This is a genomic window from Paractinoplanes toevensis (assembly GCF_018332695.1).
GTDB classification, from domain to species: Bacteria; Actinomycetota; Actinomycetes; order Mycobacteriales; family Micromonosporaceae; genus Actinoplanes; species Actinoplanes toevensis.
The window spans coordinates 1-53889 of record NZ_BOQN01000157.1 but is presented as its reverse complement, the minus strand read 5'-3'; the positions used below and the strand labels follow the sequence as shown (position 1 = coordinate 53889).

At 69.8% G+C, this 53889-nt stretch carries 51 protein-coding genes, 1 pseudogene and 2 riboswitches; of the genes and pseudogenes, 30 read left to right on the top strand and 22 right to left on the bottom strand.

Annotated features, from left to right (window positions below):
* Positions 1–1426 (bottom strand): MFS transporter (locus Ato02nite_RS47835; RefSeq protein WP_246608191.1); only part of this gene is annotated, 1426 nt, incomplete at its 3' end.
* Positions 1427–1479: 53 nt separating this feature from the next.
* On the opposite strand from Ato02nite_RS47835, the gene Ato02nite_RS47830 reads away from it, so the two are divergent.
* Positions 1480–2352 carry a DUF3027 domain-containing protein gene (locus Ato02nite_RS47830; RefSeq protein WP_307854312.1) on the top strand — a complete coding sequence of 291 codons (873 nt, stop codon included), beginning with the start codon at positions 1480–1482 and terminating at the stop codon, positions 2350–2352.
* 1 nt (position 2353) lies between these two features.
* Here Ato02nite_RS47830 and Ato02nite_RS47825 read toward each other — a convergent pair whose 3' ends face one another.
* Positions 2354–2557, bottom strand: coding sequence for a DUF2530 domain-containing protein (locus tag Ato02nite_RS47825; protein WP_213013400.1), 204 nt, complete (start codon positions 2555–2557; stop codon positions 2354–2356).
* 158 nt (positions 2558–2715) lie between these two features.
* Here Ato02nite_RS47825 and Ato02nite_RS47820 point away from each other — a divergent pair, with 158 nt between their 5' ends.
* The 3 genes from Ato02nite_RS47820 (at position 2716) to Ato02nite_RS47810 (ending at position 6163) form a co-directional block, all read left to right on the top strand.
* Entirely contained in the window at positions 2716–4140 is a 1425-nt protein-coding gene (locus tag Ato02nite_RS47820; RefSeq protein ID WP_213013392.1) for an NCS2 family permease, read from the top strand.
* Between the two features lie 84 nt (positions 4141–4224).
* Positions 4225–4671 carry a MarR family winged helix-turn-helix transcriptional regulator gene (locus tag Ato02nite_RS47815; RefSeq protein WP_213013399.1) on the top strand — a complete coding sequence of 149 codons (447 nt, stop codon included), beginning with the start codon at positions 4225–4227 and terminating at the stop codon, positions 4669–4671.
* A gap of 133 nt (positions 4672–4804) precedes the next feature.
* Positions 4805–6163 carry an MFS transporter gene (locus Ato02nite_RS47810; RefSeq protein WP_246608190.1) on the top strand — a complete coding sequence of 453 codons (1359 nt, stop codon included), beginning with the start codon at positions 4805–4807 and terminating at the stop codon, positions 6161–6163.
* Between the two features lie 181 nt (positions 6164–6344).
* Here the strand turns inward: Ato02nite_RS47810 and Ato02nite_RS47805 are convergent, their stop codons facing one another.
* A complete protein-coding gene (locus Ato02nite_RS47805) occupies positions 6345–8984 on the bottom strand; it encodes a DEAD/DEAH box helicase (protein WP_213013390.1) in 2640 nt (879 codons plus the stop codon).
* Positions 8985–9217: 233 nt separating this feature from the next.
* On the opposite strand from Ato02nite_RS47805, the gene Ato02nite_RS47800 reads away from it, so the two are divergent.
* Positions 9218–9535: a hypothetical protein gene (locus Ato02nite_RS47800; protein ID WP_246608189.1), complete on the top strand. Its 318-nt coding sequence runs from the start codon at positions 9218–9220 to the stop codon at positions 9533–9535.
* A 254-nt stretch (positions 9536–9789) separates the two neighbouring features.
* On the opposite strand, the gene thpR is transcribed toward Ato02nite_RS47800, so the two are convergent.
* The 5 genes from thpR to Ato02nite_RS47775 all read right to left on the bottom strand — a co-directional run bounded on the left by thpR (position 9790) and on the right by Ato02nite_RS47775 (position 14861).
* Positions 9790–10278 (bottom strand): RNA 2',3'-cyclic phosphodiesterase, encoded by a 489-nt coding sequence (gene thpR / locus Ato02nite_RS47795; protein WP_281419906.1) that lies wholly within the window; start codon positions 10276–10278, stop codon positions 9790–9792.
* A 5-nt stretch (positions 10279–10283) separates the two neighbouring features.
* The gene (gene sepH / locus Ato02nite_RS47790; protein WP_213013388.1) at positions 10284–11375 is read right to left on the bottom strand and encodes a septation protein SepH; all 1092 of its coding nucleotides are present in this window, start codon (positions 11373–11375) and stop codon (positions 10284–10286) included.
* Positions 11376–11667: 292 nt separating this feature from the next.
* Positions 11668–12600 carry a dioxygenase family protein gene (locus tag Ato02nite_RS47785; RefSeq protein WP_213013387.1) on the bottom strand — a complete coding sequence of 311 codons (933 nt, stop codon included), beginning with the start codon at positions 12598–12600 and terminating at the stop codon, positions 11668–11670.
* 33 nt (positions 12601–12633) lie between these two features.
* Positions 12634–13758 carry a phosphoserine transaminase gene (gene serC, locus Ato02nite_RS47780; protein ID WP_213013386.1) on the bottom strand — a complete coding sequence of 375 codons (1125 nt, stop codon included), beginning with the start codon at positions 13756–13758 and terminating at the stop codon, positions 12634–12636.
* Positions 13755–14861: a citrate synthase 2 gene (locus tag Ato02nite_RS47775; RefSeq protein ID WP_213013385.1), complete on the bottom strand. Its 1107-nt coding sequence runs from the start codon at positions 14859–14861 to the stop codon at positions 13755–13757. The genes serC and Ato02nite_RS47775 overlap by 4 nt, the downstream gene beginning before the upstream one ends.
* Positions 14862–15060: 199 nt before the next feature.
* Between Ato02nite_RS47775 and pdxH the strand changes: the two genes are divergently transcribed.
* From pdxH to Ato02nite_RS47740, 7 genes are all read left to right on the top strand, one after another.
* The gene (gene pdxH / locus Ato02nite_RS47770; protein WP_213013397.1) at positions 15061–15687 is read left to right on the top strand and encodes a pyridoxamine 5'-phosphate oxidase; all 627 of its coding nucleotides are present in this window, start codon (positions 15061–15063) and stop codon (positions 15685–15687) included.
* Positions 15684–16994 (top strand): MFS transporter, encoded by a 1311-nt coding sequence (locus tag Ato02nite_RS47765; protein WP_213013384.1) that lies wholly within the window; start codon positions 15684–15686, stop codon positions 16992–16994. Before pdxH ends, Ato02nite_RS47765 begins: the two co-directional genes overlap by 4 nt.
* Entirely contained in the window at positions 16987–17907 is a 921-nt protein-coding gene (locus tag Ato02nite_RS47760) for an aldose 1-epimerase family protein (RefSeq protein WP_213013383.1), read from the top strand. Before Ato02nite_RS47765 ends, Ato02nite_RS47760 begins: the two co-directional genes overlap by 8 nt.
* Positions 17907–18527 (top strand): nitroreductase family protein, encoded by a 621-nt coding sequence (locus tag Ato02nite_RS47755; RefSeq protein WP_213013382.1) that lies wholly within the window; start codon positions 17907–17909, stop codon positions 18525–18527. The genes Ato02nite_RS47760 and Ato02nite_RS47755 overlap by 1 nt, the downstream gene beginning before the upstream one ends.
* 61 nt (positions 18528–18588) lie before the next feature.
* Complete coding sequence (locus Ato02nite_RS47750; RefSeq protein WP_213013381.1) at positions 18589–18885, top strand: type II toxin-antitoxin system VapB family antitoxin; 297 nt, start codon at positions 18589–18591, stop codon at positions 18883–18885.
* An 18-nt stretch (positions 18886–18903) separates the two neighbouring features.
* Positions 18904–20079 (top strand): acyl-CoA dehydrogenase family protein, encoded by a 1176-nt coding sequence (locus Ato02nite_RS47745; RefSeq protein ID WP_213013380.1) that lies wholly within the window; start codon positions 18904–18906, stop codon positions 20077–20079.
* 39 nt (positions 20080–20118) lie between these two features.
* Positions 20119–20853 carry a DUF4230 domain-containing protein gene (locus Ato02nite_RS47740; protein WP_213013379.1) on the top strand — a complete coding sequence of 245 codons (735 nt, stop codon included), beginning with the start codon at positions 20119–20121 and terminating at the stop codon, positions 20851–20853.
* A 48-nt stretch (positions 20854–20901) separates the two neighbouring features.
* Here Ato02nite_RS47740 and Ato02nite_RS47735 read toward each other — a convergent pair whose 3' ends face one another.
* Entirely contained in the window at positions 20902–21084 is a 183-nt protein-coding gene (locus tag Ato02nite_RS47735; protein WP_307854310.1) for a PspC domain-containing protein, read from the bottom strand.
* Positions 21085–21287: 203 nt separating this feature from the next.
* Here Ato02nite_RS47735 and Ato02nite_RS47730 point away from each other — a divergent pair, with 203 nt between their 5' ends.
* The 7 genes and pseudogenes from Ato02nite_RS47730 to Ato02nite_RS47700 all read left to right on the top strand — a co-directional run bounded on the left by Ato02nite_RS47730 (position 21288) and on the right by Ato02nite_RS47700 (position 29233).
* Complete coding sequence (locus tag Ato02nite_RS47730; protein WP_213013377.1) at positions 21288–23147, top strand: DUF5941 domain-containing protein; 1860 nt, start codon at positions 21288–21290, stop codon at positions 23145–23147.
* Between the two features lie 99 nt (positions 23148–23246).
* Positions 23247–23426: a hypothetical protein gene (locus Ato02nite_RS47725; protein WP_213013376.1), complete on the top strand. Its 180-nt coding sequence runs from the start codon at positions 23247–23249 to the stop codon at positions 23424–23426.
* Between the two features lie 162 nt (positions 23427–23588).
* Positions 23589–23966 (top strand): annotated as a pseudogene (locus Ato02nite_RS47720) (CDP-glycerol glycerophosphotransferase family protein); the annotation flags it as partial.
* Between the two features lie 148 nt (positions 23967–24114).
* Positions 24115–25410 (top strand): ABC transporter ATP-binding protein, encoded by a 1296-nt coding sequence (locus Ato02nite_RS47715; protein WP_213013375.1) that lies wholly within the window; start codon positions 24115–24117, stop codon positions 25408–25410.
* Positions 25411–25506: 96 nt separating this feature from the next.
* Positions 25507–25971 carry an ATP-binding protein gene (locus tag Ato02nite_RS47710; protein ID WP_246608188.1) on the top strand — a complete coding sequence of 155 codons (465 nt, stop codon included), beginning with the start codon at positions 25507–25509 and terminating at the stop codon, positions 25969–25971.
* Between the two features lie 91 nt (positions 25972–26062).
* Positions 26063–26803 carry an HAD family hydrolase gene (locus tag Ato02nite_RS47705; protein WP_213013373.1) on the top strand — a complete coding sequence of 247 codons (741 nt, stop codon included), beginning with the start codon at positions 26063–26065 and terminating at the stop codon, positions 26801–26803.
* Between the two features lie 63 nt (positions 26804–26866).
* A complete protein-coding gene (locus tag Ato02nite_RS47700; RefSeq protein ID WP_213013372.1) occupies positions 26867–29233 on the top strand; it encodes a glycoside hydrolase family 65 protein in 2367 nt (788 codons plus the stop codon).
* Between the two features lie 43 nt (positions 29234–29276).
* On the opposite strand, the gene Ato02nite_RS47695 is transcribed toward Ato02nite_RS47700, so the two are convergent.
* Complete coding sequence (locus Ato02nite_RS47695) at positions 29277–30311, bottom strand: coiled-coil domain-containing protein (protein ID WP_213013371.1); 1035 nt, start codon at positions 30309–30311, stop codon at positions 29277–29279.
* Between the two features lie 5 nt (positions 30312–30316).
* A riboswitch (cyclic di-AMP (ydaO/yuaA leader) is annotated at positions 30317–30449 on the bottom strand.
* 207 nt (positions 30450–30656) lie between these two features.
* Positions 30657–30790: riboswitch (cyclic di-AMP (ydaO/yuaA leader) on the top strand.
* Positions 30791–30824: 34 nt separating this feature from the next.
* On the opposite strand from Ato02nite_RS47695, the gene Ato02nite_RS47690 reads away from it, so the two are divergent.
* A complete protein-coding gene (locus Ato02nite_RS47690) occupies positions 30825–31796 on the top strand; it encodes a coiled-coil domain-containing protein (protein ID WP_246608187.1) in 972 nt (323 codons plus the stop codon).
* A gap of 24 nt (positions 31797–31820) precedes the next feature.
* On the opposite strand, the gene Ato02nite_RS47685 is transcribed toward Ato02nite_RS47690, so the two are convergent.
* Together Ato02nite_RS47685 and Ato02nite_RS47680 are read right to left on the bottom strand one after the other, a co-directional pair.
* The gene (locus tag Ato02nite_RS47685; RefSeq protein WP_438873127.1) at positions 31821–32597 is read right to left on the bottom strand and encodes an ABC transporter ATP-binding protein; all 777 of its coding nucleotides are present in this window, start codon (positions 32595–32597) and stop codon (positions 31821–31823) included.
* Positions 32590–33486 (bottom strand): ABC transporter permease, encoded by an 897-nt coding sequence (locus tag Ato02nite_RS47680; protein WP_213013368.1) that lies wholly within the window; start codon positions 33484–33486, stop codon positions 32590–32592. Before Ato02nite_RS47680 ends, Ato02nite_RS47685 begins: the two co-directional genes overlap by 8 nt.
* A 181-nt stretch (positions 33487–33667) precedes the next feature.
* Between Ato02nite_RS47680 and Ato02nite_RS47675 the strand changes: the two genes are divergently transcribed.
* Together Ato02nite_RS47675 and Ato02nite_RS47670 are read left to right on the top strand one after the other, a co-directional pair.
* Positions 33668–34267 carry a TetR/AcrR family transcriptional regulator gene (locus tag Ato02nite_RS47675; protein WP_246608186.1) on the top strand — a complete coding sequence of 200 codons (600 nt, stop codon included), beginning with the start codon at positions 33668–33670 and terminating at the stop codon, positions 34265–34267.
* A gap of 83 nt (positions 34268–34350) precedes the next feature.
* Positions 34351–34680: an Atu4866 domain-containing protein gene (locus tag Ato02nite_RS47670; protein WP_213013367.1), complete on the top strand. Its 330-nt coding sequence runs from the start codon at positions 34351–34353 to the stop codon at positions 34678–34680.
* Here the strand turns inward: Ato02nite_RS47670 and Ato02nite_RS47665 are convergent.
* Positions 34677–35900 (bottom strand): MFS transporter, encoded by a 1224-nt coding sequence (locus tag Ato02nite_RS47665; protein WP_213013366.1) that lies wholly within the window; start codon positions 35898–35900, stop codon positions 34677–34679. The two genes, Ato02nite_RS47670 and Ato02nite_RS47665, sit on opposite strands and share 4 nt — an antisense overlap.
* A 73-nt stretch (positions 35901–35973) precedes the next feature.
* Between Ato02nite_RS47665 and Ato02nite_RS47660 the strand changes: the two genes are divergently transcribed.
* The 4 genes from Ato02nite_RS47660 to Ato02nite_RS47645 are packed head-to-tail and all read left to right on the top strand — an operon-like array spanning position 35974 to position 39272.
* Entirely contained in the window at positions 35974–36972 is a 999-nt protein-coding gene (locus Ato02nite_RS47660) for a LacI family DNA-binding transcriptional regulator (RefSeq protein WP_213013365.1), read from the top strand.
* A 19-nt stretch (positions 36973–36991) separates the two neighbouring features.
* Positions 36992–37609, top strand: a complete 618-nt coding sequence (pnuC, locus tag Ato02nite_RS47655) for a nicotinamide riboside transporter PnuC (protein ID WP_213013364.1) — start codon at positions 36992–36994, stop codon at positions 37607–37609.
* Positions 37606–38700 (top strand): AAA family ATPase, encoded by a 1095-nt coding sequence (locus Ato02nite_RS47650; RefSeq protein ID WP_213013363.1) that lies wholly within the window; start codon positions 37606–37608, stop codon positions 38698–38700. The genes pnuC and Ato02nite_RS47650 overlap by 4 nt, the downstream gene beginning before the upstream one ends.
* Positions 38701–38723: 23 nt before the next feature.
* On the top strand, positions 38724–39272 hold the full coding sequence (locus Ato02nite_RS47645) for a hypothetical protein (RefSeq protein ID WP_213013362.1): 549 nt from the start codon (positions 38724–38726) through the stop codon (positions 39270–39272).
* On the opposite strand, the gene Ato02nite_RS47640 is transcribed toward Ato02nite_RS47645, so the two are convergent.
* Positions 39269–40813 carry a GGDEF domain-containing protein gene (locus Ato02nite_RS47640; protein ID WP_213013361.1) on the bottom strand — a complete coding sequence of 515 codons (1545 nt, stop codon included), beginning with the start codon at positions 40811–40813 and terminating at the stop codon, positions 39269–39271. The genes Ato02nite_RS47645 and Ato02nite_RS47640 overlap by 4 nt on opposite strands.
* Positions 40814–40884: 71 nt before the next feature.
* On the bottom strand, positions 40885–41580 hold the full coding sequence (locus Ato02nite_RS47635) for a TetR/AcrR family transcriptional regulator (protein ID WP_213013360.1): 696 nt from the start codon (positions 41578–41580) through the stop codon (positions 40885–40887).
* 126 nt (positions 41581–41706) lie between these two features.
* Here Ato02nite_RS47635 and Ato02nite_RS47630 point away from each other — a divergent pair, with 126 nt between their 5' ends.
* Positions 41707–43299: an MFS transporter gene (locus Ato02nite_RS47630; RefSeq protein ID WP_246608185.1), complete on the top strand. Its 1593-nt coding sequence runs from the start codon at positions 41707–41709 to the stop codon at positions 43297–43299.
* Here the strand turns inward: Ato02nite_RS47630 and Ato02nite_RS47625 are convergent.
* The 3 genes from Ato02nite_RS47625 to Ato02nite_RS47615 form a co-directional block, all read right to left on the bottom strand.
* Entirely contained in the window at positions 43296–43667 is a 372-nt protein-coding gene (locus Ato02nite_RS47625) for a rhodanese-like domain-containing protein (protein WP_213013359.1), read from the bottom strand. The genes Ato02nite_RS47630 and Ato02nite_RS47625 overlap by 4 nt on opposite strands.
* A gap of 11 nt (positions 43668–43678) precedes the next feature.
* The gene (locus Ato02nite_RS47620) at positions 43679–44155 is read right to left on the bottom strand and encodes a cysteine dioxygenase (RefSeq protein WP_246608184.1); all 477 of its coding nucleotides are present in this window, start codon (positions 44153–44155) and stop codon (positions 43679–43681) included.
* Between the two features lie 242 nt (positions 44156–44397).
* A complete protein-coding gene (locus Ato02nite_RS47615; RefSeq protein ID WP_246608183.1) occupies positions 44398–45024 on the bottom strand; it encodes a CorA family divalent cation transporter in 627 nt (208 codons plus the stop codon).
* Positions 45025–45302: 278 nt separating this feature from the next.
* Here Ato02nite_RS47615 and Ato02nite_RS47610 point away from each other — a divergent pair, with 278 nt between their 5' ends.
* From Ato02nite_RS47610 to Ato02nite_RS47600, 3 genes are all read left to right on the top strand, one after another.
* On the top strand, positions 45303–46433 hold the full coding sequence (locus Ato02nite_RS47610; protein WP_246608182.1) for a neprosin family prolyl endopeptidase: 1131 nt from the start codon (positions 45303–45305) through the stop codon (positions 46431–46433).
* A 155-nt stretch (positions 46434–46588) separates the two neighbouring features.
* Positions 46589–47098, top strand: coding sequence for a sigma-70 family RNA polymerase sigma factor (locus tag Ato02nite_RS47605; protein WP_246608181.1), 510 nt, complete (start codon positions 46589–46591; stop codon positions 47096–47098).
* Positions 47095–47808 (top strand): zf-HC2 domain-containing protein, encoded by a 714-nt coding sequence (locus Ato02nite_RS47600; RefSeq protein WP_213013356.1) that lies wholly within the window; start codon positions 47095–47097, stop codon positions 47806–47808. Before Ato02nite_RS47605 ends, Ato02nite_RS47600 begins: the two co-directional genes overlap by 4 nt.
* Here the strand turns inward: Ato02nite_RS47600 and Ato02nite_RS47595 are convergent.
* The 4 genes from Ato02nite_RS47595 to Ato02nite_RS47580 form a co-directional block, all read right to left on the bottom strand.
* Positions 47805–48809, bottom strand: a complete 1005-nt coding sequence (locus Ato02nite_RS47595; RefSeq protein ID WP_213013394.1) for an ABC transporter permease — start codon at positions 48807–48809, stop codon at positions 47805–47807. The genes Ato02nite_RS47600 and Ato02nite_RS47595 overlap by 4 nt on opposite strands.
* A gap of 37 nt (positions 48810–48846) precedes the next feature.
* Positions 48847–49800 carry an ABC transporter permease gene (locus Ato02nite_RS47590; RefSeq protein WP_213013355.1) on the bottom strand — a complete coding sequence of 318 codons (954 nt, stop codon included), beginning with the start codon at positions 49798–49800 and terminating at the stop codon, positions 48847–48849.
* Complete coding sequence (locus Ato02nite_RS47585; protein ID WP_213013354.1) at positions 49797–51308, bottom strand: sugar ABC transporter ATP-binding protein; 1512 nt, start codon at positions 51306–51308, stop codon at positions 49797–49799. The genes Ato02nite_RS47590 and Ato02nite_RS47585 overlap by 4 nt, the downstream gene beginning before the upstream one ends.
* A gap of 2 nt (positions 51309–51310) precedes the next feature.
* Positions 51311–53889, bottom strand: a 2579-nt coding sequence (locus tag Ato02nite_RS47580; protein ID WP_213013353.1) for an AbfB domain-containing protein, incomplete at its 5' end; no start/stop codon positions are given.

The following is a 53889-nucleotide window of genomic DNA, read 5'->3' as shown; positions in this document are numbered from 1 at the left end:
CGCTGCCGCTGCCGCTGCTGCCAGCCACTCCATCGGCTCCGGGCTGGTTGACGAGGGTTTCGCCGTCGGCTCGGCCGCTCAGACGTTCGTTGTGCAGGCGGGTCGCGGCCCAGCCGGCGCGGACCGCCATTGCCACCGCCAGCAGGGCGGCCAGGGCGATGCCGAGGCGGCCGGAGAGCGGGATGATGCCGATCGCGCCGCCGGCCACCCAGGCGACCATCAGGACCGTCTCGGAGTGGGCGAACGCGCTGGCGCGCAGGCGCTCGGGGATCCGCTCCTGGATGCTGGCGTCGATGGACAGCTTCGAGATGCCGCTGAAGATGGCGGTGATCAGGGCCAGCAACGCGAGCATCGGCAGGCTGTAGAAGATCGCCGACAGCACGGCCACGCCCGCGGTGATGGTGAGGCCGGCCGACTGGAGGGCGAGCGGGCGGCGGATGCGCAGCCGGGTGCCGGCCGCGGTGGACAGGAACGTGCCGACGGCCAGGGCGCCACCGATCAGGCCGACCGCGCCCTGGCGGCCGATGTCCCGGCCCAGCACCTCGGTGTCCAGCTGGTTGGCCATGATGACGAAGGCCAGGAAGAGCAGCATGAAGCCGTAGAGCAGGCGCAGGCTCGCGCTGCCGAGCAGGGCGGCGACCACCAGCTTGCCGGAGAGCGGCCGGTCGCCGCCGCGGCTCAGGCCGAGCGCGGCCCGCCACGGGCGCGGGACCTCTTCCGGGGGGTCGGAGTCGGCCCGTGGCGGCAGGCGCAGCGAGATCACCATGCCGACCACGAAGATGATGGTGGCGACCCGCAGCGGCCACTGCGGTCCGAACTTGAAGGCGAGCAGGCCGACCGGGGCGACGACCGCGCCGGCGAACGTGCCGTAGACGCTGGCCCGCGCGCCCACCTGGGACAACCCGACACCCTCGGGCAAGAGGCGGGGGACGGCGGCGGAGCGGGCCACGCCGTACGCCCGGGAAAGGGCGAGCACCCCGAAAGCCGCCGGATAGAGGCCCCAGCCGAAAAGGTGATCGGAGATCACATAGGCCAGGAAGGCCCGGCCCAGCATGGTGACCGCGAGCGCATAGCGCCGGCCGTGCCGGAAATGATCGAGCAGCGGGCCGACCACCGGCGCCAGCAGTGCGAACGGCACCATCGTGATGAGCAGGTAGAGGGCGACCTTGCTGCGCGCCTCGCCCAGCGGCACGTTAAAGAAGATCGTGCCGGCCAGCCCGATCGCGATGAGCGTGTCACCGGCGCAGGAGATCGCGTGCAGGTCGAAAAGTCGGATCATGCCGATCTCGTTGGCGGCGCCCCTGGCTCGCGCCGAGCCGACCCGCCGGGTCGCCCAGGCTCCGCCGCGCACGGAACCGCGCGCCAGCATGCGGGCGGCCCTGATCCCGCCGCCGACGGTGCGTCCGAGTGTGGGAAGCAGCGGCATGGAAACCATCCTGACCCATCCGAGCCAGCCGCGTCGCCTCCCGTGCCCGCCGAATTCGGGGGAGTGGGTGCGGCACATCAGTCTCGGTAGGGGACAATGGATACGTGACGACCAGGACCGCCGCCCGCGCCGCCCGCCTCGACCAGGTTTGTGCCGATGCCGTCGGGGTCGCTCGTGGTGCGATCACCGAGGTCGATCCGGCCGACATCGGTGATCACCTCGAGGCGATCGCCGAGGGCGACCGGGTCGTGACCCATCTCTTCGAGAGCCACCTCGCCGGTTACCGCGGCTGGCGGTGGGCCGTCACGGTGACCCGGGTGCCGCGCAGCCGGCACGTCACGGTCTGCGAGACGGTGCTGCTCCCCGGCCCCGACGCTCTGCTCGCCCCGGGCTGGGTGCCGTGGAACGAACGGCTTCAGCCGGGCGACCTCGGTGTGGGCGATCTCATGTCGACCGCGCCCGACGACGACCGCCTCGCCCAGGGTTATGTGCTGAGCGACGACGCCGCGGTCGAGGAGGTCAGCTGGGAGCTGGGCCTCGGCCGGTCCCGGGTGATGTCCCGCGAGGGTCGCATCGAGACCGCCCAGCGGTGGTATGACGGCGACGCCGGCCCCGAGGCGCCGATCTCGACCGCCGCGCCGCGCAACGCGCGCTGCGGCACCTGCGGGTTCTATCTGCCGCTGGCCGGTTCGCTGCGCACCATGTTCGGTGTTTGCGGCAACCTCTACGCGCCTGACGACGCTCGCGCGGTGAGCGCCGATCACGGCTGCGGGGCACATTCCGAGGCGCTGATGGGCACGGCCGAGCCGCCCGTCGAAGAGCTGCCGACGGTCTACGACGACAGCGAGGTCGAGGCGGTGGCGGTCAGCCGCGGCCACGGTTCGGTGGAGAACGAGGAGCCGGCCGAGGACTACGGCCACAGCTAGGTCAGTTCTCGCGGAACTCCGCGTGGGTGATCGACCGGCGGCGCTTCCGGTTGCGGTCGTGGATGAGCATCGTGATCAGGCCGGGGATGCCGACCAGGAAACCGGCGACGCACGTCTGGAGCCAGGTGTCCGGGCCGTCGGCCAGCCAGACGATCGCGGCCGCGATCGCGAAGGCGGCGAGGCCGGCCACCGCGAACGGAACCATCGGCGGATCCAGCGGTTCGACCCTCGGCTTCGGCTGAGTCACACCGACAGGGTACGTGCGGAACGATCTTTCGTGGGTATGCGGTGGCTAACAGGGCTTTGCGCAGGTCACTGTCGCTTGAAAGCATGCGCGGGTCACTGCTCTTAGGAGGGGCCTGCATGTCCACCGCTACCACCGAAGCGGGCGCACGTAACGCTTTCGACCGATATTTCCAGATAACTGAGCGCGGATCGTCCCTGGGTCAGGAGATCCGAGGTGGATTCGCCACCTTCTTCACGATGGCCTACATCGTCGTTCTCAACCCGCTGATCCTCGGCGCCGGCGTCGACTCCGACGGCGGCAAACTCCCGATCGCCGCCCTCGCCGCCGGCACCGCGCTGGTCGCCGGGGTGATGACCATCCTGATGGGGGTGGTCGCCCGCTTCCCGCTCGCGCTGGCCGCCGGCCTCGGCGTGAACGCCCTGGTGGCGTACGAGATCGCGCCCGAGATGACCTGGGCCGATGCGATGGGCCTGGTCGTCATCGAGGGCGTGCTGATCGCGATCCTGGTGCTCACCGGGTTGCGTACGCTCGTCTTCAAGGCCGTTCCCACCCAGCTGAAGACCGCCATCGGCGTCGGTATCGGCCTGTTCTTGATGATCATCGGCCTGGTCGACGCGGGCTTCGTGCACCGGGTGCCGGACGCCGCGAACACCACCGTGCCGGTCGAGCTGGGCCTCGGCGGCAAGCTGTCGACCTGGCCGGCGCTGGTGTTCGTGATCGGCCTGCTGTTCACCCTGGTGCTGTTCGCGCGCCGGGTGAAGGGCGCCATCCTGATCGGCATCCTGGGCAGCACGCTGCTGGCGATCATCGTGGAGGCGATCGCGCACCCGGACGGCTGGTCGCTCAACGTCCCGACCTGGCCGGACAGCGTGGTCAGCAACCCGGATCTCTCGCTGATCGGCCACTTCAACGTGCTCGACTCGTGGTCGAAGGCCGGCTGGCTGGTCTGCGTGATGTTCGTCTTCACGCTGCTGATCACCGACTTCTTCGACACCATGGGCACGATGGTGGCGGTCGGGCAGGAGGGCGATCTGCTCGACGAGACCGGGATGCCGCCGCGCACCCGGGAGATCCTGCTGGTCGACTCGGTTGCCGCGGCAGCCGGTGGGGCGGCCAGCGTGTCCAGCAACACGTCGTACATCGAGAGTGCGGCCGGTGTCGGCGAGGGTGCCCGGACCGGCGTCGCGAACCTGGTCACCGGCGTCCTGTTCCTGCTGGCCATGTTCCTGTCGCCGCTGGTGCAGGTGGTGCCGTTCGAGGCGGCGTCGACCGCGCTGGTCGTGGTCGGCTTCCTGATGATGACCGCGGTGAAGCAGATCGACTGGACCGACTACACCATCGCGGTGCCGGCGTTCCTGGCGATCACGCTGATGCCGTTCACGTACTCGATCTCCAACGGCATCGGTGCGGGGATCATCTCGTACGTCGTGCTCAAGGCCGCGACCGGCAAAGCGCGAGAAATCCACCCGATCCTGTACGGCGTGGCCGTGCTCTTCGTCCTGTACTTCGTGCGCGGTCCCCTGGAGTCCTGGCTCCTCTGACCTGCTATCTAGACTGCCGTCACCATCTTGGTGACGGCAGTCATAGGTCGTTAGCCAAGCTTATTAGCTAAGCTAAGAATCGTGATGGAGTGGCCGGTGGCTACGGAGCAGGGGACAGCGGACGAGCTGGCCAGAACGCTGCGTGACGCCATCCTGCGGCTCAACCGCCGGGTCCGGCAGACCCGCGCGGTCGGTGAACTCACGTTCAGCCAGCTCTCCGCCCTCACCAGCCTTCAGCTGGCCGGCGCGCTGACCCCGCGCGAGCTCGCCGACGTCGAACGGGTCCAGCCACCGACGATGACCAAGATCGTCGGAAAGCTGGAGGAGCGCGGGCTCGTGGTCCGCACCCCGCACCCGACCGACGGGCGGCAGGTGATCCTGGCACCCACCGAGCAGGGGCGCGAGATGTACGCCCAGTTCGAGAAGGTGCGCAACGAGTGGCTGGCCGAACAGCTGGCCGGTCTCAGCGATTCCGAACGCGACGTGCTCCTCCGGGCTGCGCAGATCATGCAGCAGGTCGCCCGAGCCTGACCGACTTCTGGGTCGCCGTGCTTCATCACGTGACGGATGACGCGTACGGCCGAGAAGGAGGCGCAGCCTCGTGCAGGCAGTGTTCCGGTCCCTGGGAGTTCGTAACTACCGAATTTTCGCCATCGGTCAGTTGGTGAAGCTCATCGGTGTGTGGATGATGTTCACCGCCCAGGACTGGTTGGTGCTCGATCTCTCCGGCAACTCGCCGGGAGCGCTCGGCACGGTAGCCGCGCTGCAGTTCCTGCCGGTGCTGTTGCTCACCCTCTACAGCGGCCGGCTCGCCGACCGTTACGACAAGCGGAAGCTGCTGGTCGCCGCGAACGCCGTGTTCGCCGTCACCGCGATCGTCTTCGCCCTTCTGGTCGCCTCCGGTTCGGTGGTCCTCTGGCACGTCTACCTCTTCGCCGGGCTGCTCGGCATCGCCAACGCCGTGGAGACCCCGGTCCGCCAGGCGTTCGTCTCCGAGCTGGTCGAGCTGCCGCTGCTGCCGAACGCGCTCGCGCTCTCGGCCGCGACCTTCAACTGCGCCCGGATCAGCGGTCCGGCCCTGGCCGGGGTCGCGCTCGCGGTGTTCGACACCGGGCCGGTCTTCCTGATCGCCACCGTGCTGGCCATCGCGCCGGTCTTCAGCTATCTGCGGATGCGGCCGGCCGAGCTGTACCGCAACGCACCGGCGGCCAAGAAGGGCGCCCGGGTGCTGGACGGCCTGACCTACGTCCGGAAGCGTCCCGACCTGATGCTCCCGATCGCCCTGATGGCCGTGGTCGGCATGATCGGCTTCAACTTCCCGGTCACCCTGGCCGCCCTCGCGAAGATCAATTTCCACGCCGGGCCATCGTCGTTCGGCCTGCTCACCACCACGCTCGCGGTCGGTGCCCTCGGTGGTGCCCTGGCCGGCAGCGCCCGCCGGGCCCGTCCCGGCGTCTACCTGGTGATCGGTGCGGCGATCGTCTTCGGGGTGCTCGAGTTCGCGGTCGGGTTCGCGCCGAACTTCCTGGTCGCCATGCTGATCCTGCTGCCGACCGGGTTCTTCTCGATCTACCTGGCCCAGGCAGCCAACCACCGGGTCCAGATGGGTGTCGACGCCGAGTATCGGGGCCGGGTGATGGCGCTCTACGTGCTGGTCTTCCTCGGCACCACGCCGATCGGGGCGTCGGTGACCGGTTGGTGGGGCGAGCACTTCGGGGTGCCGGCCAGCATCTGGTGCGCGGGTCTGATCTGTTTCGTCGCGGGTGTGGTGGCGCTGATCTGGCAGTTGCGGGTCAGCGGTGACCGGATCGCGCTGCGCGGGCGCCGGATCACCCTGGTCCGAAAGGCCCCCGAAGAGGTTCCGGCCCCCGAAGAGGTTCCGGCTTCCGACGTGGTTCCGGCTTCCGGAGTAGTCCCGGCCGACGGCGTCGCGGTCATCGAAGAGCCACCGGTCGGCGCGCCGATCCGGGCGGCTCGGCCGGCGACCGGCGTGGCGGAGGCCGAGCTCAGCTCGGCCCGCTGACCGGGCGCTGCACCGCCGCTCAGTTCGGCATCGAGACGGACCGCGCCGCCCGGTTCAGTTCAGCGCAGGACGGACCGGGCCGCCCCGCTCAGTTCGGCACCGGGACGGACCGCCCCGCTCAGTTCGGCACCGGAACGCGCCCCGCTCAGCTCAGGATCGGGACGGAGTGCGCCGCCGCCGCTCAACTCGGGACCGGGACGGCTCGCTGGGCCGCCGCCAGTTCGAGGGCGGCGCGGCGCGGGTCGCCGTTCCACCGGCTGGGGAACGCGTCCAGCAGCCGCCAGCCGGCCCGATGCAGGGCTCGCTGGCGCTCCAGGTGGGCGTCCGTCCCGTCGGGATGTGGTCCGCAGAAGACGCCGATCTCCCCGACGCAGAGATCCACCGTCCACGGCCCGACCCGATAAGCCGATTTAACCGGAATATCGAGGTGCTCCAGCTCGGCGGCGAGCTCGGCCGCCCAGCCGGTGGCCTCGGAGTCAGGCTTCGGCGCCAGGGGTGACCCCGCATAGGTCAGGTAGTCCCCGAGCAGGCCGTCTGCCTCGGCCAGCGAACTCACCACCACGAGCCGCCGCCGCGCCCTGGTGATCATCACGTTGAACAGGTGCGGATCGGCCACGAACCGGCGCCGCCCGGCCGAGTCACCCGGCAGCAGCCCGAGCGACACCACGACCGCGTCCGCCTCGCTGCCCTGGAACGCGTGCACCGTCCCGACCCGCAGGCCCAGCTCCTCGATCCGCTCCACCGGATAGGCGGCCATCAGCGCCGCCTCGAGGGCCTCCGCCTGCGGCCGGAACGGCGAGATCACCCCGATGCCGCGACGCCCCTCGGCGACCAGGTCCTCGACCACCTTCAGCACGGTCGTCACCTCGTCGGCCAGGGCCGGTCCGGGCGAGTGCACCACGTCGATCGCGTCGGTCGCCTCGGCGGCCGGGGTGCGGGTCATCACCGCGATCCGGCCACCGTAGAAGCGCCGCGCCGAGAACCCGATCAGGTGCGGGGTGCTGCGGTGATGCTCGGCCAGCCAGGTCGCCGGGGCGGCCCCCGCGGCCAGGTCGTAGGTGCTCACCCGGCGCACATCCAGCCGCTCGTCGGCGCCGTGCCGGGACAGCACCTCGGCCACGTCCACGTCGCTGACGAACGACACGAACCGCAGCTGCCGCGGATCGCCCACCACCAGCGCGCGCCGGGCCCGGGCCAGCACCGGTGCGGCGCGCACCTGGTCCACGTGCGACGCCTCGTCGATCACCACGAGGTCGAACATGCCCGGCGCCGACGGCAGCAGGTCCTCCACGTCGGCGACCGTGCCGATCCACAGCGGCAGGGCGCGGACCAGCGGCGCGGCGTCGAGCTTGGCGAGCAGTTCGCGGCGGCGGTTGCGGCCGGCGCGCAGGGCGGCGGCCAGCGACGCGGCACCCCGGCGGGCGTCGCGGCCCCAGCGGCGCTCGCTGCGGGCGGCCCGGCGCATGGCATCGCCGACCGCGGTGGCCAGGGCCGCCTCGGCGGCGTGCAGGGCCGGCCAGTGCGGGGTCAGGTCGGTGCCGCCGGTCGCGGCGAGGTGGGCGGCGGCACGCTGCGCGGTGGCCGCGGCGAGAGCATCGGTCACCCGTTGTTCCGGTACGCGGCGGAGCCGTCGCCGAGCCCACCACCCGGCCACGCCCCGGCGGTCGAGGCTGCCGTCGAACACGCCGGGCACGTCGGCGGCCAGCGCGGTCAGGTGCGGTTGCCAGCGGTCCAGGGTGGCCGCGGCGATCTCCCGGTCCAGTGCCTGGGTGACGACGGCCCGCGCGGCGCTGACCTCCTCGAGCCGCTGCCGGATCACCGCGGCATCCGCTCTCAGCTGCTTCTCCGAGGCGCCCTCGGCCGCGCCCGCGGTGAGTTCCGCCGCCAGACTCTCCCGGCGGCCGGCGTCGCCGAAGAGCACCGGTGTCGGACCCGGATAGCGGGCCAGCAGCGCGGCCAGGACCTCCGCGGCGTGCGGTGACTGCGTCGCCACCAGCACCGAACCGCCCCGGTGCACCACCTCCAGCGCCGCGGCCACCACGGTGTGGCTCTTGCCGTTGCCGGGCGGGCCGGAGACCACCGTGACCGGCGCGGTGCGGGCCCGGGTGACCACTTCGGCCTGCGCCTCGGTCAGCGGCAGGGGAGACAGCACGGGGGAGTCGTCGGGCCGCTCCGTGCGCTGCTCGCCGTAGACCGCGGCCAGCGCCGTTCCACTCAAGTCACGCGCCGCCCAGCTGCGCAGGCTGTCGGCGAGGCCGCCGCCGAACACGTCCCGCACCACGAAGAGGCCGGCGCTCGGCACCAAGACCACCCGATTCTTCGGCAGCCGCCGGTGGTCGTCGGCGACCGCGAAGACCGGGATGCCGGTCGCGTCGGCGGCCGCGGACAGCCACGCCCGGCTGCCGGTCGCGGTCAGCCAACCCGGCGCGGCCAGCCCCGGTGCCGCCTCCAGCGCGGCCGCCAGATCACGGTCGGTGACCAGCGGCGTGATCTCCAGGTCGCCGGCCGGGACCACCCGGTAGCCGGTCAGCGTGCGCTCCAGCCGGACCGGCTGACTCAGCAGCGGCACCCGAACCTTGCGCGTCTTCTCGTCCTCGTCGGTGGTCCCACCGGCGAGGAAACCCCAGCCCCGGCGCAGCAGCCGCTCGTCACGGTGCAACGCGTCCAGCGCCGCCAGCCGGTCGATCTCGGCGCGGCGGGGTGCCCGCTCGGAGTCCTCCAGCCAGACGAGCGGCTGGCCACCCCGGGTAACGTCGAGAACGCGGTCCCCGCCCGCGGGCGCCAGCTCCGCGAGGACGCCAAGAACTGTGTTGGGCCGCATGGCGACCGACGGTACCGCGAGGGCCGGCGGCACGGGTTGGCAGACCGGGTCGGCCGAACGGGTATTCCGGCGCTTGCGTCCGGCGGCTTAGCGTCTTCTTCGTGGCCATCGCGCACATTGTTGTGCTGACGGCAGCGCTGATGACGCTGCTCTGTTTACCGTGCGTTGTGGCGGCCGTGGTTTGCGCCGACGAGAGGGCAACTCGCCTCCGGACGCGGACCGGCCGCCGGGAGATGCGAGCGCTACGGCGACTCGACCGCGTACTACGCGTCGACGACCCGGTGCTGTCCCCGGCCGTCCTCGACGGCCCATCCATCGAGCAGATCGCCTACGACCTGCGCCGGCTCGACCATCAGCGCCGCACCGGCCCGACCCAGCAGTCGGAGAAATGGCTGGCCGCGGTGCAGAGTGCCTACGACGAGCGGTTGTGCCTGGCCTGCCGCTGCCTGGGCCTGCCCGAACACCTGCGCCCGCTGGAGGGTATGGACCGCGACCTGGAGCGCCTGCGCGTAGAGCACGAGCTACAGGCCGCCGGCCTGGCCCTGCGCTGACCCACACCCTCGCACCGCCCGGCCGTCCCGCACCCCTGCGCGGCTCGCAACCCCAGCACCGCTCGCTCCGCGTCGCCGCCCGCGTCGCCGCCCGCGCCGCTTCACGCCGCGATCTTGCGGAGTTCCGGTTTGCTCCGTGCGGGAACTCCACAAGATCGGCGCTCCCTGGAACGGCGGGGCTGGGCGGCGCGGCTGGCGGTGCGGGGCGGCTGGCGGGCGGCCGGCGGTGCTTGGCGGCTAGCGGGGCGTGGCCGCTAAGTGGCAAGGGGCCAAGCTTGCAGCGTTTCGTATTCGCCGTCGTGGCTGTTTACCAGGGCGAACTCCCTCACCGGCCAGTCTGCGCCGCTGTAGTTCGACAAGGCTGCTCGGACTCGGTGGTCGGCTCGATAGGAGACCGTCACGTGTGGCTGGTAGGGACGGTCGTCCGACGGGAAGCCGCCCGCCGTCAGTGCCTCGCGGATCTGACTGCGCAGCTCGCCCAGGGCGTCGAGGTCGCCGCCGACCCCGGCCCACGTCACATTTCCGAATTGTCCGGCGCCGGCTAGTCGCAGCGAGAACGGGGATGGCAGTGCCGTCAGGCCGTTCAGGATCTGTGCGACCGGTGCGACCGGTGCGGGCGGGGCGGGGCCGAGGAACACCAGCGTGACGTGCCACTTGGCGGCGCGTGTCAGGCGGGCGTCGGGAGGCAACGCGCGGGACAGGGCCGACACCTCGGCCGGAGGTGGGTAGAGCGCGACGAACAGGCGGGTCAGGAGGACTCGCGGGCCGCCGGGCCACCGCCGAACAGGACGTCGTCCCAGCTCGGGAGGCGCTTGCGGGGCTTCGACTCGTCGGTCTCGGACGCCTGCTGGCCCTGCTGGCCGACCGTGCGGCGGGGGCGCAGCACCGCCAGCGACGGCACGGCGGGCACCTCCTTGGGCAGGTCGGCGTCGTCGTCGAAGGCCGAGCCGGCGCCGCCACCGAGCAGGGCGGCCGCGCCGCCGGCCACCGGACGGCGGGCTTCGGAGGGGCCGGTTGTCTCCAGGCCGCGGCCGCCGCTGAGTGGACGGTCGAGCGAGGCGAGCAGGGCGTCGCGGCCGGCTCGGATCGGGTCGCGGGTGTGCGCCGGCCGGGTCGGTGTGGTGGTCTCGGCGGCGGGCAGGCCGTGGCCGCCGCGCGTGGACTCGTTGCCCCGGGCCGAGCTGGGCAGGCCGTGGCCGCCGCGCTCGGCGAGGAAGTTGCGCTCGGGAACCGGATCTTGCCCGAGGATCTGGGTGGGCCGCTCGGCGCACAGGTATTGCGCCATGTCGTCGTGCGGGGAGACGACCTGGCGGCCCTTGTCGAGGTCCCAGATGGCCTGGGCGGTGGCCTTGCCGGACGGCCAGGTGGCGACGATGCGCCAGGTGCCGTCGTCGCGCCGGAACGCGTCCCACGAGATCTTTTCCGCGTCGATGCCGTGCTGGGCGAGGCGGCTGTCGACCACTTCGGAGAGCGCGGCGCCCGAGTCGGACGTCTTGAGCCGGGTGCGGCGCGCGTGCTGGGCCAGCATGGCCCGCTCCTGCAGCACCGGACCGGCGTAACGCAGCACGCGGTCGACCGGCACGCCGGCGACCCGCGCGACGTCCTCGGCGGACTCGCCGGAGCGGATGCGGGACTGGATGTCGCGGGGCGACAACGATGCGGTGACGGGATCGTGGTGCATCACTGCCACGGAACTGCCCGGCGAAGTCGGGTGCGTCTCGTGGGTGACGGCGCCGCTCACCCGGTCGTCGATGGGAAGGGCCAGGAGCCGGCCGACCTCATCGGCGAGCACCAGGGCCTGACCGTCCTCGGAGAGGGCGACGAAGCGAACCGGCCGCATGCGTTGCCTCCGTCCCGTCGCGTTGGCCTGGACATCCCGAGAGTCAGCCACCCGGGCGCGTTTGGGAACACGGTACGCGTCTTGGTCACCTAATGGGGGGAGACACACCCGGGGTGTTGCTCTGAACTGCGGTGATGATCTTCGTGCTCCCGATGGGCAAACCCATTCAAACCCATAAACCCAGCAAATGGTACGCGCGCGGGAGTGACCAGAAGCACTAGGAACGCTCCGGGCGCTCAGCGCGACCGCGCCGCGGCCCAGGCCGCAGCGCGCGTCTCGCGTGTCGTTCGGGTCAGGCCGGCGCCCCGCTCGGTGGCCCGCCGGGCATGCCGCTCGGGGGAGCGCCACCCGGCCCGCCGGGCATCCCGCTCGGCGGAGCGCCGCCGCCGGGCGGGGCCATGCCGCCACCCTGCTCCTCGCCGGACGGGTCGATCGAGATCGTCAGGGTCGCCCGGTAGCCCGCCGACACGCTGCCGGTCACGGTCGCCAGTTCGGTGACCGCCTGGTCGTCGCCGAACACGTTGTCCGTGGCCAGGCTGACCTGCTTCATGTTGGTGACGCTCGCGCTGTAGCCGTCGGACGCGTACACCGTGTCGGAGATGTCTGCCGGCAGCGCGATCTGCGACGTCTTCACGATCGGCCCGTCGCCGCTGGTCGCGTCGGCCACCGACGAGTACACCTCGAAGTGGATGTGCGGCCACCGGCCGGTGTAGCAGGCCGGGTAGATGCTGGTGAAGCTCACCGTCCCGGTGGCGTCGCTGACCTGGATGCCGCGCAGATAGTTCTCCGCGGTGACCCCGGTCGAGTACAGCGAGTAGTTCCCGGCCCGGTCGCAGTGCCACGCGTAGACCGCCGCGCCGCTGACCGGTTTCCCGCCGCGGTCCATCACCACCAGCGAGAACTCCAGCGGCACTCCCTCCGCCCTACCGGACGCGGTGCCGAACGAGGTGGTGATGTCCTTGCGCACGACCCCGTCGAGGGTCCGCACGTCCGGCCCGTTCGATCCGTCGGCGGGGTACGGACCGGCCGTCTCCGACGCGACCTCGGCTAGGCCACCCGCCGCCGACGAGGGCGTCGACGGCGAGGGCGTCGCGGAGTCGGTGCACGCGGCGAGGACGGCGACCGCCCCGGCCCCGCCGAGCATGCTCAGCAGTCGCCGCCGGTCGAACCGCAGGCCTCTGTCGTGTACCAGCCGTACATAGGCCGCGTTCTCTGGATCGTCCATGCTCGGAAGCTAGGCGGTATTCCTGTGCGGAGCCTATGCAAGCCGCTCGACGACGTAGTCGATGCAGGTGGTCAGGGCGGCCACGTCGGCCGGGTCGACGGTGGGGTAGAGCGCGATGCGCAGCTGGTTGCGGCCGAGCTTCCGGTACGGCTCGGTGTCCACGATGTCGTTGGCTCGTAGCGTCGCCGCGATGGCCGCCGCGTCCACACCCTCGAAGTCGATGGTGGCCACGGCGGCCGAGCGCAGCGCCGGGTCGGTGACGAACGGGGTGGCGAACGACGAGCGGTCGGCCCAGCCGTAGATCGCGGCCGCACTCTCCGCACTCCGCTTGACCGCCCAGGACAGGCCGCCCTGCGCGTTCATCCAGTCCAGCTGCTCGGCCGCGAGGAACACGGTGGCCAGCGCGGGCGTGTTGTAGGTCTGCTCGAGCCGGGACTGCTCGATCGCGGTGACCAGGTCGAGGAACTGCGGAATGTACCGCCCCGAGCTCTTGATGGAGAAGGCCCGGTCCAGGGCGGCCGGCGACATGAGGGCGAGCCAGATGCCGCCGTCCGAGCCGAGCGCCTTCTGCGGGGCCAGGTAGTAGACGTCGGTCTCGCGCAGGTCGACGTCGAGGCTGCCGCCGCCCGAGGTGGCGTCGGTGAGCAGCAGCGCGCCCTCGTCGGCCCCGGCCACCCGGCGGACCGGCACGGCCACCCCGGTGGAGGTCTCGTTGTGGACGGACGCGTAGACGTCGACGCCGGCCTCGGCGGTCAGGAACGCGGCCTGGCCGCCGGGGGCCTGGTGAACGGTCGGCGAGCTCAGGAAGGGCGCGTCGACGACCGCCTTGACGAACTTGGCGCCGAACTCACCGAACTCGGCGAACTGCGCCCGGTCGCGGACCAGGCCGAACGCGGCGGTGTCCCAGAACGCGCTGGTGCCGCCGTTGGACAGGATCACCTCGTAACCGTCCGGCAGCGAGAAGAACTCGGCCAGGCCGCGGCGCATCCGGGCCACCTGGTTCTTCACCGTCTTCTGCCGGTGCGAGGTGCCCATGAACGTACGTGACACCGCGGAGAGCGCCTCGACGCCTTCCGGTCGCACCTTGCTGGGGCCCGAGCCGAAGCGTCCGTCGACCGGTTTGATCTCGTCGGGGATCCGGATGTCAGTCACGGTCACACATTATGCGCGAGCGTGGCCCAGCCCTCGACCTCGTTCGGCTTGCGGGCGCTCGGCCCCACGTAGCGGAGCTGGGGCCGGAGGATGCGGCCGAGCCGTTTCTGCTCGAGGATGTGCGCGCTCCAGCCGGCCATCCGGGCACAGGTGAACAGCGGCGTGAACATGTGTGCCGGCACCTCGGCCGAGTCGAGGACGACGGCCGCCCAGAACTCCACGTTGGTGGCGAGCACCCGATGGGGCTTGCGTTCCCGCAGGCCGGTCAGGGCGGCCCGCTCGAGCGCCTCGGCCACCTCGAAGCGCGGAGCGTTCAGGTCGCGGGCGATCTGCCGGAGCACCCGGGCCCGCGGGTCCTCGACCCGGTAGACCCGGTGGCCGAAGCCCATCAGCCGTTCGCCGCGGTCGAGGACGTCCTTCACGTACGCCTCGGCGTCGCCGCGCCGCTCGACCGCCTCGATCATGTGCAGCACCCGGGTGGGTGCGCCGCCGTGCAGCGGGCCGGAGAGCACGCCGATGCCGGCCGAGATGCAGGCGGCCACGTCGGCGCCGACCGAGGCGGCGATCCGGGTGGTGAAGGTGGACGCGTTGAGCCCGTGCTCGGCGGCCGCGATGAAGTACGCGTCGACGGCCTGCACGTGCCGCGGGTCGGGTTCGCCCCGCCAGCGGCGCATGAACCGCTCGACGATCGTCCCGGCCTTGTCGATGTCCTTCTGCGGCACCGCCGGCAGGCCGAGCCCGCGGGCGGACTGCGCGACGAAGGACAGCGCGGTCACCGACACCCGGGCCAGGTCGCGGCGGACCTGCTCGTCGTCGATGTCGATCAACTGGGCGAGCCCCCAGTACGGCGCGAGCATGGCGACCGCGGACTGGACATCGACGCGGATGTCACCGGAGTGCACCGGGACCGGGAAGGGCTCGGCGGGCGGCAGCCCGGGCCCGAACTTCCCGTCGACCAGCAGACCCCAGACGTTGCCGAAGGAGACGTGCCCGATCAGGTCCTCGATGTCGACGCCGCGGTACCGCAGGGAGCCGCCGTCCTTCTCGGGCTCGGCGATCTCGGTCTCGAATGCGACGACGCCCTCGAGGCCCGGCTTGAAATCGGACACGGAACTCAATTCGGACAGGGCTCCCCTGTGAAGAATTACGACGAGTCTTTCATATTGCCCGGTTGGCCCGGTGGGCGCGATGTGCTCTCCGTGACACCCATCCTTACCGAGCTGACGTAAGGGCCGGGCGGACTTACGGTCGTTGAGATCGAAGTAATAGGGAGCGCTCGTGACCGTGGAACCTCCGTCGCCCGCAACGATGCGGCGCGACTACTCCGAGCGCGGTGAGCTGCTCGAAGAACAGCTCGCGGGCGACTGGCAAACCCAGTTCGGCGCCTGGTTCGCGGACGCGGCGGCCTACGGCCTGCCGGAACCCAACGCGATGCTGGTGGCGACGGCGAGCGCCGAAGGCCGGCCCTCGGCCCGGACGGTGCTGCTCAAGGAGTGCGACGAGCGCGGCTTCGTGTTCTTCACCAACTACGAGTCGCGCAAGGGCTCGGAGTTGACTGCCAACCCGTACGCAAGCCTGGTCTTTCCCTGGTTTCCGATGCAGCGCCAGGTGATCGTGGCCGGCCGGGTTGAGCGGGTGACCCGGGCCGAGACCGAGGAGTATTTCGCGTCCCGGCCGCGCGGCTCCCAGCTCGGTGCCTGGGCCAGCCCGCAGTCGCGGGTGCTGCCCGATCGGGCCGCGGTCGAGGCCGGACTGGCCGCGGCGACCGCACGTTTCGGGGACGGCCCGGTTCCGCCGCCACCGCACTGGGGTGGCTTCCGGGTGCGGCCGGAGACCGTCGAGTTCTGGCAGGGGCGCACCAGTCGCCTGCATGATCGACTGCGCTATCGGCGTACCGAAGCGGGGTCCTGGGTTTTGGAACGGCTGGCTCCGTGAGCCAGGAGCCGGTGGAGGCGGTCGAGGAGATCGTCGAGGAGAAGGACCGCAAGTCCTGGGTGATCGACACCCGGCCGCTGCGGGCGCCGGCCTATCGCCGGATGTGGATCGGCAACGGGCTGTCGTTCTTCGGGTTCCAGTTCACCTCGGTGGCGGTGCCCGTGCAGATGTACGCGGTGACCCACTCCTCGGCCTGGGTCGGTCTGCTCGGCATCGCCGGGCTCGTCCCGCTGCTGATCTTCGGCCTGTGGGGTGGTGCGGCCGCCGACGTGGTCGACCGGCGCAAGCTGCTGCTGGCCAGTTCGGCGCTGGCCTGGCTGTCCACGCTCGGTCTGCTGGCCCAGGCCCTGGTCGGGGCGAACAGCGGCTGGCTGCTGCTGGTGCTGACCGCGGTGCAGTCGGCCGGTTTCGCGGTGAGCTCGCCGACCCGGCAGGCGATCATCCCGCGGATCGTGCCGACCGGCCTGGTTCCGGCCGCGAACACGCTGAGCTACACGACCACGACGGCCGGCGGGGTGCTCGGACCGCTGGCGGCCGGCCTGATCTTCGGGATCGCGTCCACCGGCACCGGCGTGACCGTCGCCTACCTGGTCGACGCGGCCCTGTTCACGATCTCGTTCTGGGCCACCTGGAAGCTGCCGCCGATCCCGCCGATCGTGCACGCCGAGGACGAGGAGAAGCCGTCGGCCGGGCTGCGCGGCATCACCGACGGCCTGAAGTTCCTGGTCACCCAGCCGGTGCTGTTGCTGTCGTTCGCGGTGGACATCATCGCCATGGTGTTCGCCATGCCCCGGGCACTGTTCCCCGAGGTCGCGGCGGACCGGTTCGGCGGCGGTTCGGCGGTCGGCTGGCTGTACGCCGCGATCGCGATCGGCTCGGTGATCGCCGGGCTCACCTCGGGCTGGATCGGCCGGATCAAGCGGCAGGGAATCGCGCTGATCGTGGCGGTGGTCGCATGGGGGATCGCGATCGGCTTCTCCGGTCTCGCGCACTCGCTGTGGCTGATGGTGCTGCTGCTGGCCGTGGGCGGTGCGGCCGACCTGGTCAGCGCGGTCTACCGGCAGTCGATGCTGCAGACCTTCGCGCCGGACCGGCTGCGCGGCCGGCTCCAGGGCGTCTTCATCGTGGTGGTGGGCGGCGGCCCGCGCCTCGGCGACCTGCGCGCCGGTGCGACCGCCGATCTGACCGGAACCACCGGATCGTGGGCCGGCGGCGGCTTCGCGGCGGCCGGCCTGGCTCTGGTCCTGGGCTTGGCGTTCCCGGCGCTGGCCCGCTACCGACCTCCGATAGTGTCCAAGCATGACTAGCGTCGTGCCGGCCAAGTCCGGAACCCAGTGGTCGATCGAGGCGGACGGTCACCGGGCCGTGGTCGTGGAGGTCGGTGGCTCCCTGCGCCACTACTCCGTCGGCGACGTGCAGGTGCTGGACGGCTTCGAGGCCGACGAGCTCTCGCCGGCCTCGGCCGGGCAGATCCTCGCCCCGTGGCCGAACCGGATCCGGGACGGTCAATACACGTTCGAGGAGCAGAGCTACCAGCTCTCGCTGACCGAGCCGGCCCGGCACAACGCCATCCACGGCCTGGCCAACTGGTCGCGCTGGACGCTCGCCGAGCAGTCCGCCGACGCCGTGACGCTGGAGTTCGACCTGCCCGCCCAGATCGGTTACCCGTGGTGGCTGACGCTGCGCACGCGCTGGCAGGTGTCGGCCGGCGGCCTCACCTGCACGCAGGAGGTCGTCAACAACAGCTCGTCGAACGCGCCGTGGGGTTACTCGGTCCACCCCTACCTGCAGCTGCCCGGTGTCGCGGTCGACGACATCCTGCTGCACGTGCCGGGCAAGACCCGGATCGTGGCCGACAACCGGCTGCTGCCGATCGGCTCGAACTCGGTGGCCGGCACCGAGTACGACTTCACCGCGCCGCGCGCCATCGGCGACCTGGTGCTGGACACCACGTTCGGCGAGATCGAGCACGACGCGTCCGGGATCACCGAGGTGACCATCGCCGACCCGAACTCCGACCACAAGGTCGTGGTCTGGGCCGACGACAAGTTCAAGTACTGGCAGGTGTTCTCGGGCGACACCCTGCACGGCGAGCGCTTCCGCCGCTCGGTCGCGATCGAGCCGATGACCTGCCCGCCCGACTCGTTCCGCACCGGCCGTGACCTGATCGTGCTCGCGCCGGGCGAGCGCTGGACCACCTCCTGGGGGATTCGCAGCTGATGGAGTTCGACGAAGTGGTCCGCCGCCGGCGGATGGTGCGCAGCTACGACCCGGACCGCCCGCTGCCGGCCGAGGTTCTCGACAAGATCGTCCGGCACGGGCTGCGGGCGCCGAGCGCCGGCTTCTCCCAGGGCTGGGGCTTCCTGGTGCTCACCACGCCGGAGGACCGCGAACTTTACTGGACGTCGACGACCGAGAACGCCACCTCGGACTGGCACGGCGACTGGCTGGCCCGGATGCGCAACGCCCCGGCGATCGTCGTCTGCCTCTCCAACAAGTCGGCCTACCTGGACCGGTACGCCCAGGCCGACAAGGGTTGGTCGGACCGGGACGAGAAGCACTGGCCGGTGCCGTACTGGGACATCGACACCGGGTTCGCGGCGCTGCTCATGCACCTCACCGCGGTCGACGAGGGGCTGGGCTCATGCTTCTTCGGCATCCCGGTGGAGACCCAGCAGGACTTCAAGGACGCGTTCGGGGTGCCGGCCGAGTTCACCCCGATCGGGACACTCACCATCGGATACCGCGCCACCGACAAGAGGTCACCGTCACTGAAGCGGGGGCATCGCCCGGTGGACGAGGTGGTGCATCATGGCCGATGGGCCGCAACCGCCGAGTGACGACGGGCGCGGCTAGGCTGGCACCGACAGGCACGGGTTCTTGGAGAGGGGGCAACCCGGAATGATCTTCAAAGCGGTCCGGGACGGGGCCCCGTATCCCGATCACAACACGACGCTCAAGGCCTGGTCGGAGATCCCGCCACGGCCGATCCGGCTGGCCGATCTGATCACCACGAAGCGCGAGCTCGCGCTGGACAAGCTGCTCGCCGAAGACTCGACGTTCTACGGCGATCTGTTCCCGCACGTCGTGGAATATCAGGGCGCGCTCTACCTGGAGGACGGGCTGCACCGCGCGCTGCGGGCGGCCCTGCAGCAGCGCAACCAGATTCACGCCAGAGTTCTGGTAGTGGCGGGCTAACACCGTTAGTTTAAAGACATGGCCGCCGTTGCTCCGTGGGATCTGCTCGACCTCGACTCGCTGCTGACCGACGAGGAGCGGGACGTTCGCGATCTCGCCCGCCGGGTCGCCGACGACCGGGTCCGACCGTCCGTCGCCGACTGGTATGAGACCGGCAGCACCCCGGTCCGTGATCTGGCCGTGGAGTTCGGCAAGCTCGGGCTGCTCGGCATGCACCTGACCGGCTACGGCTGCGCCGGCTCGACCGCGGTCGCCTACGGTCTGACCTGCATGGAGCTGGAGGCGGCCGACTCGGGCGTCCGCTCGCTGGTCAGCGTCCAGGGCTCGCTCGCGATGTACGCGATCTGGAAATACGGTTCCGAGGAGCAGAAGCAGCGGTGGCTGCCGGGCATGGCGGCCGGCGAGCTGATCGGCTGCTTCGGGCTCACCGAGCCTGACCACGGCTCCGATCCGGCCAACATGTCGACCCGGGCCCGCCGCGACGGCGACGACTGGGTGCTCAACGGCGGCAAGATGTGGATCACCAACGCCCCGCTCGCCGATGTGGCGGTGATCTGGGCGCGCACCGACGAGGGCGTGATCGGCTTCGCCGTGCCGACCGACACCCCGGGTTTCTCGGCCCGGGAGATCAAGCACAAGATGTCGCTGCGGGCGTCCAGCACGGGCGAGATCACGCTGGATGACGTGCGCCTGCCCCCGTCCGCGCAGCTTCCGGACGCCCGGGGTCTCAAGGCGCCGCTGTCCTGCCTGACCGAGGCCCGATTCGGCATCATCTGGGGTGCGCTCGGCGCGGCCCGGGACTGCCTGGTGACCGCGATCGACTACGCCACCACCCGGGAACAGTTCGGCCGGCCGATCGGCGGCTTCCAGCTGACCCAGGCCAAGCTCGCCGACATGGCGGTCGAGCTGCAGAAAGGCTTCCTGCTGGCACTGCACCTGGGCCGGCAGCGCGACTCGGCCGGCGCGCTGCGGCCGGAGCAGGTCAGCATCGGCAAGCTGAACAACGTGCGCGAGGCCATCAAGATCGCTCGGCAGTGCCGCACGATCCTCGGCGGGAACGGCATCAGCGGCGAATATCCGATCATGCGGCACGCGAACAACCTCGAGAGCGTGCTCACGTACGAGGGAACTTCGGAGATCCACCAGCTGGTGATCGGCCAAAAATTGACCGGTTTGAACGCCTTCGCCGGCTGAGCGGGTGCGAGTGTCGTACCCCCCTCGTACCGTGAGGGTATGGCCCAGTCACCGGATGTCGACGAACCCACGAGGGAATATCCGGCCCCCACCCCGCCGGTCGCCCCTGATCACGAAGATCCCCCACAGCGGAGCATCGTCGCTCGCGTCCTCATCTTCTTCGGTGTCGTCTTCGCCGTGATCGTCGCGGCCTGTTTCGGGCTGCGAGCGCTCAACGTGCTGCCCAGCTTCGACAACCCGTTCGAGAGCCGCACGACCGACCGCAGCCAGCCGGTCCTGCTCGAGTCGATGCGCGACCTGAGTCGCTACGTCGCGGCCGACGGCACCTTCCAGGTGATCGTCGACCTGCAGGAGAGCAAGGAGAACATCCCCGACTTCCTGATCAACCGGCGCATCCTGTTCGTCGGCTCGGGCACCGTCGAGGAATATGTCGACTTCTCCAAGCTGTCGACCAGCGCGCTCGAGGTCGACAACGAGAAGAAGACCATCAAAATCACCCTGCCCGCGCCCGAGCAGGGCAACGCCGCGCTCGACATGCAGAAGAGCTACATCGTCGAGGAGCAGCGGGGCGCCCTCACCGCGATCGGCGACGCCTTCAAGAGCGACACCGACAAGCAGCAGCGGGTCTACGCGATGGCTCAGACGAAGATCACCGAGGCGGCCCGGGCCAGTGGCCTCGACCAGCGCGCCAAGGACAACACCCAGCGCATGCTGGAGAGCCTGTTCACGAGGCTGGGCTACACCTCGGTCTCGGTGACCTACAGCAACCCGTAGACGGCCGGGCCCGGCTCGCCCTGGCGGGGGCGAGCCGGGCGGCTGGGCTCATTCGTTGGGCAGCATGGCCCAGAGGATGAGATAGATGATGAACTGCGGGCCGGGCAGCAGGCAGGAGATCACGAAGATCAGGCGGACCACGCCGGACGAGAGTCCGAAGCGTCGGCCAAGACCGGAACAGACCCCGGCGATCCAACGGTCGTCGCGGGGGCGGGCGAGTCGGCGGGTCACTGACACTCACTCCTTCACTGGCGGTCACGGGCGATCCCCGCAACCAGGCTCGACGGTAAGGGCGCCGCAACCGCCTTCCCTCAGTCCGGAGGGGGAGAAGGGCAGCCTGGTTCCCGTAAGGGTCACCCGTACCCGAGCGCCACTCGCTGTTAACCTGAGTGCCGATTTCGGGCCAGGTGGCCCCCTGCGATTTGGAGGCAGCGGTGACGCTGGCCGTCCTCACCACCGGCGGCGGCAACGCCCTCACCCCCGCGGATGCGACCCGGCTCGCGGCCGATCTGGAGTCCGCACTGCACGCGGCCGGCGCGACCGAGGTCGAGCGGCTCGGCGACACCCCGGCGGCCCGGCTGCGGGAGGTCGCCCGGCGCGCGCACGACGCGAACGAACCGCTGCTGATCTGCGCCGACAACCTGGTGGCCCACCCCAGCCTGCTGTGGACGCTGGCTACCGAGCCGTCCGGCCGCAGCACCGCGCTGATCGTCACCGACCCGGCCGGTGACCTGCGCGCCGACCGCGGCCAGGTGATCGCGGCCCCGGCCGGCGACGGCACGGCCCGGTTCGTCGGGGCGCTGCGGGTCGCGCCCGGTGACCTGCCCGCCCTCGACAAGGTCGCCGATCGGGCCGACCTGCTGCCGGCGCTGCTCGACGAGGGCGTGGTGCCGATCGCCACCCCGGTCCGGCTGCTGCACGCCGAGCAGGTGCACACCGAGCAGGAGCTGGCCGGCGCACGGGCCGCGGTGGCCGCGGTCGACGAGGACGCGGCCCGGCTCCGGCTCGCGGTCAAGGAGAAGGACGACTTCTTCACGACGTACGCGGTGAGCTCCTGGTCGCCGATCGTGACCCGGACGGCCGCCCGCCTCGGACTGTCGCCGACCGGTGTGACCTGGCTGTCCGTGCTGCTCTCGGTGCTGGCCGCGCTGGCCTTCTGGCAGGCGTCCCGGCCCGCGATGATCGCCGGCGGCATCCTGCTCTACCTGGGCTTCGTGCTGGACTGCGTGGACGGCCAGCTGGCCCGCTACACCCGCACGTTCGGCGCGTTCGGTGGCTGGCTGGACACGATGGCCGACCGCGGCAAGGAGTACGTCGTCTACGCCGGTCTGGCCGCCGGGGCCGAGCGGATCGGACTGCCGTTCGCCTGGCCGCTGGCGATCACCGCGATCCTGCTGCAGACCGTCCGGCACATGACCGACGCCTGGTACGGCCAGCTGCACGACGAGGCCGCGGCCCGCCCCCAGGCCGCGTCCGGGAGCGGCGTGGGTGCCCGGCTGAGCGCGGCCTCGACCAGGGTGCAGGGCGAGGCCGGCTCGGCGGCGTACTGGCTGAAGCGGATCGTGGTCTTCCCGATCGGCGAGCGGTGGGCGCTCATCGCGATCCTCGCCATGGTCACCAACGGCCGTACGGCATTGGCGGCGGTCGTCGGGTTCGGTCTGCTGGCCTTCGCCTACACCCTGGCCCTGCGTTCGCTGCGTTCGCTGTCGATGCGGGTGAGCGTGCTCGACAAGCGCGACCGGTCGCTCTACCGCGACGACGGCCCGCTGGTGCGCGGCGTTCTGCAGAAGCTCGGCGGCCCGATGCCGCTGGCGTTCGCGGCGCTCGGTGCCGTGGCCTCGCTGGCCCTGATCGTGTCCTTCCTGGCCGGCTGGACCGCGTCGCCCGCGCGGGTGGAGCTGGCGGTGACCGCCGCTCTGGTGCTGGCGGCCGGGCTGCCCGCCCGCAACGGCCATCGGGGCCCACTCGACTGGCTGGTGCCGGCCTTCCTGCGGGCCGGGGAATACCTGCTGGTCGCGGCGGTCGGCCTGATCGACGATGTGCCCCCACCGGTGGTTTTCCTGCTGCTCTTCGCATTGGCCCTGCGGCATTACGACCGGATTGCGAGGATGGAGAAGGGCGCGCCCGCCGGTAACACCGCGGGCGTGGTGCTCGGCTGGGACATCCGGGTCGTGGTGCTCACCCTGCTCGCCCTGCTCGGCTGGGCGACCCTCGCGGAGGCGTTGCTGGCCGCGGTGGTCGGCGGCCTGTTCCTGATCAACGCGGTCGTCGACTGGAGGTCCGGCAAGACGTGACCCTGCTGAGCGTCGTCCTCCCGGTCTACCGGGTGCAGGGCTACCTGCGCCAGTGCCTCGACTCGCTGCTCACCCAGTCGTTCGAGGACATGGGACCGGGTGCGCTGGGACGGCCCGGTGGAGGCCGGCGCGGCCCGGAACCTGCTGTCCGGGGCGCCGAAGGTGTTCACCGTCGAGGAGTGGCCGCAGGCGCTGAACGTGCTGCACGTGGCGTGGAACCGGGTGATCCGGCGGGAGCTGCTGGACGTGCTCGGCATCGGCTTCGCGGCGGGCTGGTAGGAAGACGTCTCGTTCACCTTTCCGCTGCTGCTGGCCGCCCCGCGGATCAGCGTCCTGCCGCGCACCTGCGTGCACTACCGGCAGCGGCGCACGGGCGCGATCACCGGCCCCCGGCCGGCTTCCCGGCGCCGGGCGGCTTCGAGGGGCTCCGGTACCGGCGGGCGGCAGGGACGACCCGCGACGGGCGGCCGTCGCATCCTCGACGTCTCGGGCCACCGGTCGTCGAGGACCTCTACCTCGCGGCCGATGTATGGTCACGGACTATTCGTCCGCGATGTTCGATTACGCAGTCCTTGATCGGCCTTTGGTAATTTTCGCGCCTGACTGGCAGGCCTCTACCGATAGGTCCGCGGCGTCTACTTCGATCTGCCGGCCGCGCCGCCGGGACCGGTGGCCACCGAGTTTTCGCAGCTAGCGGCGATCTTCCGGGACGGTGACTTCGCCGATGAGTCTCGCGCGGCGTTCCGATCGCGCTTCTGCTACCTCGATGACGGGGGTGCGGCGGAGCGAGTGGTGCGCCGGATCTCTCCTGAACGGTGAGAGAAAAGTTGTAATCGGTTCACTACCGTGTGCAAATGGCACGTTCACCCGATGGCGCCATATCGATACTCCTCGTCAGAGTGAGCTAGATCGCTGGATTCCCCCGACGGCGATCGCCCGCATTCATCCCCGGCGAAAGGTAGAGACGGTGTCCACCGTCTTGCTCAAGGACGTCACGAAGGTTTGGCCTGATGGCACGGTTGCCGTCGATCACGTGAGTCTCGACGTCAAGGACGGCGAGTTCCTCGTGCTGCTCGGCCCGTCCGGCTGCGGGAAATCGACCATCCTGCGGATGATCGCCGGCCTGGAGGATCCGTCCGAAGGGGACATTCTGCTGAATGGCGACCCGGTGCTGGAGTTGGCGCCCCGGGATCGCAGTATCGCCATGGTTTTCCAAGACTTCGCCCTTTATCCGCACATGACGGTAAGTGACAATATCGGCTTCCCGCTGCGTCTGTCCGGGATGGAGCCGGGCAACCGGCTCGAGCGGGTCGGCGACGTGGCCAGCGCGCTCGGCATCGGCGACGTGCTCGGCCGTAAGCCCAGCCAGCTCTCCGGTGGCCAGCGCCAGCGGGTCGCGATGGGCCGCGCGATAGTCCGCCGTCCGGGCCTCTTTCTGATGGACGAGCCGCTGTCCAACCTCGACAGCGGCCTGCGCGCCGAACTGCGCGCCGAGATCACCGGCCTCACCAGCGAGCTGGGCGTCACCACCATGTACGTCACGCACGACCAGGCCGAGGCGCTCACCATGGCCGACCGCGTGGCGATCATGCGGAAGGGGGTCCTGCAGGACGTCGGCACTCCCACCGAGGTGTACGGGCGACCGGCCACCCTCTACGTCGCCGCGTTCCTCGGCTCACCCCGGATGAACCTGCTCGAGGCGTCCGTCTACGTGCACCTCGATCAGTACGTCGCGCTGAACTTCGGCGAGCAGGCGCTCTACCTGCCGTGGACCGACATTCGAGCCCGCGCGGTGGCGCACTACCACGGTGAGCGCATCGTGGTCGGTATGCGGGCCGAGGCGCTCACCCCGGTGGCCCCCGAGGTGCAGGGTGACGTGCTGCGGGGCCGGATCCGGTTCCTCGAGCACCACGGGCATGAGTCGCTGGCCTTCCTGGACATCGGCGCGACCGCGATCGTGGTGGACGAGATGGGCACCGGCAAGCCCGAGGTGGAGCAGGGCGGGGCGCTCCGGCGGTTCGGCAGCACCCTGCAGAAACTGGCCGGCCGCAACGGTCTGAACGGCGCCACCGCGGTGCAGCCGCGCGAGGAGCGCAGCGTCCTCGACCCGGGCCGGCATCACCGCCGCCCGGCCGAGCTGGCCGTGCGCCTGGCGCCCTATCCGGCGGTCTCGCCGGGTCACCCGCTCGCCGTCGCGGTGCGGATGGACATGCTGCACTTCTTCGCCGAGAGCGGCGCACGCATCGACGTCGGCTGGCGCTGAGAGCATCTCCTCCGAAAGTGAACGCAGGTGCGTCGTGTCTTCATCGGGACATAACGCGTAGGCTGCACCACGGTGGAGGAGAGATTGAGCCAAAGTGTGCGTTCGGCTCCCAAGTCGGGGCCGAACGGTGGCGCGGCCTCTCCACCTTCCGTCGATGCACCCCATCTGCTCGACCGTTCCTTCGGCAGCGACGAGATCGCCGTGCTGCGGCACGAGGTGACCAGCCGGCTGACCGGGATCGGACTGACCGGCGACCGGCAGCAGGGCTTCGTGCTCGCGGTCAACGAGGTGATCACCAACGTCGTGCTGCATGCCGGCGGCCATGGCCGGGTCGTGCTCTGGCTGGCCGGCAGCTCGGTCTGGTGCACGGTGACCGATTCGGGACCGGGGATTCCGGCGAGTTTCCTGCGATCGCCCGAGGTTCCTGAGGCGTTCGAGGTGGGCGGCCGGGGCATCTGGCTGGCTCACCAGCTCTGCGACGAGGTGACCATGGCGACCGGACCGATCGGTACCACGATCGGGCTGCGGATAGCACTGCCACGCCGTACTTCACCCGCTTGAAACGATAGTTTGAACAGGTCGTAACGCCTGCGGAAAATGTGAAGCCGCCCTTCGGGACTCACCACGCGCGCGATGCGACTACATTGGGCGCGTGCTCGGACTACCTCCGCATGTGACGGCATGCCTTTTTGATCTTGACGGCGTGCTCACGCAGACCGCCCTTGTGCACAATGCTGCGTGGAAACAGACGTTCGACACGTTCCTCGAGACGTGGGCGACACAGCACGGACAAGCATTCGTGCCGTTCGACTCCGGCGCCGACTACCACGAATATGTCGACGGCCGGCAGCGCGCCGATGGTGTCCGCACTTTCCTGGCCTCTCGCGGGATCACCCTGCCCGAGGGGACGCCGGATGACGGTCCCGACCAGCCGACCGTGAACGGCATCGGAAACAAGAAGAACCTCCTCGTCCTGCAGAAGATCAAAGAGGGCGCCGTCCAGGTCTACGAGGGCTCTGTGGAGTACCTCAAGGCCGCCCGCGAGGCGGGACTCCGCCGGGTGGTCGTCTCGGCGAGCGCCAACTGCAAGGACGTGCTGGAGGCAGCCGGGATCGCGGACCTCCTGGAGGACCGCGTGGACGGTGTCACCGCCCGCGAGCTGGGACTGCCGGGCAAGCCGGCACCGGACACGTTCCTCTACGGCGCGAAACTGCTCGGGTTGCCCCCGGAGAGCTGCGCCGTGTTCGAGGACGCTCAGGCCGGTGTAGCGGCGGGCCGGGCGGGCAAGTTCGGGATCGTGGTCGGTGTGGACCGCGTCGGGCAGGCAGACGCTTTGTTGGAGCACGGGGCCGACATCGTTGTCACAGACCTGTCCGAACTCCTGACGCGCTGAGCCCGTATCAGCGCTTATATCTTCACGACTTTTTCTCTTTACTCATTCACGAGAGGCACCACCGTGATCCGTGAACGGGCGTATCCCGTGGACCCCTGGCACATCCGGGAGACCCGGCTCGACCTGGACCTGCTGGCCCAGTCGGAGTCGGTGTTCGCGTTGGGCAACGGGCACATCGGGATACGCGGAAACCTGGACGAGGGCGAGCCCCACGGACTGCCGGGCACCTACCTGAACTCGTTCTACGAGCTGCGCCCGCTGCCGTACGCGGAGGCCGGCTACGGCTTCCCCGAGTCCGGTCAGACGATGATCAACGTGACCAACGCCAAGCTGATGCGGCTGCTGGTCGACGACGAGCCGTTCGACGTACGGTACGGCGAGCTCCGCTCCCACGAGCGGATCCTCGACCTGCGAGCCGGCACGCTCGAGCGCACCGTCGAGTGGGTCTCCCCGTCCGGCCAGGCCATTCGGGTCCGCACCGTCCGCCTGGTGTCCTTCACCCAGCGTGCCGTCGTCGCGTTCCTGTACGAGGTCGAGCCGCTCGACGCCTCCTGCCGGCTGATCCTGCAGTCCGAGCTGGTGGCGAACGAGCAGCTGCCGCCGATGAGCAAGGACCCGCGCGTCGCCGCCGTGCTCGACCACCCGCTCCAGTCCGAGGAGATCCTCGAGCAGCGCGCCGGCGGCCTGATGGTGCACCGCACCAAGGCCAGCGACCTGCGGATGGCCGCGGCCATGGAGCACTTCGTCGAGGCACCGGGCAAGCACGAGGTGACCACCGAGGGCCACCCCGACTGGCTGCGCACCACGGTCGCCGCCAAGGTCGGCCCGGGCCAGAAGCTGCGCGTGGTCAAGCTCGCCGCGTACGGCTGGTCCGGCAGCCGGTCGCTGCCCGCCCTGCGTGACCAGGTCGGCGCGGCCCTGGCCAGCGCCCGGCTGGACGGCTGGGAGGGCCTGCTGGAGGCCCAGCGGGAATACCTGGACGCGTTCTGGGACCACTCCGACGTCAAGGTCGAGGGTGACCAGGAGGTGCAGCAGGCGGTCCGCTTCGGGCTGTTCCACACGCTGCAGGCCGGTGCCCGCGCCGAGAAGCGGCCGATCGGCTCCAAGGGCCTGTCCGGCCCCGGCTACGACGGCCACACGTTCTGGGACGCCGAGACGTTCGTGCTGCCGGCCCTCACCTACACCCAGCCCGCCGCGGCGGCCGACGTGCTGCGCTGGCGGCACTCGACGCTGGACCTCGCCCGGGAGCGCGCGCAGACGCTGGGCCTGCAGGGCGCGGCCTTCCCGTGGCGCACCATCCGCGGGCAGGAGTGCTCGGCGTACTGGCCGGCCGGCACCGCGGGCTTCCACATCGGCGCCGACATCGCCGACGCGGTGCGCCGTTACGTGCAGGCCACCGGTGACTACGACTTCGAGCGCGAGGTCGGCCTCGAGCTGCTGGTGGAGACCGCCCGGCTGTGGCGTTCGCTGGGCCACCACGACCGGCACGGCCGCTTCCACATCGACGGCGTCACCGGCCCGGACGAATACACGGCCGTGGTGGACGACAACATCTACACCAACCTGATGGCCCAGCAGAACATGTTCAGCGCGGTGGAGGCGGCCAAGCGGCACCCCGACCTGGCCCGCCAGCTGAGCGTGGACGACGAGGAGATGGCTTCCTGGCGCGACGCCGCGGCGGCCATGCACATCCCGTACGACCGGGAGCTCCAGGTGCATCAGCAGTCGGAGGGCTTCACCCGGCTGCAGGAGTGGGACTTCGAGAACACTCCGCCGGAGGCGTACCCGCTGCTGCTGAACTACCCGTACTTCGACCTGTACCGCAAGCAGGTGGTCAAGCAGGCCGACCTGGTGATGGCGATGTACCTCCGGGGTGACGCGTTCACACCGGAGGAGAAGCAGCGCAACTTCGCCTACTACGACGCGCGTACCGTCCGGGACTCGTCGCTCTCGGCGTGCATCCAGGCGGTGGTGGCGGCCGAGACCGGGCACCTCGAACTGGCCCACGACTATCTGGGCGAGGCCGCCCTGATGGACCTGCACGACCTGCACCAGAACTCGCGGGACGGCGTGCACGTGGCGTCGCTGGCCGGCACCTGGATCTCGCTGGTCGCCGGTCTGGGCGGCATGCGGGACTTCAACGGTCAGCTGACGTTCGCGCCGCGGCTGCCCAGCCGGATCAACAACCTGGAGTTCTCGCTGCTCTGGCGGGGGCTGCGGTTGCGGGTGAGCGTGACCGCCGACGAGGTGACCTACTCGCTGCGGAACGGCGGCGGTGCGGCTCGCCTGGTGATCCACCACCACGGCAAGGACGTCGAGGTCACCCAGGTGAAGCCGGTGACCGTGCCGATCCCGCCGGCCGGACCGGTCGGCCCACCGCCGACCCAGCCGGCCGGGCGCGCCCCGGTGCGCCGCGCTCCACAGGACTGAAAAAAGCCCCCGCCGATCCCGGCGGGGGCTTTTTCACAGAGCGTTAAAGCATTGATACGTGTACGTGGTCCTTGTGATTACTGACACCGTGGTAGGCATGCCAGCCGGTCGCCGGGAACCAGATCTGCGCGTACCAGATGACGTAGTAGATGCCCAGCCGGTCGGCGTTGCGCACGAGGAACGCCATCAGGTCGTTGCCGTACTTCTTCATGGTGGCGTTGTGCGCCTCCGAGAAGCCGCTCTTCTGCAACGACCAGTCGCAGGCCCGGCCCTTCGGATGCTCGAATGGCCCGCCGTCGCGGTGGCAACCCACGAAGTTGTCGAAGCCGGCCTTTTTCACCTCTTGGTACATGTGCAATGTACGCGCGGTGATGCAGCCGCTGGTCGTCGGATCTTTCACGGTGCATTTCTGGGCCGAGAAGCCGCCGTCGGAATTGCGCGGCGCGGGTGCCGCGACCTTCGACGTGGCGTCCACGAAACCGGCGGTCAGGCCCTCGCCGCCGATCAGCTTGAGTGCCTTGTCGGCCGCGTCCTTCTGCTTCTGCATCGCGGTGAGGTTGGTCTTCTGTGCCTTCACCTCGGAATCGAGCGCGGCCTTGGTCGCCTCGACCTCGTCGATCGCGGCGTTCAGCTCGCGCAGCTTCCGGTCATGCAGCGTGTTGATCTCCTCGAGGGAGACCGCCTTCTTCAGGAAGTCGTCCGAGCCGCTGCTGCCGAGCAGGAAGCTCGCGGTGCCCAGGTGCCCGGTGCGGTACTGCTGGGCCGCGATGGCGTTGACCTCGGGAATCAGCACATCGCGCTTGGCCTCGGCGATGGTGATCTTCACGCCCAGAGCTTTCTGGGTCGTGGTCGACTTGGCGACCAGGTTCTTGGCCTGGACGTACTTGCGGTTGGACGACTCCAGCACCTCGTCGAGGGTGGCGTCGCCCTTGTCGTCGCCCTTTTCGTCGGGCTCGGCCGACGTGGACGGCGAATCGTCAGGGTCAGCGCTCGCCGGCGTTGCGGGTGCCGCCAGGAAAGAGACGGCAACGAGCGGCGCCAGGGCAAGTGTCAGCCACCGGCGGGCACGTACGGACATTCACGTTCCTTCCAGTTGACCGCCGACCGAGTTAGCTGACGGGTTCGGGATGGAAGCGATCCCTACCGCTCGCGCGGATTCACCCCACTGACCTGGTTCCCCGGCACGTCCTTGCGGACGATTAGGCGGTGGTCTGCCGGCACCTCGGGGGCGGTGCCTTCGGCGGCAGAACCGGCGCCAGTTTACCCGAGCCTCCGCTGTCCGACAGTGCTCAGAAAAACGCGAATGCGGTGATGTTGCCGGCACTTTCCGTGAACTCGTCACGCAAGGTCGTCGGTCTATTGCGCAGAGTGCGAGACCTATCGATCAGTCGATGTCATGGGTATCGTCGGTCGCGATCCCCACCCGGGATCGCCGCTTAATCGCCTCAGGGCGAGCCGGGGAACCAATGTTCCTTGGGGTGAATCCGCGAGAGCGGTAGGGATCACTTCCATCCCGAACCCGTCAGCTAACTCGGTCGGCGGCCGACGGAAGGAAATGTTTGTGCGGCAGAAAACTGTCCGCCGTCGATTAGTGGCACTGGTTGCCCTTTTCGCGGCGAGCGCGGTGCTGGTCGCCGCGCCGGCGAGCGCGGCGCCGGGCGACACCGGTGACGACGGCGAGGGCGGCTCGAAGTCGCTGATCGAGCAGGTCGAGGCCGCCTCCAAGGGCTATGTGGAGGCCAAGGAGGCGCTGGCCAAGTCCAAGACCCGGCAGACCGAGCTGACCGCCAAGGTCAAGGAGCTCGACACCCGGCTGGGCCCGCAGCAGGCGGCGGTCGACCTGATCGCTGCGCAGGCCTACCGGACCGGCCGGCTCGGCCCGATGAGCGCGCTGCTCACCGCCGAGTCGTCGAGCGGTTTCCTGGACCGGGCCCAGACGCTGGAGACCGTCGCGGTCAAGCAGCAGGCTGTGATCAAGGACCTGAAGCAGACCCGCGACCAGCAGCAGCAGGCGAAGCTGGCGATCGACGCGACCATCCGGGACCAGCAGAAGCAGGTCAACGTGATGGCCAAGCGCAAGGCTCAGGCGGAAAATGCGCTGAAGGCGGCCAACCAGGGCAAGGACGACCCGCAGTCGACCGACGGGGGTAAGAGCGACTCGGCCTCCTCGTTCCAGGGCGGCAGCGGCATGGTCGATGACCCCACCAGTGGTGGCCGCATCACCCAGCGCATGCTGCACGCCATGCAGCAGGCCCAGGCGGACGGCTTCACGCACTATGTGCACTGCTTCCGCGAGCAGAACAGCGGCGAGCATCCCAGGGGCCGGGCCTGCGACTTCGCGGCCGACAAGGGCGGCTTCGGCGGGGTGGCGACCGGCAGCAGCAAGACGTACGGCACCAACCTGGCGAACTACTTCATCAACAACTCCAGCCAGCTGGGCGTGCTCTACGTCATCTGGTTCCGACGCATCTGGCTACCCAGCAGCGGCTGGAAGTCGTACAGCGGTGGCAACGGCGATCCGTCCAGCGATCACACCAACCACGTGCACCTGTCGGTCAAATAAGACAGGTGGGAGGGGGTACGAGACCTACTTCTTCACGAAGGTCTCGTACTCCTTCATCACGTCCTCGGTCGGGCCGTCCGCCTTGATCACGCCGCCCTCGAGCCAGATGCTGCGCTCGCAGGTGTCCCGGATCGACTGCTCGCTGTGGCTGACCAGGAACACCGTGCCCGCCTCGGCCCGCAGGTCGCGGACCCGCTGCTCGCTGCGCTTGCGGAACTTCGCGTCGCCGGTGGCCAGGGCCTCGTCGATGAGCAGCACGTCGTGCTTCTTGGCCGCGGCGATCGCGAAGCGCAGCCGGGCCGACATGCCGGACGAGTAGGTGCGCATCGGCAGCGAGCTGAAGTCACCGCGCTCGTTGATGCCGGAGAACTCGATGATGTCGTCGACCTTCTCCTTGACCTGGGCCGGAGTCATGCCCATGGCCAGGCAGCCGAGCGTCACGTTGCGCTCGCCGGAAAGATCGTTCATCAGGGCCGCGTTCACGCCGAGCAGCGAGGGCTGGCCGGACGCGTAGATCGCGCCGCCGCGCTCGACCGGCAGCAGGCCGGCGATCGCCCGCAGCAGGGTCGACTTGCCCGAACCGTTGGTGCCGATCAGCCCGATGGCCTCGCCCCGGTAGGCGACGAAGCTGGCGCCCTTGACCGCGTGCACCTCGCGGATCGCCGTGCTCTTCTGCCGGGTGACCAGCCGCTTGAAGCTGCTCAGCGGGGACGACTGGTGCGGCCCGATCGAGCCGTGGATGCGGTAGATGATGTGCGCGTTGTCCGCGATGATCGTGGGGACCCGCTCGGTGTCAGCCACGGCCGTAGCCCTTCTCTCCACGCCAGAAGTACGCATATCCGCCGATGCCGACGACCAGCGCCCACACAGCCGCCTCGGTCCAGAGCAGCATCGGCGAGCCGGCCAGCGTGACATTTTCCATCAGTGCGTGCCGGATCAACTCGATGAAGACGAGGACCGGGTTCGCCTCGATCACGGCCAGCTTCCAGCCGTGCAGGTGCTCGGTGTACTTGGTGACCGGGTAGAGCACGGCCGAGCCGTACAGCCAGACCCGCATGATGAACGGGATCAGCTGGCGCAGGTCGTGCAGCTTCGAACCGAGCCGGGAGACGAGCATGGCGGCGCCGGCGTTGAAGATCGTCTGGAGCAGCAGGGCCGGGATGATCAGCAACCATTGCCAGTTGATCGGCTCACCGGTGAACAGCACGATCGCGATCAGCACGGCCATCGAGGCGATCATGTTGCGCGCCTCGACCAGGGCGATCGAGATGGGCAGGCTGGCTCTCGGGAAGTGCAGGGCCCGGATCAACCCCAGGTTGCCGCTGACCGCTTGGACGCCGGTCTGCACCACGGACTGCGTGTAGCCGAAGATGAAGACGCCGGCACACAGGTACGCGATGAAGTTGTCGGTGTCGCGCTTGGTGTTCAGCAGCACGCCGAAGATCACGTAGTAGACGCCCGCGTTGATCAGCGGGGTCAGGACCTGCCAAATCATCCCCAGCCGGGTGTTACCCAGTGCGGCGGAGACCTTGGCGCTGGCGAATTCCCAGATGAAGTGCCGGTAGGCCCAGAGCTGCCGGGTGTATTCCGGCAGGCTGGGCAGGCGCCCGGCGGTGCCCAGCCCGTACTTCCGGGCCAGCTCCTGGGGAGTAGGCCCGGTGTAGGACTCGACGACGGTCGTCTGAGCCATGGGGTGGTGCTCCGATCTCGTCGGCCCGAGGGGAGAGTCGGGTCCAGGTACTTTCCGCGAGAACACAACTAGCAAGCATGCCTGTGCCGCTGTCGATGGAACGCTGTCGTATCGACGTGCCGGAAGATTATCCGACCGAACGGCGGAACGCAACCGTTACGTCCTGGCGTATAGTGACCGTGTGGCGACAGGGAAGCGTGCACCCGCCGGGGCGGCAGTGCTCCGAGGCGACATCACCAAGGCGATCCGCGACGCGGTCATGACCGAGCTTGCCGAGGTCGGTTATGGCCGGCTCTCGATCGAGGCCGTGGCCCGCCGGGCGGGGGTGGGCAAGACCGCGATCTACCGGCGCTGGAGCAACAAGCTCGAGATGGTCCTCGAGATCGTTTCGGACGTGGCCGGACGCAGTGTCCCGCTGCCCGACACCGGCAGTTTCGCCGGTGACCTCCAACTGCTGCTGATGATCGTAGGCAAGGCACTCCAGCATCGGATCGCCTCGCAGATCATTCCCGACCTGATGGCCGAGGCGTCCCGCAACCCGCAGATCGCCGAAACCCTCCAGAAAGCGCTGCGCACCCACCAGCAGGCGGTCGGCGACAAGCTGATCGGCCAGGCGGTGGCCCGCGGCGAGCTGCCCGCCGGCACCGACCCTGACCTGGCCGTCGACCTGCTCCTCGGCCCGCTCTACTGGCGGCTCGCGGTGGCCCGCACCCCGCTGCCGGACGACTACCTGGACAAGATGATCGTGGCGGTGACCGCGGCGCTGAAGGCCGCCAACTGAACAACCGAACTGCAACCTGGATGCGTTTTCGGTGGCGACGCCGAGGCCGATGTTAGGGGCCACCCCCGACGCCAGGAGCCGCTATGCGCCAGCATCTCGACCTCGACGCCACCGCCCTGTTCACCCTGATGATGAGCGGGCAGGCCGAGGAGCGCGGGCCGAAGCCCGCGCGGATCACGCCTTCGGCGCCGGTGGGACTCTGGTTCAGCGAGGACGGCACGGTCCGGCTCGACATCAAGACCGACGGTACGTACGACGGGCAGGTGGCCGGCCGCAAGCGTCGCGCGCACGGCACCTACCACATCGACGGCTCGCTGATGACCCTGAGCGACGACTCCGGCCTGAACACCCCGGTCACCCTGCGCGAGGGCGAGCTGGAGATGGCCGGCCACCGCCTAGGCCCGGTCCGCTAGACCAGAACCAGCTCCCGGGCGGCGGTCTGCCGGGTGTCCAGCCGGTTGCTCATTACCGCCAGCAGCAGGCCCGCGACGGCCAGGCCGACGCCGAGCCAGGCCGACGAGAGGTAACCCCAGCCGGCCGCGATGACCAGGCCACCCAGCGCCGCCCCGAGGCTGTTCGCCAGGTTGGTGGCCGACTGGTTGACCGCGGCGCCCATCAGCTGGGCGCCCGGCGCCACCGAGATCAGCAGCGATTGCAGGGCCGGGCCCATGAAGAGGCTGGCCGCGCCGATCAGGAACGCGCCCGCGAACAAGCCGATCGGGTTGCCGGCGATCAGCCCGAAAAGTGCCGTCGTGGCGATCATGCCGGTGAACCCGAGGAGCACGCTGCGCCGCAGGTTGCGGTCCGACGCGATGCCGCCGATCGCGTTGCCGACGGTCATGCCGAGCCCCATCACGGCCAGCACCCAGGGCACCGCTGATTCCGACAATCCGGTCACATGCGTGGTGATCGGCGCGATGTAACTGTTCACCGCGAAGAAGCCGCCGAAGCCGACCGCCGCCACCAGGGCCACCAGCCAGACCTGCGGGGAGCGGAACGCGGCCAGTTCGGCCCGGGGCGAGCCGCCCGGGGCGGCCGCCACCTCGGGCACGACCGCGAGCACGGCCAGCAAGGTGAGAGCGAAGACCGAGGCCACCGCGAGGTACGCGATGCGCCAGCCGACCGCCTGCCCGAGCCCGGTGATCAGCGGTACGCCGAAGACGTTCGCCGCGGTCAGCCCGCTCAGCACGACCGCGAACCCCTTGCCCTGGTTGCCCGCCCCGAGCATGGACGCGGCGAGCAGGCCGGCCGCCCCGAAGTAGGCCCCGTGGGCCAGGCCGGCCACGAACCGGCCGGCCAGGATCAGACCGAACGTGGGGGCCAGCGCCGAGGCCACCGTGCCGATCGTGAACATCGCGAGCAGGCCGAGCACCAGTCGCCGGCGGGGGACCCGGGCGGTCAGGGCGGCGATCGTCGGTGCGCCCGCCACCACGCCCAGCGCGTAGACCGTGATGATCCAGCCGGCCGTGGCCACCGCGCCCGACGAGGAACGGGCGTACGCCTCGGGCAGCAGATCCTGGGCGACCTCGGGCAGCAGGCCCATGGCCGCGAACTCGGTGAGGCCGAGGCCGAAGCCGCCCAGAGCGAGCGCGAGAAGAGCCGCCCAACGGCGACCGGCGGTGAGTTTGTCCACGTCAACGACTCTAGAACGTTCTAGATCGTGGCGTAGTAGAACGTTCTAGCGATCACACGTAAATTCTTGGTGCATGCGAACCGGTGAGCGACGCACCACCCTGGCCGACGTGGCCGCCGAGGCCGGCGTGAGCGTCGCGCTCGTGTCGATCGTCATGCGGGCAGCGCCCGGCGCCAGTGCCGCGACCCGGCAGCGCGTCCTCGAGGTCGCCCGCCGCCTCGACTATCAGCCCGACAGCCGGGCCCGCCTGCTGCGCAGCGGCGAGAGCCGGCTGCTCGGGGTGGTCTTCGGCGTCCGGCACCCGTTCCACGACGACCTTCTCACCGGGCTCTACGACGCGGCCGACAAGCAGGGCTACGAGCTGACGCTCAGCGCCGTCACCCCGCGCCGCGACGAGCGCACCGCCATCGCCGGACTGCTCCAGGACCGCTGCGCGGCGCTGATCCTGCTCGGCCCGCTGGCGCCCACCGCCGAACTGGCCACCCTCGCCGACCGACTGCCGGTGGTGGTGATGACCCGGGCCGTCCGGCACCGCGCCGTCGACGTGGTGCGCACCGACGACTCCCGCGGCCTCCAACTGGCCGTCGATCACCTGGTGGAGCTGGGCCACCGCCGGATCGCGCACGTCGACGGCGCCCGCTGGGTGGCCTCCGCCGACCGCCGCCAGGGCTACCGGGACGCGATGCGCCGGCACGGCCTCGACGAGTTCGTCCGAGTCATCCCGGGCGGCTCCGGCGAGGAGGACGGCGCCCGCGCCGCCCGCCTCCTGCTGGACGACCCGCCCACCGCGGTCGCCGTGTTCAACGACCTGGCCGCCACCGGCCTGCTGGACGTGCTGCGCCGGCACGACCTCGACGTGCCCGGCGACATCAGCGTGGTCGGGTACGACGACAGCAGCTTCAGCCGGCTCGCGCACATCGACCTCACCACCGTCGCCCAGGACATCGACACCATGGCCACGCTCGCCGTCTCCCGCGCGGTCGAACGCGTCGCCGGCGCCCACGTCGCCCACCGCGAGACGGTCATCGCGCCCCGCATGGTCATCCGCGGTACGACTGGCCCACCGCGCTGAGGCACGGCATGCTCGCACCATGATCAATTGGTTGACGAGCGCCGCGTTCACCGCGTTCGGGGCGCCGACCACCTGGGCCGAGCTGCTCGGCTTCGGCACCGGCCTGGTGAACGTGGCCCTGCTCGTGCGGCAGCACATCCTCAACTGGCCGCTCGGCATCCTCAACGTCCTGCTGCTCATGGTGGTCTTCTGGTCGGCCGGCCTGTACGCCGACGCCACCCTGCAGATCGTCTACGTGGTCCTCGGCATCTACGGCTGGTGGGCCTGGCTCTACGGCGGCGCCCGGCGCAGCCGGCTCGTGGTCCGCCGCACCAGCCGGCCCGAGTGGCTCGGCCTGGCCGGCGCCGGGGTGCTGCTGACCGCCGGCCTCTGGCTCTTCCTCGATCGGCTCACCGAGTCGACGGTCCCGCTCGCCGACGCGGTCACCACCGCGTTGTCGCTGCTCGCGACGTACGGCCAGACCCGCAAGCTGATCGAGAACTGGTGGCTGTGGATCGCCGCCGACCTGATCTACATCCCGCTCTACGGCTACAAGGACCTCTGGCTCACCGCGATCCTCTACGTGGCGTTCCTCGCCCTGTGCATCCTCGGCCTGCGCTCCTGGCAGACGGCCCGGCGCGAGATGATCACCAGGTGACGTACCGGCACGGTCTGATCGTCGGCAAGTTCTATCCACCGCACGCCGGCCACCACGCGCTGATCGCCGCGGCCGAGGCGGCCTGCGAACGGGTCACCGTGGTGGTCGCGCCGTCGACCCGGGAATCGGTGCCGCTCGAGGCCCGCCTGGCCTGGCTGCGCGAGGCGCACGGCCCGCGGGTCCGATTCGTCGGCGTGCACGACGACCATCCGGTCGACTACGCCGACCGGGACGTCTGGGAACTGCACATGGCCGTCTTCCGGACGGCCGTCGGCGACGACCGGGTGGATGCGGTCTTCTCCTCCGAGGCGTACGGGTCGGAGCTGGCCGAACGCTTCGGGGCCGAGGCGGTGACCGTCGACCTCGACCGTCTCGCCGTGCCGGTGTCCGGAACCGCCGTCCGGGCCGACCCGCCCGCGCACTGGCACCTGCTCGGCCCCGGCGTGCGCGGCTGGCTGGCGAAGCGGGTCGTGGTCGTAGGGGCCGAGTCGACCGGGACCACCACGATGGCCCGCGCGCTGGCCCGGCACTACCGGCTGCGTGGCGGCCCGTGGCGGGACACCCGCTGGGTGCCCGAGTTCGGCCGCGAGCTCACCGAACGCAAGCTCGCCCAGCTTCAGCTCGACCGGCCAGCGGCCACGGTCTTCGACGTCACCTGGGACCGGGACGACTTCGTGACGGTCGCCGAGGAGCAGAATCGGGCCGAGGACCGGGCCGCCCGGAAGGGTTCGCCGGTGCTGTTCGGCGACACCGACGCCTTCGCCACCACCATCTGGGAGGAGCGCTACCTGGGCAGCACGTCGGCCGAGGTGCGGGCCCGGGTCCGCCGTCCCGATCTCTACCTGCTCACCGACGACCGGGACGTCCCCTTCCACGACGACGGGCTGCGCGACGGCGAACACCTGCGGACCTGGATGACCGGCCGCTTCCGCGCCGAACTCGACGCCCAGCCCGTACCCCACCTGGTGTTGACCGGAAGCTATCGGCGGCGCCTGAGCGCCGCGGTGGCGGCGACCGACGACCTGCTCGCGCGGGGTTGGATCTTTGCCGCGCCGCTAAGTGCGGCGGCCCACACGCCGATCGGAAGGTGAGAGGAAGTGATTAAGGGGTACGTATGCGGCGGATCGTCCTCACGCTGGCGGTGTTGCCGCTCGCGCTGAGCGGTTGTGGTGGCAGCGCCACGCCCACCGCCTCGGCGTCGCCCACCCCGACCAGCGGCCCCTGGCTGCGCCTCGACTCCGGCAGCCCGACCACCACCCCCGGCACCAACAGCACCTTCTCCCCGAAGAGCGGCCTGCCACCGGTGTCGTTCCTGCCGACCAGCTCGGCGTGTGCGGTGGCCTGGCCGGACACTGTCGGCCTGGTCCTGATCCCGATGGTGATCACCCCGATCTCCGGTGGTTTCACGGTCCAGTGGCCATCGAAGTACGGCTCGTACTACCGGATCACCGCGGTGCCGCAGGGCCTGGTTCTGGGCCCCCAGCCCGAGCCGTCGTGGCAGACGGTGCAGGCCGGCGACAACTGCACGGTCTCCGCCACCCTGACCGGCCTGACCTCGGGCGCTCCCTACATCATCTGGCTGGACGCCCCTGACACCCCGAGAGATGTGGACGGCACCCGAAGCCTCTACAGCGGCAAGTCCAACGTCGTCAAGCCGCTCTAGAAGGCGGTGGTGTTGCGGCCGCTGAATTTGGCGGCGTAGAGGCGCTCGTCGGCCTGGCGGAACAGGGTCTCGCCGGTCAGGCCGTCGGTCAGGGCGGCCAGGCCGACGCTCACCGTCAGGTTTACGCCGGGGATGATGTTCGATCCGGCCACCGCGGCCCGGATTCGTTCGGCCACCTCGCGGCCTACCGTCAGGTCGCCGCGGAGGAAGACGGTGAACTCGTCGCCGGCGTAGCGGACCGGGACGTCCTCGGTCCGGCAGTGGGCCCGCAGGATGTGGGCCACCTCGCGCAGCGCTCGGTCGCCGACCGAGTGGGAGTAGGCGTCGTTGACCGCCTTGAAGTGGTCGACGTCGACCAGCAGCAGCACCAGCGGGGCGGCCAGGTGGCCGGTGTCGATGCGGTCCAGGAGCAGGTCGAAGCGGCGGCGGTTGCCCAGGCCGGTCAGCGGGTCGCGGAGCACCTCGCGTTCGGCGTGGGCCCGGGCCGCCTCGGCCTCCTCCTGCTGGCGGGCCTGCCGGAGCATGGCCAGGCGTTGCAGGCGGACCCGCCACAGCTCCCGGGTCTGGCCCTCGACCGCCTCGAACAGGTCGCGGGCCGATTGGCTGTCCTCGGTCTCCCGGGCGGTGCGGGCCAATTCGTACCGGATGATGGGTTTCTCGTCGGGGCGACCGCCGAACGCGCACAGCTCGCGGGCCGCGACGAGCTCGCGGCGGGCCTCGACCAGCGCGCCCTGCGCGCGCAGCACCAGGCCCAGCGCTAGGTGGGCCATCCGGGCCGGCTGGTAGTTCTCGGCCGTGCGCAGCGGCATGATCGCCTCGCGGGCGAGTTTCTCGGCCGGGATCAGGTCGCCCAGCTTGGCCAGAGCCAGGGCCAGCATGGCGGCGGCGCGCACGTCGTCGGGGCGTTCCTCGACGTGCGGGCGGGTGATCGCGACGCAGCGGCGCAGGCGGGTGGCGCCCTCGTCGTGGCGTCCGATGTGGTTCAGCCGGAGTCCCCAGTAGAGCAGCGTCGTCGCGTGCACCAGGTCGAACGCGTTGGTGGCCTCGCTGAGGTGCTCGTAGGTGGCGGACGCGATCTCGTACATCTCGGCGGCCGTGGCGGCCTCGGCGAACGAGCAGAGGGCGGAGATCCGCCGGTCGCGGCCGGGATGGGCGACGTCGAGCAGGACGGCGGCGCGGGCCAGGTTGCGCATGCCGTCGACGTAGCGGGAGCGCAGCACGTCGAACTGGGCCAGGTCGCAGAGGGTCTTGGCCTCACCGAGCGCCGAGCCGGCGGCCCGGTGCGCGCGCAACAACCGGTCGGCCAGCTCGGCGCCTTCGCGGTACCGGCCCATGTAGAGGTTGGCGTACATCTTGCCCTGGAGCAGGAAATGCTCGGTGCGATGATCGCCGCATTGCCGGGCGATGGCGAGGTAGGCGTCGGCGGCCTCGATGCCCTCGCGGCACCGGCCGGTGTTGACCAGCCGGTGCACCCGGATCGCCAGAAGGTGTAGCGGACCGAACGCCGTCACCGGCACCGGTAGCCGGGGGTCACCTTCCATGCGATCAGTATCAACAAAACCGCTGGGATCAACAGCATCAGTTTGTCGATATTGAAGACCTCGTTGATCGGTTATTTCCTGACAAACTTGTCGAGGCCGCCGACGAGCAGGTCGAGACCCAGCTCGAAGCGCTCGTCCGTGCCGCCGCCGATCATGTCGCGCGCGTGCCTGCGAAGGTTGGGATAGGTGTCCTCGGGGAGCTGTTCGAAGTACGCCACCAGGTCCTCGCCGAGCTCCAGGATGTCGGTGGGCGTGGTGGCCTCGCCGCGCCAGATCGACATCTCGTAGGCGTCGGCGGTGATGTAGAGGAAGATCCGGTCCATCGCCCAGGCGGCGACCCGCGATGGCACGCCGCCGGCCAGCATGAGGGTGAGCATCGCCTCGGAGATGCGCATCGCGTTCGGTCCGCTGGGGACGGTGCCCAGCGCGGTGCGGGCCAGGTCGTAGTGGTCGGCCAGCGCCCGGTGGCCGTTGCGGGCGATCTCGCGCACCTGCTCCTGCCACCGGGCCGCGTCGAACGGCGGGACCTCGACCAGGCCGCACACCTCTTCGAACATCAGCTGGAGCAGCTCGTCCTTGCTGGTCACGTGGGCGTACAGACTGGACGGGCCGGTGTCGAACTCGGCGGCGATGCGCCGCATGCTCACCCCGTCGACGCCCTCGGTCTTGACGATGCGCAGGGCGGCCTCGACGATCTGCGCCTGACTCAAGGGGACCTTGGTGGGGCGCTCGGGCTTCGCCGGCCGACGCCACGGAGATTCTCTCATCGTCGGCTAATTTACTTGACGCGAACGGTGTTCGCCAGTAGAACGGTGTTCGTGACGACGAACACTGTTCAAAAGACGGCTCCAAACGCACCCGGCACCTACCGACATCGGTGGGTCGCGCTCTTCGTGATCCTCGCCGTCGAGGTGATGGATCTCCTCGACTCCCTGGTCACCAACATCGCCGGCCCGTCCATCCGCACCGAGCTGGGCGGGTCCTACAGCCTGATCCAGTGGCTCGGCGCGGCGTACACCCTGGCCATGGCGATCGGGCTGCTCACCGGCGGGCGGCTCGGCGACATCTACGGCCGCCGGCGGATGTTCCTGATCGGGGCGATCGGCTTCACCCTCGCCTCGCTCGCCTGCGGCCTCGCCCAGACGCCCACCCAGCTGATCGTCGGCCGGGCGGTGCAGGGCCTGTTCGGTGCCGTGATGCTGCCGCAGGGCCTCGGCATGATCAAGCAGCTGTTCACCCCGGCCGAGCAGGCCAAGGCGTTCGGCGCGTTCGGGCCGGTGATGGGCCTCTCCTCGGTCGGCGGCCCGATCCTGGCCGGCTGGCTGGTCGACGCCGACTACTTCGGTTCCGGCTGGCGCATGATCTTCTTCATCAACCTGCCGCTCGGCCTGTTCGCGGTGCTCGGGGCGATCAGGTTCCTGCCCGAGTTCAAGAGCGAGAAGGCGCCGCGCCTCGACGGCCTCGGCGTGGTGCTGGCCGCGGTCGGCGCGTTCCTGCTGCTCTACCCGCTGGTGCAGGGCCGCGAGCTGGACTGGCCGGTCTGGTGCTTCGTGATGCTGGCGGCCGGCGTGGTGATCTTCGGCCTGTTCGCGATGTTCGAGGCCCGGCGCGAACGCAACCACCTCGATCCGCTGGTCACGCCCAGCCTGTTCCGCAAGCGGGCGTTCTCCGGCGGGCTCGCGCTCGGTCTGGTCTTCTTCGGCGCGCTCATCGGCACCGGCCTGGTGATGACGTTCTACCTGCAGATCGGTCTCGGCTATTCGCCGCTCAAGGCCGGTCTCACCACGCTGCCGCAGGCACTCGGCACGGTGGTCGGCTTCATCGCGGCCGGCGCCGGGCTCACCGAGCGACTCGGCCGCAAGCTGTTGCTGCTCGGCACGGTGGTGATGACCGTCGGCGTGGCCGCGTTCGCGCTGACCGTGCAGCTGGCCGGGCCGGACATCACGCCGTGGCACATGATTCCCTCGATGCTGCTGGTCGGCGCCGGGATGGGCCTGGCCATGGCGCCGTTCTTCAACATCGTGCTGGCCGGGGTCGACAACGAGGAGACCGGCTCGGCCTCCGGCGCGCTCACCTCGGTGCAGCAACTCGGCGGTGCGTTCGGCATCGCGGTGCTCGGCACGATCTTCTTCGCGCTGCTGCCCAGCCAGGTGGCGTCGCACGTGGACGACTCGTCGGCCGAGCTGCGTTCGGTGCTGACCACGGCCGGGGTTCCGTCCGACACCCAGCCCGCGGTGATCAGCGGGATCCGGGACTGTCTGCGTGACCGCGCCGCCGCGGACGACCCCGACGTGGTGCCGGCCAGCTGCCAGGGCTCCGGATCAAACCCGGAGATCGCGGCGTACGCCCAGGAGCAGGTGCGCGCCGGGTTCCAGGCCACCACGATCCGGACCACCGGGGTGACCGTGCTGCTGCTGATGCTCGCCTTCGGGCTGGCCTTCCTGCTTCCGAAGGAGGCCAGGCCCGAGGACGAGGTGGCGCACTAGACGGTCGGCAGGCCGGCGGCCCGCCACGCGGCGAAGCCGCCGGCCAGGTCGGTCGCCTTCGCCAGGCCCAGGTCCTGCAGCGAGGCCGCGGCCAGGCTGCTGGTGTAACCCTCCTGGCAGGTCACGATGACCTCCAGGTCGTACGAGCCGGCGAACGGCAGCCGGGCGTCGCTGCGCGGGTCGAGCCGCCACTCCAGGACGTTGCGCTCGATGATCACGGCGCCCGGGATCTCGCCGAACTCGGCCCGCTGCGCGGCCGGCCGGATGTCGACCAGCACGGCACCGCGACCCAGGGCCGCGGCCGTCTCGAACGGGCCGAGCCGGGTCAGCCGGGTGCGGGCCTTCGCCAGGATCTCGTCGATGCTCATCGGGGGCGCGGTCACCACTGTGCACCGGCCTTCTCGACGGTGAGCACCTCGAGGCCGCCGCCCGCACCGATCCGGTACTTGGTCATGGTGGTGAGCGCCGGGCCGTAGACGTGGATGCTGACCGCCGGGCGTGAGGACCGGTTGGTGATCCGGTGGATGTGCCGGGTGCCGAACCGGCGGCCGGCGCCTTCGCCCAGCTCGCGGCCGGTGATCCGGGCCGGCCCGCCGGCCGGCAGCGACACGGTGTCCTCGGTGAGGGTGCCGGCGAAGACGTGGAACGCGCCGGCCGAGCCACCGTGGTCGTGCAGCTCGGTGCACTGGCCGGGCAGCCAGGTCAGCAGCCAGACCTCGTGGTCGTCGGCCACGGCAAGCCGCTCGTACCACCGGTTGGCCGGGTTGAACCGGGGTGCCACCGGCCATTCGTCGGAGGTGGCCGCGTAGCGGGCGGCGACGGCGAGGTGGTCGAGGCGTGTGTCGACGGCGGTCACGGGAGCTCCTCGTTTAGCATACATTGCCTATCAGTCCTATAGGTTTAACGCCCGACTGCGGCCAAGGATAGCGGTAAGCGCGGTCTTGTGGGCGAAAAAATCAGCGAAGCAGGGTGGAAAAGCGGAATACGCTGCTCAGCTGGGACAGCATGCGCTGGCGCAGTGCGCCAGATCGGTCGCCAGGTCGGCGACGAGAGGGATACCCGTCCGCTGCATGAGGATCATCGTGGCCCGGTCGGAGATCACCGGTCAACCCGGTTCCGGCATATGGGAGAAACTTTCTCTACCACCGGCCGCGACGCTTGGCCCACGTCAGCAGCAGCGCCGGCGATCACGGTGACCCGCTGCTCCAGGTGCCAGACGTCGGTGGTCACCTCCTCGATGAAGACCTCGAGGCGATGGATCAAGGAGGAGGTGATCGCATAGGCCAGCTCGTACGGCGAATCGGGCCGGAACCGACCGTTCTCCAGCCGGCGCCGCACTCCCTCGGTCTCCCGGAGTGCGACTTCCAGGGAAAGGGCCGGATTGATCGGGCCGTGCACGGTGACGACATACTTTTCGCCGATTATCTGGTCGAGTTCGAGATAGTGGACATGACCCGACGGGCCCCGCTCCGGTCCGTGCCGGATCAAGAGCTGCTGATACGGATAAATCCGGACACGGGGCACGCGGTTTCGTTGCATACAGTCGCGGACCGTCAGCGGGTGACACCCGAGAACGTCGGTGAGCAGCGCGATTGCCTCATCCGTGCATTCCGGAATGTCCACCCAGACCAGTGCTCCGGGCACTTCCAGGAGCGCTCCCACCTCGGTTACGGTGTGTGTCGCCGCGCCATCGGCGGTGCGTGCGAGCGCCCGGATCCCGGCCATGACTCCGGCACTGGACCTGAAAGAAGCTCGTAGCGCTTTGCCTCTTTCTTAAGAATAGGCAAAATGCCGCACTGTGCGATCGTCTGAACACGCTGAGTCGTGGAAATTGAAACTCGCATCACCGGATCGGCTGGCTGCCTCAGCCGTTAAGGCGGAAATCCCGTCGGCGAGAGCTTCTGGAATCGAGGAAGCTATATGGTGACGGTCGCCGCCGAGAACCGGTGCCGGAGGTCGCCTCGCCCACCGCCTCTGACCCCCCGATCAACGAGGACGGACACGTGTTGAAGTCACGCCGCGGTCTACTCGCCGCCGGCCTTGCCGTAGCCGTAGTCGGCGCCATCGGCGTCGTCTCCACGCTGAACGCGGGTGCGGAGCAGATCACGGGCGCCCCCCAACTGACGACTCCCGTCGCCGACTCCCCGACCGGTGGCATCAGCACCACGGCGACCCCGCCGGCCCTTCTGCCGTGGGGCGAGCGCCCGACGAGCATCCGCAAGGGCCGGGCCGGCGCCGACAGCAAGACGCTGCGCGCCGAGGGCGCCGACGCGGCCGCCGCCGACGCGAGCGGTTCGATTCAGCCGCGTGGCCGCTACGGGCCGAAGGGCCGCACCGGCCGGACGACGTCCTCGTCGCTGCTCACCGAGAAGACCGACGTTCCGCCGCCGCTGCCGCCGGCCGCCAAGGCCGACGACGACTACGACGTCGACTACATCTACAGCACCGCCCGGCAGGACGTCGTGTCGAAGGGCGTCTACTCCACGATCACGATCGCCAAGCCGTGGCTGGCCGACAACGATTACCACACCCTCGCCGAGCTCGCCGTGCAGTCGGGCGACAGCAAGCAGATCGTCGAGGTCGGCTGGACCGTCGACCGCCTGACCAACAAGGGCAGCGAGGATCCGCACCTGTTCGTCTACCACTGGGTCAACAAAGAGGAAAGCTGCTACAACGGCTGCGGCTGGGTGCAGTACAGCAAGAACGTCAAGCCCGGTGACACCCTCCCGCTCGGCACCAAGCGGTTCGGCATCGAGTACACGAACGGCGGCTGGTGGATCGCGTACGACTCGGAGTGGATCGGTTACTTCCCCGAGCAGCTCTGGAACGACGAGGGTGTGGAGTTCGAGGAGACGGGTCTCGTCCAGCTCTTCGGTGAGGTGGCCGTCTCCAACGCGGAGAAGACCTGCACCGACATGGGCAACGCGGTGAACCCGCTGGACCCGGATCCCAAGGTGGCGGCCACGTCCGCCTACTTCACCACTACGGCGTACATCAACCCCCAGGTGTCGATGGAGTTCACCTACCCCGCCCTGGACAAGGAAACGGGTAAGTCGGCCGAGCAGCTGTCCTATTACGGGATCAAGCCGGCGCCCCCGCGCTCCTTCCGGTACGGCGGCGGCGGCACCTGCTGAAGTTCCACGTGACGCGATGCCCGGTCCCGGCGAGGGGGACCGGGCATCGTCCCGTATCCGGCACGTTTTCGTCGAACCGTCTTCAGCTCGACGGTGTACAAGTTGTTGGCGACGGGACGTAGCCGGAGGCGAGAGGCACGGGGATGAGGCGACGGGTGAGCCCCGACGAGGAGCTGATGACCGCGCTCTATACCGAGCACTACGCGGTCCTGCTCAGCTTCGTCCTGCGATATGTGCACGACCGGCATCGCGCCGAGGACATGGTGCAGGAAACCCTGCTGCGCGCCTGGAAACACATCGACCATCTCGACACCGATCAGGGCCGCACCCGCTCCTACCTGCTCACCATCGCGCGCAACGTGGTCACCAACGCCTGGCGGGCCGAGCAGCGCCGCCCGCATCTGGTGGGCGACGAGACCGCGGTCAACGCCATGCCGGTCGAGGACAACGTCGACCAGATGGTGGAGGGCTGGCTGGTGGCCGAGGCGCTGGAGCGGCTGTCCGACGATCACCAGGCCGTGGTCAAGGCGATGTATTACGAGGGGCGGAGTGTGGCCGAGGCGGCCCGCCAACTGTCCGTACCCGAGGGAACCGTCAAATCCCGGGCCTATTACGCGGTCCGGGCGTTGCGGACGGCGTTCGAGGAGATGGGGGTTCTCCGGTGAACGCGGAACACGACGAACTTCGGCGGCTGCTCGGTGGCTATCTTCTCGGCGGCCTCGACGAGACCGACACCGATCGGCTCGATGCGCACCTGCGGGACTGCGACGAGTGTCGCGACGAGTTGGAGCGCCTGGCGCCCGTACCGGAACTCTTGCAACGCCTGCCGGACGCCCAGCGGACGGCCGGGGTCGTGGCCGGACCGCCGGTCAGCCTGTCCGCCCGCCCGTCGGCGGAGAACATCGAGGGCCTGCTGCGCCGCATGCGGTCGGAACGCGGCCGGGAGAAGCGGGCGGCCCGGGTGCGCTGGCTGGCCGCGGCCGCCGCGGTGCTGATCGCGATGGTGGTCGGCGCGGGCGTGATCCGCAACAACCGGACCGCCAACCAGCCGTCCTCGGTGCTGCCCAGTGCCGAGCTGGTGACCGCGCGGTTCGAGCCCGCCGAGGGCAGCGGCCTGACCGGCCAGGCCGTGCTCACCCCGAAGATGTGGGGCGTGTCGGTGGCGCTGGACGTGACGAAACTGCGCGGCGAGGGCCCGTTCCTGTGCGAGGTGCACAACGTCGAGGGCAAGGTCGAGCAGGCGGCGGTGTGGGGGCCGACGGTGAGCGGCAGTGCGAAGGTGATCGGGGCCAGCTCGTTCCAGCTGCGCAACGTCAGCTCGGTGAGCGTCGCCGACACCGACGGCCACGTGCTCGGCACCGCGAAACTCGATTAGTTGATCCTGCGGAGTTTCACCAGGTAGGTCTGCGCGACCACGACCAGGGCCAGGAACGTTCCGCTGATCACCTGCTGCCAGTTGCTGTTCAGGTTGCCGACCTGGTTGATCAGGTTCTGGATGACGCCGAGCAGCAGCACGCCCGCCACGGTTCCGGCGATCGAGCCGGCACCGCCGGTCAGCAGCGTCCCGCCGATCACCACGGCGGCGATCGCGTCCAGCTCCATGCCGGTGCCGAGGACGGTCACCCCGGAACCGAGCTTGGCCGCGTTGATCGCGCCGGCCACGCCGGCCAGCAAACCCGACATCACATAGACCCAGACTTTGGTACGGCGTACCGCGACGCCCATCAGCGCGGCCGCGTCCTCGCTGCCGCCCACCGCGTAGACCGCGCGCCCGAATCCGGTGCGGGCCAGCAGCACCATGCCGAGCACCACCAGCCCGGCGACCAGCCACACCTGGTAGCCGATGTCGAGGAACGAGCCGTTGCCGAGCCGCCGGAACGCGTCGCTCTTCACCAGAAAGGTCTCGGAACCCTCGGAACTGATCGCTCGCATGAGACCGCGCGCGCCGAGCAGCGCCGCCAAAGTCACAATAAAAGGAGCCATTCGGGTGTACGCGATGAGCAGTCCATTCGCGACACCGATCGCCCCGCATACCAGCAGGGGTGCCGCGAACGCCGCGACGAAGCCGTACTGCGAGGCCCAGGCCGCAAGGACGCCGCCGAGCACGTAGAGCGAACCCACCGACAGATCGATGCCGCCGGTCAGGATCACGAAGGTCATGCCGAGCGCGATCAGCATCGGTGGTGCCGCCGCGACCAGGATCGTCGCGGTGTTGTCGAAACTGCGGAAGTTCGGGAAGGCGGCCAGCGAGATCAGCACGACCAGGATCAGGACGGCCGGCGCACCCTGGCGCTGCACGATGCCGACGATCCGGTCGGTGCGCTCCTCGCGGCGGGTGTCCGCGGCGGCCGCCACTCGGGGTTCGGCGATTCCCATGGTCACCGGGTCTTCCTCTCTCGCGCGACAGAGACCGTCACCGGGTCTTCCTCTCTCGTGCCACGTAGACCGCGATCAGGATGATGACGGCCTGCACCATCTCGGTCGTGGACGGCTGCAGGTTGTGTTTGATCATGGTGGCGATCACCAGTTGCATCAGCAGGGCGCCGGCCACGGTGCCGAGGACGCGCACCTTGCCGCCGGTGAGCGGGGTGCCGCCGACCACCACCGCGGTGATCGCGGAGAGCTCGATGAGCAGGCCGACCGCGGAGGCGTCGCTGGACTGGATGCGGGCCACGCTGAGCAGGCCGGCGATCGAGGCGAGCACCGCGCAGAGCACGTACACGGTGATCAGCACCCGCTTGACCGGCAGGCCGGCCAGCTCGGTGGCCGGACGGTTGCCGCCGACGGCGAGCAGCCGGCGGCCGAAAACGGTGCGCCGCACCAGGAACGCGACGACCAGCACCAAGGCGGCGGCGATCCAGACCAGCACCGGGATGCCGAACAGGTCACCCGAGCCGAGATAGATGAGGTCGGGGTTGCGGACGTCTTTGAGTTTGCCTTCGCTGATCACCACGGCCAGGCCGCGGCCGCCGACGAAGAGGGCCAGGGTGGCGACGATCGGCTGCAAACCCACTCGGGCGACGAGTACGCCGTTGATGAACCCGACCGCCACCCCCGCGACCAGTGACGCCAGGATCGCGGCGACCACGCCGTACCCCAGGTAGAGCGGGATGAGCGCGGCGGCCAGGGCCATCACCGAGCCGACCGACAGATCGATGCCCTCGGTGCCGATCACCAGCGCCATGCCGAGCGCCACGATCACGATCGGCGCCACCTGGATGAGCTGGATGCGTACGTTGCTCCAGGTCAGGAAGTACGGGGTGAAGAAGATGTTGTAGAGAACCAGCAGCAGGATGGCCAGGTAGACGCCGTATTGGGGGAGCCCCTTGAGGTTGAGGGCCGGCCGGGCCGCGACCTGTGTCGTCACTCGTTTCCTCCCGCCGCGATCGCGGACATCAGGTCCTCGGTGGTCACCTGGGCGCCGGTGAGGACGCCGACGACGACGCCGTCGCGCAGCACCACCACGCGGTCGGCGCCCTCGATCAGCTCCTCGGCGTCCGAGGAGACCAGCACGACGCCGAGCCCCTCGGCGGCGAGCTCGTCGATCAGCGACTGCACCTCGGCCTTGGCGCCGACGTCGATGCCGCGGGTGGGCTCGTCGAGCAGCAGCACCTTGGGCCCGGTGGCGAGCAGGCGGGCCAGCAGCACCTTCTGCTGGTTGCCGCCGGAGAGGTCGCCGACGAGCTGGTGGGGACTGGACGCCTTGATCCGCAGGCGGGTCATGTACTTCTCGACGATCGCGTCGATCTTGGATTCGGAGACCAGGCCGAGGCGGGAGAGCTGGGGGAGTACGGCGAGCGCGATGTTCTCCCGTACCGAAAGGCCCGCGATGATCCCCTCGGCCTTGCGGTCCTCGGGTTGTACGGCGATGCCGGCCCGGACGGCTCGCACGGTCGTCGGCTTCTTCAGATCGACGCCATTGACCTGCACGTCGCCGCTGTCCAGCGGATACGCGCCGCCGATCGCCTTGATCGTTTCGCTGCGCCCGGCGCCGAGCAGGCCACCGAGGCCGACCACCTCGCCCGGTCGCACCTCGAAGCTGATGTCGTGCAGTTTCCGCCGGCTGGTCAGGCCGCTTGCGCGGAGGACCGGCGCGGCGCCGGTGTCGCCGGTCGCCGCGCCGGAGAAGGCTGTCGCTCCTTCGCGCCGCACCTCGGACATCTCCCGCCCGAGCATCAGCGACACCAGGCGAATGCGTTCCAGGTCGGCGAGCTTGCCGGTGTGCACGACCTTGCCGTCGCGCAGGATCGTGACGGCGTCGCAGATCTGGTAGAGCTCGTCGAGCCGGTGGCTGACGTAGATGATGCCGATGCCCCGGCCGTGCAGTTCGCGGATGACCCCGAAGAGGGTCTCCACCTCGCGCGGTTCGAGCGACGAGGTGGGCTCGTCCATGATGACGACCTTGGCGTCGATCATCACGGCCCGGGCCAGGGCGACCATCTGCTGTTCGCCGAGCGCGAGGGTGCCGAGCCGGCGGCGGACGTCGGCGGTCACGCCGTACCCGGCCAGGATCTCCCGCGCATCGCGGTGCATCCGGTTCTCGTCGAGCAGGCCCAGCCTGTTCCTCGGCTCGCGACCGAGGAACAGGTTGTGGGCCACGCTCATCAGCGGGATGAGGTTGACTTCCTGATAGATCGTGGAGATTCCGGCGTGCTGGGCGTCCATCGGTGTACCGAATTGGGCGGTTCGACCGTCGTAGCGGAGCTCGCCGGAGTCCGGTTGGTAGACGCCGGTGAGCACCTTGATCAAAGTGGACTTGCCGGCACCGTTCTCGCCGACCAGGGCGTGCACCTCGCCGGCCTGCAGCCGGAACGAGACCTGGTCGAGGGCACGCACGCCCGGAAATATCTTGGAGACGTCGAGGACTTCCAGCATCTTTACCCCAGTGGATTCGCGTTGTTCCAGGTCGCGTCGGCGCTGTAGCTGCCCGGCGAGTCCCAGGTGTTGCCGCCGCCATTGGTGGCGATGTAGACCGCTTCGGCGTAGTGCCGCCAGTAGTAGCCCGGGTAGTTGAGGGATTCGAGCGAGAGGTTGGCGCCGCTCAGACCGGGCTGCGCGCAGAAGGTGGCGTCCTGCTGGAACGTCGTCGTCCCGTCGTTGGTCGCCGTCTGCAGCCGGTAGGCCGCGTGCCGCAGGTACCGCCCCGGGTAGTTGACCGACTCGAATGTGTAGCAACTGTTGTCGGCCAGGCCGGTGCGGACCGTGAAGGTGGCGTCCTGCCGGTCGGTGAGCGAGCTGCCCGTGGTGATCACGTCGGTGCGGGCCAGGCTGTCCCGGTGCCGCAGGTAGCGGGTGTCGTAACCGGCGGTGGTGACCCGGAACGAGCGGTTCGCCCCGACCGTGAGGTCGGCGCCGCTGCGCCACAGCGGGGTGGTCACCTGCCAGGTCGCGTCGTCGGTGAACGAACCGCCGGTGTTGGCGTCCATCCAGACCTCGTCGCTGCGGTGCCGCATGAAGTAGCCGGCCAGGTTGGACGCTTCCAGCGAGGTGCCGCCGCCGGAGAGCCCGGGCCGGGCGCAGAAGGTGGCGTCGGCCGCGAACGTGCCGCCGGTGTTCGCCTCGCGGTAGACCCGGTAGCCGCGGTGCCGCAGGTACTGACCGGGGAAGTTGCGCGACTCGAACGAGTAGCAGGCGCTGTTCGACAGGCCGGGCCGGACCCGGTATGTGGCGTCCTGGCGGTCGGCGGTCGAACTGGAGGTGCTGATCACGTCGGTGCGGGCCGCGCCGGCCGAGTGCCGCAGGTAGCGGTTGGTGTAGCCGGGCGTGGTCACCTTCAGCGAGACCAGCTTGCCGGTGGAGAGGGTGGCACCGGTCGCCGCGCCGAGCACCCGGAGGTTGACCTCACGCACCCGGGCCAGGTCCATCTTCGCGACCTGACGGTCGTACGTGTAGAAGCCGTTGAGCTCTTCCTCCACGTCCGTCGGCTCGGTGTAGACCGAGCCGGACAGCCCGCTGCCGTTGATCAGGTCGATCAGCCGGCCGGTGATCTGGACGTATCGGCTGGTCAGCGCGTTCGAGTCGGCGAGCCACTCGTAGGCGAACTTGCCGCTGGTCGGCCACTCGTGAGTGGTTCGCAGGCCGAGCCCGCCGTACTCGCCGTTGACCACGAACCGGGTCGCGGTCGGCGCGCGGCCGATGCCGGGACCGACGTACACATGGTCGTCGATCACGTCGCCGTTGCCCGGGTCCGGGTCGGAGTCGCAGCAGTTCGAGCCGGAGTCGTGGTTGACCATCCGGATCGGGTCCCAGCTCTTCACCAGATCGGTGATCCGGCCGGCGTCGTACTCGCCCCAGCCCTCGTTGAACGGGACCCACTGGACGATCGACGTGATGCCCTTGTGCTCATCGACCATCTCCTTGAGTTCCTTCTCGAACCGGGTGCGGCCGGCCGTCGACGGCTCCCGTCCGCTGGCCAGGGCGGGCATGTCCTGCCAGACCATCAGGCCGAGTCGGTCGGCCCAGTAGAACCAGCGGTCGTTCTCTACCTTGATGTGCTTGCGGACCATGTTGAAGCCCATGGCCTTCTGCTGTTCGAGGTCGAAGCGCAGGGCGGTGTCGGTCGGCGCGGTGTAGACGCCGTCCGGCCAGTAACCCTGGTCGAGGGTGCCGAGCTGGTAGACGAACTTGCCGTTGAGGGTCGGGCGCAGCACCCCGCCGAGCATCGCCTTGCCGAGCGAGCGCATGCCGAAGTAGCCGCCGACCGTGTCGCCGCTGCCCAGCGTGACCCGCAGGTCGTAGAGGTACGGGTCGTCCGGCGACCAGAGACGGGCATTCGGCACAGTTACCCGGAACGACGTGCCAACCGTGCCGGTGGCCGTGCCGACCACGGTGCCGCCGGAGACCACCTGCGCGGTGACGGATTGGCCGCTCGCGTTCGCCGCCTGCACGATCAGGTCGAGCCCGCCGGCCGCGACGTTGGGCGTGGTGTCGAGGCGGGTGATCCGCGCCGAGTTGGTCGGCTCGAGCCACACCGTCTGCCAGATGCCGCTCGATGGCGTGTAGAAGATGCCGCCGCGGCTGATCCGCTGCTTGCCGACCGGGATGTCCTGGGTCTCGACCGGGTTCCAGACCCCGACGATGATCTCGTTGGCGCCACTCTGTAAAACGCCCGAAATGTCGTACGAGAACTTGTCGTAGCCGCCCTCGTGCGTGCCGAGCAGCGTGCCGTTGACCCAGACCTTCGACTGCCACATCACGGCACCGAAGTTGAGCTGGACGTTCTTGCCGGTCCAGCCGGCCGGGACGGTGAAGGTGCGGCGGTAGTACGAGTAGTCCTGGCGTCGCATGATCCCGGAGAGCGCGCTCTCGATCGGGTACGGCACCAGGATCTCCTCACCGAGGGTCTGCCCGGTGGGCGGAGTGCTGATGTTCGAGGCGCCGGCGAACTGCCAGATGCCGTTGAGGCTCTGCCAGTCGGTGCGGGTCAGCTGCGGCCGCGGATATTCCGGCAGCGGGT

Excerpts from the sequence above, each read along its gene's own strand:
- Ato02nite_RS47825 (WP_213013400.1), bottom strand. The coding sequence starts at position 2,557 with ATGGTTCCGTTCGCGGTGGCCGGCCTCGCCGCCTTCGCGATCGCGGCC.
- Ato02nite_RS47820 (WP_213013392.1), top strand. The coding sequence starts at position 2,716 with ATGTCCACCGCTACCACCGAAGCGGGCGCACGTAACGCTTTCGACCGA.
- Ato02nite_RS47815 (WP_213013399.1), top strand. The coding sequence starts at position 4,225 with ATGGAGTGGCCGGTGGCTACGGAGCAGGGGACAGCGGACGAGCTGGCC.
- Ato02nite_RS47805 (WP_213013390.1), bottom strand. The coding sequence starts at position 8,984 with ATGCGGCCCAACACAGTTCTTGGCGTCCTCGCGGAGCTGGCGCCCGCG.
- Ato02nite_RS47800 (WP_246608189.1), top strand. The coding sequence starts at position 9,218 with ATGCGAGCGCTACGGCGACTCGACCGCGTACTACGCGTCGACGACCCG.
- sepH (WP_213013388.1), bottom strand. The coding sequence starts at position 11,375 with ATGCGGCCGGTTCGCTTCGTCGCCCTCTCCGAGGACGGTCAGGCCCTG.
- Ato02nite_RS47785 (WP_213013387.1), bottom strand. The coding sequence starts at position 12,600 with ATGGACGATCCAGAGAACGCGGCCTATGTACGGCTGGTACACGACAGA.
- pdxH (WP_213013397.1), top strand. The coding sequence starts at position 15,061 with ATGCGGCGCGACTACTCCGAGCGCGGTGAGCTGCTCGAAGAACAGCTC.
- Ato02nite_RS47760 (WP_213013383.1), top strand. The coding sequence starts at position 16,987 with ATGACTAGCGTCGTGCCGGCCAAGTCCGGAACCCAGTGGTCGATCGAG.
- Ato02nite_RS47755 (WP_213013382.1), top strand. The coding sequence starts at position 17,907 with ATGGAGTTCGACGAAGTGGTCCGCCGCCGGCGGATGGTGCGCAGCTAC.
- Ato02nite_RS47750 (WP_213013381.1), top strand. The coding sequence starts at position 18,589 with ATGATCTTCAAAGCGGTCCGGGACGGGGCCCCGTATCCCGATCACAAC.
- Ato02nite_RS47745 (WP_213013380.1), top strand. The coding sequence starts at position 18,904 with ATGGCCGCCGTTGCTCCGTGGGATCTGCTCGACCTCGACTCGCTGCTG.
- Ato02nite_RS47740 (WP_213013379.1), top strand. The coding sequence starts at position 20,119 with ATGGCCCAGTCACCGGATGTCGACGAACCCACGAGGGAATATCCGGCC.
- Ato02nite_RS47695 (WP_213013371.1), bottom strand. The coding sequence starts at position 30,311 with ATGTCCGTACGTGCCCGCCGGTGGCTGACACTTGCCCTGGCGCCGCTC.
- Ato02nite_RS47680 (WP_213013368.1), bottom strand. The coding sequence starts at position 33,486 with ATGGCTCAGACGACCGTCGTCGAGTCCTACACCGGGCCTACTCCCCAG.
- Ato02nite_RS47670 (WP_213013367.1), top strand. The coding sequence starts at position 34,351 with ATGCGCCAGCATCTCGACCTCGACGCCACCGCCCTGTTCACCCTGATG.
- Ato02nite_RS47660 (WP_213013365.1), top strand. The coding sequence starts at position 35,974 with ATGCGAACCGGTGAGCGACGCACCACCCTGGCCGACGTGGCCGCCGAG.
- pnuC (WP_213013364.1), top strand. The coding sequence starts at position 36,992 with ATGATCAATTGGTTGACGAGCGCCGCGTTCACCGCGTTCGGGGCGCCG.
- Ato02nite_RS47645 (WP_213013362.1), top strand. The coding sequence starts at position 38,724 with ATGCGGCGGATCGTCCTCACGCTGGCGGTGTTGCCGCTCGCGCTGAGC.
- Ato02nite_RS47640 (WP_213013361.1), bottom strand. The coding sequence starts at position 40,813 with ATGGAAGGTGACCCCCGGCTACCGGTGCCGGTGACGGCGTTCGGTCCG.
- Ato02nite_RS47635 (WP_213013360.1), bottom strand. The coding sequence starts at position 41,580 with ATGAGAGAATCTCCGTGGCGTCGGCCGGCGAAGCCCGAGCGCCCCACC.
- Ato02nite_RS47625 (WP_213013359.1), bottom strand. The coding sequence starts at position 43,667 with ATGAGCATCGACGAGATCCTGGCGAAGGCCCGCACCCGGCTGACCCGG.
- Ato02nite_RS47615 (WP_246608183.1), bottom strand. The coding sequence starts at position 45,024 with ATGGCCGGGATCCGGGCGCTCGCACGCACCGCCGATGGCGCGGCGACA.
- Ato02nite_RS47595 (WP_213013394.1), bottom strand. The coding sequence starts at position 48,809 with ATGGGAATCGCCGAACCCCGAGTGGCGGCCGCCGCGGACACCCGCCGC.
- Ato02nite_RS47585 (WP_213013354.1), bottom strand. The coding sequence starts at position 51,308 with ATGCTGGAAGTCCTCGACGTCTCCAAGATATTTCCGGGCGTGCGTGCC.